General features: G+C 69.4%; 62 protein-coding genes and 1 tRNA gene (1 of these 63 cut by a window edge). 31 read left to right on the top strand and 32 right to left on the bottom strand.

Annotated features, from left to right (window positions below):
* Together sdhA and AC07EQ_RS11195 are read left to right on the top strand one after the other, a co-directional pair.
* Window positions 1–1,516: the 3' portion of a succinate dehydrogenase flavoprotein subunit gene (sdhA, locus tag AC07EQ_RS11200; RefSeq protein WP_478387870.1), read on the top strand. It extends 275 nt beyond the left edge of the window; 1,516 of the gene's 1,791 nt are visible here — the last part of the coding sequence; the start codon falls outside the window, past its left edge; it ends in the stop codon at window positions 1,514–1,516.
* Window positions 1,516–2,301, top strand: coding sequence for a succinate dehydrogenase iron-sulfur subunit (locus AC07EQ_RS11195; protein ID WP_452617021.1), 786 nt, complete (start codon window positions 1,516–1,518; stop codon window positions 2,299–2,301). The genes sdhA and AC07EQ_RS11195 overlap by 1 nt, the downstream gene beginning before the upstream one ends.
* Window positions 2,302–2,465: 164 nt before the next feature.
* Here AC07EQ_RS11195 and AC07EQ_RS11190 read toward each other — a convergent pair whose 3' ends face one another.
* Window positions 2,466–2,693: an SCO4848 family membrane protein gene (locus AC07EQ_RS11190; protein WP_132493613.1), complete on the bottom strand. Its 228-nt coding sequence runs from the start codon at window positions 2,691–2,693 to the stop codon at window positions 2,466–2,468.
* Window positions 2,694–2,785: 92 nt separating this feature from the next.
* Here AC07EQ_RS11190 and AC07EQ_RS11185 point away from each other — a divergent pair, with 92 nt between their 5' ends.
* The 3 genes from AC07EQ_RS11185 to AC07EQ_RS11175 all read left to right on the top strand — a co-directional run bounded on the left by AC07EQ_RS11185 (window position 2,786) and on the right by AC07EQ_RS11175 (window position 6,216).
* A complete protein-coding gene (locus AC07EQ_RS11185) occupies window positions 2,786–4,066 on the top strand; it encodes a D-alanyl-D-alanine carboxypeptidase family protein (protein WP_478387869.1) in 1,281 nt (426 codons plus the stop codon).
* A 78-nt stretch (window positions 4,067–4,144) separates the two neighbouring features.
* Window positions 4,145–5,617, top strand: coding sequence for an FAD-dependent monooxygenase (locus AC07EQ_RS11180; RefSeq protein WP_478387868.1), 1,473 nt, complete (start codon window positions 4,145–4,147; stop codon window positions 5,615–5,617).
* Window positions 5,614–6,216, top strand: coding sequence for a TetR/AcrR family transcriptional regulator (locus AC07EQ_RS11175; protein WP_478387867.1), 603 nt, complete (start codon window positions 5,614–5,616; stop codon window positions 6,214–6,216). Before AC07EQ_RS11180 ends, AC07EQ_RS11175 begins: the two co-directional genes overlap by 4 nt.
* A gap of 166 nt (window positions 6,217–6,382) precedes the next feature.
* On the opposite strand, the gene AC07EQ_RS11170 is transcribed toward AC07EQ_RS11175, so the two are convergent.
* A complete protein-coding gene (locus AC07EQ_RS11170; protein ID WP_478387866.1) occupies window positions 6,383–7,336 on the bottom strand; it encodes a helix-turn-helix transcriptional regulator in 954 nt (317 codons plus the stop codon).
* Window positions 7,337–7,427: 91 nt separating this feature from the next.
* On the opposite strand from AC07EQ_RS11170, the gene AC07EQ_RS11165 reads away from it, so the two are divergent.
* Window positions 7,428–8,153, top strand: coding sequence for an alpha/beta fold hydrolase (locus AC07EQ_RS11165; RefSeq protein ID WP_478387865.1), 726 nt, complete (start codon window positions 7,428–7,430; stop codon window positions 8,151–8,153).
* 237 nt (window positions 8,154–8,390) lie between these two features.
* Window positions 8,391–9,674 carry an IS110 family RNA-guided transposase gene (locus AC07EQ_RS11160; protein ID WP_478387864.1) on the top strand — a complete coding sequence of 428 codons (1,284 nt, stop codon included), beginning with the start codon at window positions 8,391–8,393 and terminating at the stop codon, window positions 9,672–9,674.
* 435 nt (window positions 9,675–10,109) lie between these two features.
* Here AC07EQ_RS11160 and yhjD read toward each other — a convergent pair whose 3' ends face one another.
* The 4 genes from yhjD to AC07EQ_RS11140 all read right to left on the bottom strand — a co-directional run bounded on the left by yhjD (window position 10,110) and on the right by AC07EQ_RS11140 (window position 15,424).
* Window positions 10,110–11,174, bottom strand: coding sequence for an inner membrane protein YhjD (gene yhjD, locus AC07EQ_RS11155; RefSeq protein ID WP_478387863.1), 1,065 nt, complete (start codon window positions 11,172–11,174; stop codon window positions 10,110–10,112).
* Between the two features lie 62 nt (window positions 11,175–11,236).
* On the bottom strand, window positions 11,237–12,280 hold the full coding sequence (trpS, locus tag AC07EQ_RS11150) for a tryptophan--tRNA ligase (protein ID WP_478387862.1): 1,044 nt from the start codon (window positions 12,278–12,280) through the stop codon (window positions 11,237–11,239).
* Window positions 12,281–12,341: 61 nt separating this feature from the next.
* Window positions 12,342–12,560 carry a hypothetical protein gene (locus tag AC07EQ_RS11145; protein WP_478387861.1) on the bottom strand — a complete coding sequence of 73 codons (219 nt, stop codon included), beginning with the start codon at window positions 12,558–12,560 and terminating at the stop codon, window positions 12,342–12,344.
* 278 nt (window positions 12,561–12,838) lie between these two features.
* On the bottom strand, window positions 12,839–15,424 hold the full coding sequence (locus tag AC07EQ_RS11140) for a bifunctional FO biosynthesis protein CofGH (RefSeq protein WP_478387860.1): 2,586 nt from the start codon (window positions 15,422–15,424) through the stop codon (window positions 12,839–12,841).
* A 174-nt stretch (window positions 15,425–15,598) separates the two neighbouring features.
* Here AC07EQ_RS11140 and AC07EQ_RS11135 point away from each other — a divergent pair, with 174 nt between their 5' ends.
* Together AC07EQ_RS11135 and AC07EQ_RS11130 are read left to right on the top strand one after the other, a co-directional pair.
* A complete protein-coding gene (locus AC07EQ_RS11135; protein ID WP_478387859.1) occupies window positions 15,599–17,092 on the top strand; it encodes a S8 family peptidase in 1,494 nt (497 codons plus the stop codon).
* A gap of 155 nt (window positions 17,093–17,247) precedes the next feature.
* Complete coding sequence (locus tag AC07EQ_RS11130) at window positions 17,248–18,483, top strand: NAD(P)/FAD-dependent oxidoreductase (protein ID WP_478387858.1); 1,236 nt, start codon at window positions 17,248–17,250, stop codon at window positions 18,481–18,483.
* A gap of 16 nt (window positions 18,484–18,499) precedes the next feature.
* Here the strand turns inward: AC07EQ_RS11130 and AC07EQ_RS11125 are convergent, their stop codons facing one another.
* Window positions 18,500–19,069, bottom strand: coding sequence for a TetR/AcrR family transcriptional regulator (locus AC07EQ_RS11125; protein WP_478387857.1), 570 nt, complete (start codon window positions 19,067–19,069; stop codon window positions 18,500–18,502).
* Between the two features lie 90 nt (window positions 19,070–19,159).
* Between AC07EQ_RS11125 and AC07EQ_RS11120 the strand changes: the two genes are divergently transcribed.
* Complete coding sequence (locus tag AC07EQ_RS11120) at window positions 19,160–19,735, top strand: dihydrofolate reductase family protein (RefSeq protein WP_478387856.1); 576 nt, start codon at window positions 19,160–19,162, stop codon at window positions 19,733–19,735.
* 41 nt (window positions 19,736–19,776) lie between these two features.
* On the opposite strand, the gene AC07EQ_RS11115 is transcribed toward AC07EQ_RS11120, so the two are convergent.
* Window positions 19,777–20,007, bottom strand: a complete 231-nt coding sequence (locus tag AC07EQ_RS11115) for a hypothetical protein (protein WP_478387855.1) — start codon at window positions 20,005–20,007, stop codon at window positions 19,777–19,779.
* Between the two features lie 2 nt (window positions 20,008–20,009).
* Window positions 20,010–20,291, bottom strand: a complete 282-nt coding sequence (locus tag AC07EQ_RS11110; protein WP_478387854.1) for an alpha/beta fold hydrolase — start codon at window positions 20,289–20,291, stop codon at window positions 20,010–20,012.
* Window positions 20,292–20,328: 37 nt separating this feature from the next.
* Between AC07EQ_RS11110 and AC07EQ_RS11105 the strand changes: the two genes are divergently transcribed.
* The 3 genes from AC07EQ_RS11105 to AC07EQ_RS11095 all read left to right on the top strand — a co-directional run bounded on the left by AC07EQ_RS11105 (window position 20,329) and on the right by AC07EQ_RS11095 (window position 22,928).
* The gene (locus tag AC07EQ_RS11105) at window positions 20,329–20,772 is read left to right on the top strand and encodes an SgcJ/EcaC family oxidoreductase (RefSeq protein ID WP_478387853.1); all 444 of its coding nucleotides are present in this window, start codon (window positions 20,329–20,331) and stop codon (window positions 20,770–20,772) included.
* A gap of 227 nt (window positions 20,773–20,999) precedes the next feature.
* Entirely contained in the window at window positions 21,000–21,464 is a 465-nt protein-coding gene (locus tag AC07EQ_RS11100; RefSeq protein ID WP_478387852.1) for a pyridoxamine 5'-phosphate oxidase family protein, read from the top strand.
* A gap of 123 nt (window positions 21,465–21,587) precedes the next feature.
* Window positions 21,588–22,928: a serine/threonine-protein kinase gene (locus AC07EQ_RS11095; protein WP_478387851.1), complete on the top strand. Its 1,341-nt coding sequence runs from the start codon at window positions 21,588–21,590 to the stop codon at window positions 22,926–22,928.
* A 127-nt stretch (window positions 22,929–23,055) separates the two neighbouring features.
* Here the strand turns inward: AC07EQ_RS11095 and AC07EQ_RS11090 are convergent, their stop codons facing one another.
* The 5 genes from AC07EQ_RS11090 to AC07EQ_RS11070 all read right to left on the bottom strand — a co-directional run bounded on the left by AC07EQ_RS11090 (window position 23,056) and on the right by AC07EQ_RS11070 (window position 27,142).
* On the bottom strand, window positions 23,056–23,604 hold the full coding sequence (locus tag AC07EQ_RS11090) for a hypothetical protein (protein ID WP_478387850.1): 549 nt from the start codon (window positions 23,602–23,604) through the stop codon (window positions 23,056–23,058).
* Window positions 23,605–23,817: 213 nt separating this feature from the next.
* Window positions 23,818–24,159 carry a HepT-like ribonuclease domain-containing protein gene (locus AC07EQ_RS11085; RefSeq protein ID WP_478387849.1) on the bottom strand — a complete coding sequence of 114 codons (342 nt, stop codon included), beginning with the start codon at window positions 24,157–24,159 and terminating at the stop codon, window positions 23,818–23,820.
* Window positions 24,160–24,251: 92 nt separating this feature from the next.
* Window positions 24,252–25,046: an exodeoxyribonuclease III gene (locus tag AC07EQ_RS11080; protein ID WP_478387848.1), complete on the bottom strand. Its 795-nt coding sequence runs from the start codon at window positions 25,044–25,046 to the stop codon at window positions 24,252–24,254.
* Window positions 25,047–25,121: 75 nt separating this feature from the next.
* The gene (locus tag AC07EQ_RS11075) at window positions 25,122–26,468 is read right to left on the bottom strand and encodes a sensor histidine kinase (protein WP_478387847.1); all 1,347 of its coding nucleotides are present in this window, start codon (window positions 26,466–26,468) and stop codon (window positions 25,122–25,124) included.
* Window positions 26,465–27,142 (bottom strand): response regulator transcription factor, encoded by a 678-nt coding sequence (locus AC07EQ_RS11070; protein WP_358580156.1) that lies wholly within the window; start codon window positions 27,140–27,142, stop codon window positions 26,465–26,467. Before AC07EQ_RS11070 ends, AC07EQ_RS11075 begins: the two co-directional genes overlap by 4 nt.
* A gap of 149 nt (window positions 27,143–27,291) precedes the next feature.
* On the opposite strand from AC07EQ_RS11070, the gene AC07EQ_RS11065 reads away from it, so the two are divergent.
* The gene (locus AC07EQ_RS11065) at window positions 27,292–27,780 is read left to right on the top strand and encodes a hypothetical protein (protein ID WP_478387846.1); all 489 of its coding nucleotides are present in this window, start codon (window positions 27,292–27,294) and stop codon (window positions 27,778–27,780) included.
* Window positions 27,781–27,804: 24 nt separating this feature from the next.
* Here the strand turns inward: AC07EQ_RS11065 and AC07EQ_RS11060 are convergent, their stop codons facing one another.
* On the bottom strand, window positions 27,805–28,632 hold the full coding sequence (locus AC07EQ_RS11060; protein WP_478387845.1) for an SAM-dependent methyltransferase: 828 nt from the start codon (window positions 28,630–28,632) through the stop codon (window positions 27,805–27,807).
* A 202-nt stretch (window positions 28,633–28,834) separates the two neighbouring features.
* Here AC07EQ_RS11060 and AC07EQ_RS11055 point away from each other — a divergent pair, with 202 nt between their 5' ends.
* The 3 genes from AC07EQ_RS11055 (at window position 28,835) to AC07EQ_RS11045 (ending at window position 30,599) form a co-directional block, all read left to right on the top strand.
* The gene (locus AC07EQ_RS11055; RefSeq protein WP_132486289.1) at window positions 28,835–29,701 is read left to right on the top strand and encodes a helix-turn-helix domain-containing protein; all 867 of its coding nucleotides are present in this window, start codon (window positions 28,835–28,837) and stop codon (window positions 29,699–29,701) included.
* Between the two features lie 241 nt (window positions 29,702–29,942).
* Window positions 29,943–30,176, top strand: coding sequence for a DUF397 domain-containing protein (locus AC07EQ_RS11050; protein ID WP_358617215.1), 234 nt, complete (start codon window positions 29,943–29,945; stop codon window positions 30,174–30,176).
* A 66-nt stretch (window positions 30,177–30,242) separates the two neighbouring features.
* A complete protein-coding gene (locus AC07EQ_RS11045; protein ID WP_132486293.1) occupies window positions 30,243–30,599 on the top strand; it encodes a hypothetical protein in 357 nt (118 codons plus the stop codon).
* A 316-nt stretch (window positions 30,600–30,915) separates the two neighbouring features.
* Here AC07EQ_RS11045 and AC07EQ_RS11040 read toward each other — a convergent pair whose 3' ends face one another.
* From AC07EQ_RS11040 to AC07EQ_RS11020, 5 genes are all read right to left on the bottom strand, one after another.
* Window positions 30,916–31,389, bottom strand: a complete 474-nt coding sequence (locus AC07EQ_RS11040; protein ID WP_478387844.1) for a DoxX family protein — start codon at window positions 31,387–31,389, stop codon at window positions 30,916–30,918.
* A 301-nt stretch (window positions 31,390–31,690) separates the two neighbouring features.
* On the bottom strand, window positions 31,691–32,050 hold the full coding sequence (locus AC07EQ_RS11035) for a hypothetical protein (protein ID WP_478387843.1): 360 nt from the start codon (window positions 32,048–32,050) through the stop codon (window positions 31,691–31,693).
* A 23-nt stretch (window positions 32,051–32,073) separates the two neighbouring features.
* Complete coding sequence (locus AC07EQ_RS11030) at window positions 32,074–33,006, bottom strand: ribokinase (protein WP_478387842.1); 933 nt, start codon at window positions 33,004–33,006, stop codon at window positions 32,074–32,076.
* Between the two features lie 13 nt (window positions 33,007–33,019).
* A complete protein-coding gene (locus AC07EQ_RS11025; RefSeq protein ID WP_478387841.1) occupies window positions 33,020–34,000 on the bottom strand; it encodes a nucleoside hydrolase in 981 nt (326 codons plus the stop codon).
* A 113-nt stretch (window positions 34,001–34,113) separates the two neighbouring features.
* On the bottom strand, window positions 34,114–34,857 hold the full coding sequence (locus AC07EQ_RS11020) for a GntR family transcriptional regulator (RefSeq protein WP_478387840.1): 744 nt from the start codon (window positions 34,855–34,857) through the stop codon (window positions 34,114–34,116).
* Window positions 34,858–35,061: 204 nt separating this feature from the next.
* Between AC07EQ_RS11020 and AC07EQ_RS11015 the strand changes: the two genes are divergently transcribed.
* The 5 genes from AC07EQ_RS11015 (at window position 35,062) to AC07EQ_RS10995 (ending at window position 38,663) form a co-directional block, all read left to right on the top strand.
* Complete coding sequence (locus AC07EQ_RS11015) at window positions 35,062–36,195, top strand: adenosine deaminase (RefSeq protein ID WP_478387839.1); 1,134 nt, start codon at window positions 35,062–35,064, stop codon at window positions 36,193–36,195.
* 129 nt (window positions 36,196–36,324) lie between these two features.
* Window positions 36,325–37,440, top strand: a complete 1,116-nt coding sequence (locus AC07EQ_RS11010) for a WD40/YVTN/BNR-like repeat-containing protein (protein ID WP_478387838.1) — start codon at window positions 36,325–36,327, stop codon at window positions 37,438–37,440.
* A complete protein-coding gene (locus tag AC07EQ_RS11005) occupies window positions 37,437–37,736 on the top strand; it encodes a MoaD/ThiS family protein (protein WP_478387837.1) in 300 nt (99 codons plus the stop codon). The genes AC07EQ_RS11010 and AC07EQ_RS11005 overlap by 4 nt, the downstream gene beginning before the upstream one ends.
* A 199-nt stretch (window positions 37,737–37,935) precedes the next feature.
* The gene (locus tag AC07EQ_RS11000; RefSeq protein ID WP_478387836.1) at window positions 37,936–38,250 is read left to right on the top strand and encodes a hypothetical protein; all 315 of its coding nucleotides are present in this window, start codon (window positions 37,936–37,938) and stop codon (window positions 38,248–38,250) included.
* A gap of 131 nt (window positions 38,251–38,381) precedes the next feature.
* Window positions 38,382–38,663 (top strand): hypothetical protein, encoded by a 282-nt coding sequence (locus tag AC07EQ_RS10995; protein WP_478387835.1) that lies wholly within the window; start codon window positions 38,382–38,384, stop codon window positions 38,661–38,663.
* 312 nt (window positions 38,664–38,975) lie between these two features.
* Here AC07EQ_RS10995 and AC07EQ_RS10990 read toward each other — a convergent pair whose 3' ends face one another.
* Window positions 38,976–39,299, bottom strand: coding sequence for a hypothetical protein (locus AC07EQ_RS10990; RefSeq protein WP_478387834.1), 324 nt, complete (start codon window positions 39,297–39,299; stop codon window positions 38,976–38,978).
* A 266-nt stretch (window positions 39,300–39,565) separates the two neighbouring features.
* Window positions 39,566–39,862 (bottom strand): hypothetical protein, encoded by a 297-nt coding sequence (locus AC07EQ_RS10985; RefSeq protein ID WP_478387833.1) that lies wholly within the window; start codon window positions 39,860–39,862, stop codon window positions 39,566–39,568.
* Between the two features lie 474 nt (window positions 39,863–40,336).
* On the opposite strand from AC07EQ_RS10985, the gene AC07EQ_RS10980 reads away from it, so the two are divergent.
* Window positions 40,337–40,756: a hypothetical protein gene (locus AC07EQ_RS10980; protein WP_478387832.1), complete on the top strand. Its 420-nt coding sequence runs from the start codon at window positions 40,337–40,339 to the stop codon at window positions 40,754–40,756.
* Window positions 40,757–41,044: 288 nt separating this feature from the next.
* Here AC07EQ_RS10980 and AC07EQ_RS10975 read toward each other — a convergent pair whose 3' ends face one another.
* Window positions 41,045–41,533: an SSI family serine proteinase inhibitor gene (locus tag AC07EQ_RS10975; RefSeq protein WP_478387831.1), complete on the bottom strand. Its 489-nt coding sequence runs from the start codon at window positions 41,531–41,533 to the stop codon at window positions 41,045–41,047.
* Between the two features lie 617 nt (window positions 41,534–42,150).
* On the opposite strand from AC07EQ_RS10975, the gene AC07EQ_RS10970 reads away from it, so the two are divergent.
* Window positions 42,151–42,441, top strand: a complete 291-nt coding sequence (locus AC07EQ_RS10970; protein ID WP_478387830.1) for a hypothetical protein — start codon at window positions 42,151–42,153, stop codon at window positions 42,439–42,441.
* Between the two features lie 127 nt (window positions 42,442–42,568).
* Here AC07EQ_RS10970 and AC07EQ_RS10965 read toward each other — a convergent pair whose 3' ends face one another.
* The 6 genes from AC07EQ_RS10965 to AC07EQ_RS10940 all read right to left on the bottom strand — a co-directional run bounded on the left by AC07EQ_RS10965 (window position 42,569) and on the right by AC07EQ_RS10940 (window position 45,789).
* Window positions 42,569–42,871 (bottom strand): hypothetical protein, encoded by a 303-nt coding sequence (locus AC07EQ_RS10965; protein WP_478387829.1) that lies wholly within the window; start codon window positions 42,869–42,871, stop codon window positions 42,569–42,571.
* Between the two features lie 280 nt (window positions 42,872–43,151).
* Complete coding sequence (locus AC07EQ_RS10960) at window positions 43,152–43,601, bottom strand: RICIN domain-containing protein (protein ID WP_478387828.1); 450 nt, start codon at window positions 43,599–43,601, stop codon at window positions 43,152–43,154.
* A 353-nt stretch (window positions 43,602–43,954) separates the two neighbouring features.
* Window positions 43,955–44,860 (bottom strand): hypothetical protein, encoded by a 906-nt coding sequence (locus tag AC07EQ_RS10955; protein WP_478387827.1) that lies wholly within the window; start codon window positions 44,858–44,860, stop codon window positions 43,955–43,957.
* Between the two features lie 212 nt (window positions 44,861–45,072).
* Window positions 45,073–45,147: transfer RNA gene (locus tag AC07EQ_RS10950), tRNA-Val, on the bottom strand.
* A 68-nt stretch (window positions 45,148–45,215) separates the two neighbouring features.
* On the bottom strand, window positions 45,216–45,416 hold the full coding sequence (locus AC07EQ_RS10945; protein WP_478387826.1) for a DUF4177 domain-containing protein: 201 nt from the start codon (window positions 45,414–45,416) through the stop codon (window positions 45,216–45,218).
* Between the two features lie 64 nt (window positions 45,417–45,480).
* Window positions 45,481–45,789 carry an SH3 domain-containing protein gene (locus AC07EQ_RS10940; protein ID WP_478387825.1) on the bottom strand — a complete coding sequence of 103 codons (309 nt, stop codon included), beginning with the start codon at window positions 45,787–45,789 and terminating at the stop codon, window positions 45,481–45,483.
* 153 nt (window positions 45,790–45,942) lie between these two features.
* Between AC07EQ_RS10940 and AC07EQ_RS10935 the strand changes: the two genes are divergently transcribed.
* Window positions 45,943–46,296, top strand: a complete 354-nt coding sequence (locus AC07EQ_RS10935; protein ID WP_478387824.1) for a VOC family protein — start codon at window positions 45,943–45,945, stop codon at window positions 46,294–46,296.
* A gap of 7 nt (window positions 46,297–46,303) precedes the next feature.
* On the opposite strand, the gene AC07EQ_RS10930 is transcribed toward AC07EQ_RS10935, so the two are convergent.
* Complete coding sequence (locus AC07EQ_RS10930) at window positions 46,304–47,212, bottom strand: TIGR03620 family F420-dependent LLM class oxidoreductase (protein WP_478387823.1); 909 nt, start codon at window positions 47,210–47,212, stop codon at window positions 46,304–46,306.
* Between the two features lie 98 nt (window positions 47,213–47,310).
* Here AC07EQ_RS10930 and AC07EQ_RS10925 point away from each other — a divergent pair, with 98 nt between their 5' ends.
* Window positions 47,311–47,883, top strand: coding sequence for a TetR/AcrR family transcriptional regulator (locus AC07EQ_RS10925; RefSeq protein WP_478387822.1), 573 nt, complete (start codon window positions 47,311–47,313; stop codon window positions 47,881–47,883).
* Between the two features lie 259 nt (window positions 47,884–48,142).
* On the opposite strand, the gene AC07EQ_RS10920 is transcribed toward AC07EQ_RS10925, so the two are convergent.
* The gene (locus tag AC07EQ_RS10920) at window positions 48,143–49,363 is read right to left on the bottom strand and encodes an NADP-dependent isocitrate dehydrogenase (protein WP_478387821.1); all 1,221 of its coding nucleotides are present in this window, start codon (window positions 49,361–49,363) and stop codon (window positions 48,143–48,145) included.
* A 189-nt stretch (window positions 49,364–49,552) separates the two neighbouring features.
* Here AC07EQ_RS10920 and AC07EQ_RS10915 point away from each other — a divergent pair, with 189 nt between their 5' ends.
* The 3 genes from AC07EQ_RS10915 to AC07EQ_RS10905 all read left to right on the top strand — a co-directional run bounded on the left by AC07EQ_RS10915 (window position 49,553) and on the right by AC07EQ_RS10905 (window position 51,234).
* Window positions 49,553–50,383 carry a metal-dependent hydrolase gene (locus AC07EQ_RS10915; RefSeq protein WP_478387820.1) on the top strand — a complete coding sequence of 277 codons (831 nt, stop codon included), beginning with the start codon at window positions 49,553–49,555 and terminating at the stop codon, window positions 50,381–50,383.
* Window positions 50,384–50,521: 138 nt separating this feature from the next.
* Window positions 50,522–50,950, top strand: a complete 429-nt coding sequence (locus AC07EQ_RS10910) for a hypothetical protein (RefSeq protein WP_478387819.1) — start codon at window positions 50,522–50,524, stop codon at window positions 50,948–50,950.
* A gap of 83 nt (window positions 50,951–51,033) precedes the next feature.
* Entirely contained in the window at window positions 51,034–51,234 is a 201-nt protein-coding gene (locus AC07EQ_RS10905; RefSeq protein WP_478387818.1) for a DUF1918 domain-containing protein, read from the top strand.
* A 116-nt stretch (window positions 51,235–51,350) separates the two neighbouring features.
* On the opposite strand, the gene AC07EQ_RS10900 is transcribed toward AC07EQ_RS10905, so the two are convergent.
* Window positions 51,351–52,031, bottom strand: coding sequence for a TetR/AcrR family transcriptional regulator (locus tag AC07EQ_RS10900; protein ID WP_478387817.1), 681 nt, complete (start codon window positions 52,029–52,031; stop codon window positions 51,351–51,353).
* Between the two features lie 89 nt (window positions 52,032–52,120).
* Between AC07EQ_RS10900 and AC07EQ_RS10895 the strand changes: the two genes are divergently transcribed.
* Window positions 52,121–53,170, top strand: a complete 1,050-nt coding sequence (locus AC07EQ_RS10895; RefSeq protein WP_478387816.1) for a medium chain dehydrogenase/reductase family protein — start codon at window positions 52,121–52,123, stop codon at window positions 53,168–53,170.
* A gap of 90 nt (window positions 53,171–53,260) precedes the next feature.
* Window positions 53,261–54,097 carry a DUF4253 domain-containing protein gene (locus tag AC07EQ_RS10890; protein WP_478387815.1) on the top strand — a complete coding sequence of 279 codons (837 nt, stop codon included), beginning with the start codon at window positions 53,261–53,263 and terminating at the stop codon, window positions 54,095–54,097.
* The last annotated feature ends 218 nt before the right edge of the window (window positions 54,098–54,315 follow it).

Below are 54,315 nucleotides of genomic sequence, written 5' to 3'. Positions count from 1 at the left end.
GGTCCTCGACCTCGAGAAGATGGGGCTGCCGTTCAACCGGACCCCAGAGGGCAAGATCGACCAGCGCCGGTTCGGCGGTCACACCCGCGACCACGGCAAGGCCCCGGTCCGCCGCGCCTGCTACGCCGCGGACCGCACCGGCCACATGATCCTGCAGACGCTGTACCAGAACTGCGTCAAGCACGGCGTGGAGTTCTACAACGAGTTCTACGTCCTGGACATCATGCTCAGCGACGGCCCGGACGGCCAGCAGGTCTGCTCCGGCGCGATCGCCTACGAGCTGGCGACCGGCGAGATCCACGTCTTCCAGGCCAAGTCCGTCATCTTCGCCACCGGCGGCTTCGGCAAGGTCTTCAAGACCACGTCGAACGCGCACACCCTCACCGGCGACGGCATGGGCATCATCTACCGCAAGGGCCTGCCGCTGGAGGACATGGAGTTCTACCAGTTCCACCCGACCGGCCTGGCCGGTCTGGGCATCCTGATCACCGAGGGCGTCCGCGGCGAGGGCGGCATCCTGCGCAACGCCGACGGCGAGCGGTTCATGGAGCGCTACGCCCCGACGATCAAGGACCTGGCGCCGCGCGACATCGTCGCCCGGTCGATGGCCCTGGAGGTGCTGGAAGGCCGCGGCGCGGGCCCGAACAAGGACTACGTGCTGCTGGACGTGACGCACCTCGGCGAGGAGCTCCTCGAGGCGAAGCTGCCGGACATCATGGAGTTCTCCCGCACTTACCTGGGTGTGGAGCCCACCAAGGAGCCGGTGCCGGTCTACCCGACCGCGCACTACGCGATGGGCGGCATCCCGACCAACATCGTCGGCGAGGTGCTGCGGGACAACGAGACCGTCATCCCCGGCCTGTACGCCGCCGGCGAGTGCGCGTGCGTCTCGGTGCACGGCTCGAACCGGCTGGGCACCAACTCGCTGCTGGACATCAACGTGTTCGGCCGCCGGTCGGGCATCGCCGCGGCCGAGTACGCGCTCGGCCACGACCACGTCGAGATCCCGGCGGAACCGACCAAGCTCGTGGAGGGCATGGTCGACCACCTGCGCACCGCGCACGGCGGCGAGCGGGTCGCCACGATCCGCACCGAGCTGCAGCAGACGATGGACGCCAACGCCTCGGTGTACCGCACCGAGGAGACCCTGAAGACGGCGCTGTCGGACGTGCAGGCGCTCAAGGAGCGCTACGGCCGGATCTCCGTGCACGACAAGGGCAAGCGGTACAACTCCGACCTGCTGGAGGCCATCGAGCTGGGCTTCCTGCTCGACCTGGCCGAGGCGCTGGTCAACGCCGCGCTGGCCCGCAAGGAGTCCCGCGGCGGCCACGCTCGCGAGGACTACACCGCCCGGGACGACGTCAACTTCATGCGGCACAGCATGCAGTACAAGGTCCTGCCCGAGGAGGAGGACCCGAACGCGCCGCTCGGGTTGACCGGATTCCAGGCCGACATCCGCCTGGACTACAAGCCCGTCGTCGTCACCCGGTACCAGCCGATGGAGCGTAAGTACTGATGACCGCCGCTACCACGAAAAACGACACGACCGATCTTCCGGACGACGCACCGCCGATCCCGGACGGCGCGACGATGGTCACCGTCAAGATCCTCCGGTACAACCCGGAGGTCGACGAGGACCTGCACTGGGAGTCCTACCGGATCCCGGCGCTCCCGTCGGACCGCGTGCTGAACCTGCTGCACTACATCAAGTGGTACGTCGACGGCACGCTGACCTTCCGCCGGTCCTGCGCGCACGGCGTGTGCGGGTCCGACGCGATGCGGATCAACGGCGTCAACCGGCTGGCCTGCAAGGTGCTGATGAAGGACCTGCTGGTCAAGGGCGGCGAGACCACGCTGACCATCGAGCCGATCAAGGGCCTGCCGGTCGAGAAGGACCTGCTGGTCGACATGGAGCCGTTCTTCGAGGCGTACCGGGCGGTCAAGCCGTACCTGATGACCACCGGCAACGAGCCGACCCGGGAGCGCATCCAGTCGGTCGCCGAGCGGGCCCGGTTCGACGACACCACCAAGTGCATCCTGTGCGCGGCGTGCACCACGTCGTGCCCGGTGTACTGGTCGGACGGCAACTACTTCGGCCCGGCGGCGATCGTCAACGCGCACCGGTTCATCTTCGACAGCCGCGACGAGGGTGCCGAGGAGCGACTGGACATCCTCAACGACGTCGACGGGGTGTGGCGCTGCCGCACGACCTTCAACTGCACGGACGCCTGCCCGCGAGGCATCCAGGTCACGAAGGCGATCCAGGAGGTCAAGCGGGCGCTGATGTTCCGCCGTCGCTGACCCCCGGCAACACCAACGGCGCCCGCCTCCCCGGAGGCGGGCGCCGTTCTGGTTTCACGATTTTAGGCAAAACGGAAACCCGAATCGTCGGCCCGGGCGGCACTTCGCGCCGGGTCTACCTTCCAATTTTGCCTAAAATTGGGCGCTCTTGTGTCCGGGGCCGGTCAGCGGCGGGTGGCTCGGAAGGCCCGCCAGCCGAGGACTCCGATGATCGTGCCCAGGACCAGGGAGACGATCGCGATCACGAAGTGGACGATCAGGTAGGACGTCGGCGAGCCGCCTTCCCAGGAGCGGTCGCTGTTCCAGATGTTGCGCATGAAGTTCGGCCACAGCAGGTACGACCAGACGCCGAAGGCCAGCAGGAACAGCGCAACGCGGCGGGAAATTGTCACGGCCCCCAGTATCCGCTGTAACGTGCCTCACCCACCTGCCCGGGTGGCGGTCGACATCCCGCCGCGCACCGGGATTGGTTAGCCTGCTGCGTGTGCCTCTGAGTGCCTGCGGTCCGCGCCGCATGAAGTCCGTGCTCCGCGTGGCCGTTTGCACCATCGCGGCCGCGCTCGTGCTGGGGACCGGCGGCACCGCCGCGGCCCAGCCGCCGGCCGCGTGCCCCAACATCGCCCCACCGCCCCCGGTGGACACCTCCGAGGTGCCCGCGCCGGGCATGCCGGTGCCCGAACCGGTACCGGTGCCGGAGACCCCCGTCGGCGGCGACCGCCTGGCGGAGTGCGGCGTGGTCATCGCGCAGGGGTTGCCGGAGCCGCCCGCCGAGGTCACCGCCGCCAGCTGGGTGCTGGCCGACCTGGACAGCGGCGCCGTGCTGGCGGCGAGGGACCCGCACGCCCGGCACCGGCCGGCGTCCACGATCAAGGTGCTCACCGCGCTCACCGCGATCCACGCGCTGCGGCTGGACGACACGATCGTCGTCACCCAGGAGGACGCCGACCAGGAGGGCAGCCGGGTCGGGCTGAGCCCGGGCGTCACCTACACGGTGCAGCAGGTGCTGACCGGGCTGATCATGCGGTCCGGCAACGACGCCGCGCACGCGCTCGCCATGAAGATGGGCGGCGTGGAGGTCACGCTCGACAAGATCAACGCGCTGGCCCGCGAGCTCGGCGCGCTGGACACCCGGGTCGCGACGCCATCCGGCTTGGACGGCCCGGGCATGAGCACCTCGGCCTACGACCTGGCCGTCATCTTCCGCGCGGCGATGAGCGAGCCGGCGTTCGCGTCGATCGCCGCGATCCACAACACGCAGCTGCCGGGCAAGCCCGGCGGCCCGCCGCTGGAGGTCTGGTCCGACAACCAGGTGCTGCTGAATTACCCGGGCGGCATCGGCGGCAAGACGGGGTTCACCGACGATGCGCGGCACACGTTCATCGGGGCCGCCGAGCGCGACGGGCGCCGGCTGGTGGCGGTGCTGATGCGCGGCGAGAACCAGCCGATCCGGCAGTCCCAGCAGACCATGCACCTGCTGGACTACGGGTTCGGGCTCAGCGACGACGACCCGGTGGGCCGGCTGGTGACGACGTCACCCGAACCGCCCTATGTGGACGCAGCCGGTGCCACCGCCGCGCAAGCGCAGGGGGATTCGCCGGTGAACGGCCAGCCGCAGGAGTCGTCGATGTTCGGCACGGTCGGCGGGCCGTTGACGCTGATCGTGATCCTGGCCGCCGCGGCGATCGGCGTCCTGGCGCTCCGCCGGCGTCGCGCGCGGCTCGCCGCCGCCGCGCGCCGCAAGCACAACGGCAACGACCACCCCTGAAAGAAAACGCTTCCGGCGCGGCGCCGGGTGTGCTCCAATTAGTTAACGGTCCCGGTTCGTTAATTAATTGGAGCGGCCATGGAGACGACATCCGTCCTGGTGGTGGGCGCCGGGCCGGCCGGCCTGGCGATGGCCTGCGGGCTTCGGCAGCACGGCATCACGGTGCGCGTGATCGACCAAGCGGCAGGGCCGGCGAGCACCTCGCGGGCGAACATCCTGCACGCCCGCGGAGTCGAGGTGCTGAACCGGCTGGGAGCTCTCGGAGACCTGCCGGACCGCGCGCTGCACGCCGTCCGGATGACCCTCCACGTCGGGGAGAAGCCGCTGGCCGAGGTCAGTTTCGGCCAGATCGAGGGCAACCAGCTCTCGGCCCTGCTGGTGTCCCAGGCCGAGGTGGAGGCCGTCCTGCGGGAGCGGCTCGCCGAGCTCGGCGGCACCGTCGAATGGGGCCGGGAGCTGACCGACCTCGACCAGCGGCCCGACGGCGTCACCGCGAAGCTGCGAGATGGCGGCCTGAGCGCCGACTACGTGGTGGGTTGCGACGGTGCGCACAGCACGGTCCGAAAGCTCAGCGGCATCGGTTTTCCCGGCGTCCCGCTGGTCGACCAGTGGCTGCTGGCCGACGTCCGCGCCGACTGGGCCCTGGACCGCACCGGTTCATCCGGGTGGTTCCACCGGGACGGCTTGTTCTTCGCGATGCCGATGCGCAACGGCGCGGACGACGCGTGGCGGCTGATGGCCGATGTCCGCCCAGGAACGGACTCCGACGACGTCCTCGACCGGTTGCAGAAGCTGCTGCCCGAGCGCACCGGCCGGACCGACGTGCAGATCCGCGACGTGACTTGGACGTCGACCTTCCGCATCCACCGCCGCCTCGCCGACCGCTACCGCGACGGGCGCGTGCTGCTCGTCGGCGACGCCGCGCACATCCACAGCCCGTTCGGCGGCCAGGGCATGAACACCGGCATCGGCGACGCCGAGAACCTGGCCTGGAAGCTCGCGCTGGTCGCGGAAGGCCGTGCCGATTCGGCGCTGCTGGACACCTACCAGGCCGAACGTCGGCCGCTGGCCGAAGACGTGCTGCGCAGCACCACGGCGAACACCAAGCTCATGCTGGCCGACGGCGCGGTCGCCCGGTTCGCCCGCGACCGGCTCATCACCCCGTTGGCGAACCTCGCCGTGGTGCAACGGCGGGCGACCTGGCTCGCCTCGCAGCTCTGGGTCAGCTACCGCAAAGGCCCGCTCGGTGCGCGGCGAGGCCCCCGGCCGCGGCCCGGTGACCGCGTGCCCGACCTGGCGTGCCGGGGCGACCGCGGCCCGACCCGGCTGCACTCCGAGCTCGGGGGGAAGTGGGCACTGCTCGCTCCCCCGGGGACGAGCCCGGAAGTCCTTGCGCCGCTGGGAGAACATGTCGTACGCCTCGCACCGGACCGGCCGCAACGGGACGTCTGGTTGATCCGGCCCGACGCGCATCTCGCGTGGCGCGGGACGGAATTGCGCTCCCTCGCGCGATGGCTCGACAACGCGCTCGGCAATGGAAGGACGACATGACCAACCGTCGCGGACGACCGCGCGATCCCGCAGCGGACAAGGCGATCCTGCAGGCCGCGCTGGACCTGTTCATCGAGGGCGGTGTCGAAGGCACCAGCATCGAGCAGATCGCCAAGCGGGCCGGGGTCGGCAAGCTCACCGTGTACCGGCGCTGGGGCTCCAAGGAAGCGGTGATCGCCGCCGCGATCGAGTCCGCCCGCGACGAGATCCCCGAGACGATGCCGGCGGAATTCGCCGACCTGCCGGTCGCCACGCTGGTCGAGCAGGCGCTGCCCGGGCTCGCCGAGGCGGTCGCCGACCCCCGGCTGCGCGCGATGGTCGCCCGCGTCTTCGGTTCCAGCGTCAGCCACCCGGCGCTGATGGCGACCTACTGGGAGAACTACGTCGTGCCGCGGCGGCGCATCACCCGCGCGTTGCTGGAACGCGCGCAGGCCGATGGGGTGCTCGACGCCGCCGCGGACCCGGATGTGCTGATCGACATGATGGTCGGCGCCGTGCTGTTCCGCCTCATCCAGCCGGAACCGCTGGATGCCACCGGAGCCCGCGAGTACCTGGAGTCGGTCTACCGCCGGGCCGGGCTGCTCGACGCTCCGAAGTAGATCGCTGTCGTGAGCACTTTGGATCGCTATAGAGCCTGTTTCCACTTGCTCTGCGTGGCGGTGCGGGTGGCGGAACCTCAGGGGCCTTCTCGCTGTGGGATCCCCGACATCATGAATGCCCGTTACCACACCTCACACCACGACATCCAAAAGCGGCCCAAAGTGCTCACGAGCCCCGTTCCGCGTCCGCGGTGAGCCGAACGGCCAGCTCGCGCACCGCAGAGCGCAGTTCGTCCGGGCGGCGGATGACGAACGGCCAGCCCAGCCCGGCGAGCAGCTGCGCCATGCCGTCCAGGTGCTCCACGCGCGTCGCCAGCAGCACGCCGCCGGAGGTTTCCGAGAGAGTGCCCACGGAAGGCGGAATCCGGGCCCGGGCCCGCTCCGGCGTGGTCTTCAGCAGCACCTCGACCTCGTGCGCGTACGGGACGCCCGCCAGCGACGTCGTGACCTGCCGCACCGGGTCGGCGTCGGGCGGCATCTCGAAGGTTTCGGCGCGCAGCTCGGCCGACCGGATCCGGTCGACCCGGAAGGTGCGGATCTCGCCGCGGCCGTGGTCGTACCCGGTCACGTACCAGCGGCCGGAGTGGAAGACCAGCCCGTGCGGGTCGAGCTCGCGCTCGCTGGCCACGCCCTTCCAGGACACGTAGCTCAGCCGCACCCGGCGACGATGCCGCGCCGCTTCGGCCAGGGTCAGCACCGCCGCGGTCGCCGGAGCCGCGCCTTCCCGCGTTCCCATCGTGAAGCCGAGCGTCTCCTGCAACGACTGGACGCGGTCGCGCAGCGCGGGCGGGAGGACGCGTTGCACCTTGGCCAGCGCCGTCTCCGCGGCCGGACCGGGTAGACCGAGGCGACGCCCGGTCAGCAGGCCGAGCACGACGGCGGTGGCCTCGTCGTCGGTGAGCATCAGCGGCGGCAGCTTGTACCCGGGCATCAGCCGGTATCCGCCGTAGCGGCCACGCTCGGCCACCACCGGGATGCCCAGCTCCACGAGCCGCTCGGCGTACCGGCGAACGGTGCGCTGGTCCACGCCCAAGCGCTCGGCCAGCGCAGGTCCGCCGACCCGCTGGTTCGCCTGCAGCAGCTCCAGCATCGCCAGCAATCGGCTCGTCGGATATGACACGCGTCTCCCGGAGAATTAATCAGGGTGGGTTCTGACCGGTATCGAGCCTAATGTCCAACGCATCGAATCCCACGAGGAAAGGAGCGCCGCGATGGCGACGATCGTGCTGGTTCCCGGCTTCTGGCTCGGCGCATGGGCTTGGGAGGACGTGACGCGGGAGCTGCGGGAGCTGGGCCACGACGTCCACGCGGTGACGCTGCCCGGGCTCGCCGACCGCGCCGCCGAAGCCGGTCCCGAAGTCGGCGTCGAGGCCCACATCTCGGACCTGGTCGGGCTCATCGAGGACAACGATCTCCGGGACGTCGTGCTGGTCGGGCACAGCGGCGGGAACGTGTCCGTCACCGGCGCCACCGACCGCGTTCCGGACCGGGTCGCGCGCGTCGTCTACGTCGACGCCGGGCCGATGCCGAGCGGCATGGCCGTACTCGATTCCAACCCGCCGGAGGTCCAGGAGGAGTGGCGCAAGGCGGTCGAGGCCGAAGGCGACGGCTGGCGCCTCCCGCTGCCCGAGTTCGGTGCGGAGGACCTGGCCGGGCTGTCCGACGAGCAGCTGGCCCGCATGCGAGCCATGAGCACGCCGCAGCCGTTCGCCACCGTGACGCAGCCGCTGCAGCGGCCGGACGCCGCGCCGGACGTGCCGATCTCGGTGATCGCGTCCACGTTCACCCCGGAGGAGGTCAAGTCCCTCGTCGACGCCGGAATCCCGATGTTCGCGCTGTTGGCCGGGGCCGACTTGCACCACCTGCCGACCGGGCACTGGCCGATGTTCTCGCGCCCCGCCGACCTCGCGGCAATGCTGTCGGACATCGCCGACTGACGTCCCGCAATTTCCATTGAGTCTTCGGTGTCGTTGTCGACGTGCCTGCTGGGGTGAAAATCGGGGTGGTCGCCGGTTGACGTCGAACCACCTTGGTGCGGTTGAGGCCGTCATTGAGTCTGACGCTGGGAGCTGGGTGTAGGGGCGCTGCATTGTTGCTTCGAGCACGCGAGCCCGGTTCTGATCTTGCCCTGCTGGCTTCCCCGGTGGCCGCGTATCGAGTGGCCGGATGGCGAGGTGATCGCGGTGGATGAGACGGGTGAGTCGGCTGAGCTGGTCGAGCGGGTGGCCGCGCTGGATGTCGGGAAGGCGGAGGTGACGGCGTGTGTCCGGGCACCACACCCGGACAAGCCGGGTCGGCGCTGTCAGGAGGTCCGGGAGTATTTGACGCTGACCCCGGCACTGCTGGAGTTGGCTGACTGGCTGCGGTGTGAACGGGTCAGCCTGGTGTCGATGGAAGCGACCAGCGATTACTGGAAGCCGATCTACTACCTGCTGGAGGCCGAGGGGTTCGAGTGCTGGTTGCTCAACGCCAAGCACGTGAAGAACGTGCCGGGCCGGCCGAAGACGGACAGGCTGGACGCGGTGTGGCTGGCCAAGGTCACCGAGCGGGGTATGTGTGCGCCCAGTCTGGTGCATCCCAAGCCGATCCGGCAGTTACGGGACCTGACCCGGTATCGGCGGTCGTTGATCCGGGATCGCACCCGGGAGAAGCAGCGGTTGGAGAAGCTGCTGGAGGACGCCCAGATCAAACTGTCCGGCGTGATCACCGACATTTTCGGGGTCTCGGGCCGCGCCATGCTCGATGCGATGATCGCCGGTCAACGCGACCCGCGGATGCTGGCGCAGATGGCACGGGCCAGTATGCGGTCCAAGATCGAGGTGCTCACCGAGGCGTTGACCGGGCATTTCGAGGATCACCATGCGTTCCTGGCCCGGAAGATGCTGGACCGGGTGGATGCGCTCAGCGCCGATATCCAGGTTGTCACCGCGCGGATCGAGGTCGTGATCGCCCCTTTCGCGCACCAGGTGACCCAGCTCGATGAGATCACCGGGGTCGGGCTGATCGCCGCCCAAGAACTGATCGCCGAAATCGGGATGGACATGGCTCGGTTCCCGACCGCCGGGCATCTGGTGTCCTGGGCGAAATTCGCCCCGATCGACAGGAAGTCGGCGGGCAAGGGCAAGGCCGGGGCCACGGGCAAAGGCAACCCCTGGCTGGCCGGCACGCTCGGCGAGATCGTGGCCTCGGTGACCCGCACCGACACCTTCCTCGGTGAACGCTACCGGCGACTGGCCAAACGACGCGGCAAACACCGAGCGATCGTGGCCGTGGGCAACTCGCTACTCACGATCATGTGGCATCTGCTGTCCGATCCCGAGGCTCGCTACCAGGACCTGGGAGCGGGCTTCTACCAATCCAAGATCAACCAGAATCGGCGTGAACACGACCTCATCCGCCAACTCGAACGCCTCACCGGCAAGAAAGTCACCCTGCAACCCCAACCCGCCGCTGCCTGACCACACCCCACCCGGACGAACCCGGCTCCACCGCGCTGCGCCGGGTGCTACCGCGCGCCCACTCACCTTCAGATTTTCGAGCCAGGTTTTTCCAACCTCGTTGTGCGTGGCGGTGCGGGTAGCGGCCCCCCTGCGGGAGTTACAGCGCCCGCCTGGACTGTGGGTGCCCCTCCTGATGTATGGCCAATACACGGCGGAGGGGCCGTCCTCGCCAGGCGAACGCTGAGAACCCGCGGCGGTGCAAGCGTCGTAGGTGGGCTATGCGCCTACGGCGCATGCGACACCCCACCGAAGTACGGCTTTGCGACCCGCGACTGCGGACCGACCAGGATGAAAAACGCTCATTGAAACCGGATCCCCAGTTTCAATTGAAACTGGGGATCATCGGCGTGTCGCACCCCGACACGCCGATGCCTGTGGACAACTTCCGCAATTTCAATGGAAATCGGACCTCTGATTTCCATTGAAATTGCGGGTCAGCGGCTTGCGGCGCCAGGCCCAGCCGGCGACGGCTCCGAGACCCACCAGGCCCGCCGTGGCTCGCACGCCCACCCGCTGCCGCACCTGTACGACCGGGCGGATGATCGCCGGGCCCGGCGGCTGCGGCGGCGCCACCTCCAGGTTCTCCCGGGCCGATGCCGTCCACGCCGTCACGAACAGGATGAACCGCGAGGTCAGGTTCGCGAACACCAGCAAACCGAGGATCGGGCCGAACGCCACGCCCGCCGGCGAGCTGGTGACGCTGTTCAGGTAGACCACGCCGACCTGCTTGAGGATCTCGAACCCGACGGCCGCGAACAGCGCACCCCACACCGCACTGCGCAGCGTGACCGCCTTTCGCGGCAGCCGCGCCAGCACCCACAGGAACACCAGCCAGGTCGCCAGCAGCGACAGCACGATCGACAGAGCTCGCAGCGCGAACACCGCGGCCGGGCTGTCCTCGATCCCGACCAGCTCGAACAGCCACCGCCCGACCCCGCCCCCGAGGGCACTGATGCCCAGCGAGACGGCCAGCGCCGCGCCGAGCCCGATCAGCGATCCCAGATCGGCCGCCATCCGCCGGACCATCGACTGCTTGATGGGCTCCTGCGTCCACTGCGCGGTCAGCGCCTCCCGCAGGTTCGTCATCCAGCCGAGCCCCGAGTACAGCGCGGCGAGCAGGCCGATCACGCCGACGGTGCCGGCCTGGCTGATCGCCTGCTCGACGACGCGGTTGAGCATGTCGCTCATCGCCGGGCTGGGCACCGCCGTGGTGATCGACGTCTGCAGCCTGCCCAGCAGCTCCGGGTTCCCGCTCAGCACGAAACCGGCCGCCGCGAAGGCGATCATCAGCAGCGGCACCATCGCCAGCACGCTGAAGTAGGTGATCGCGGCGGCGTAGTAGTCGCCGTACTGGCTCTGGTAGCGCTCGAAAGCGCGGATGAGCCGGTCCAGCCACTCGTGGCGTCGGCGCAGCAGCGCCAGTCGTCCCGGCTTCGCTTCCTGCTCCTGACCGGCCACGGTGCGCCTCCCGCCGCAACGGCATCCCCCGAACGGTGGCAGGCTACCCGTGGATGATCAGTTCAGCCCATCGGCGGAAGGAAGCCCACCCGATCGAACACCGTCCGCAGCGTCTCCGCGGACACCGCCCGCGCCCGCTCGGCGCCCCGGTGCAGGACCTTGTCCAGCTCGGTCGGGTCGTCGAGGTACTCGCGGACCCGCTCCTGGAACGGGGTGACGAACTCGACCACGACCTCGCCGAGTTCCTTCTTCAGGTCGCCGTAGCCCTTGCCCTCGTAGGCGGCCTCCAGGTCGGCGATGCTGCGGCCGGTGAGCGCCGAGTAGATCACCAGCAGGTTGCTGATGCCCGGCTTGTTCTCGACGTCGTAGCGGATCTCCCGCTCCAGGTCGGTGACCGCGGAGCGGATCTTCTTCGCCGAGCGCTTCGGCGACTCCAGCAGCTCGACGACCCCGGCGGGCACCGACTTGCTCATCTTCGAGGTCGGGTCCTGCAGGTCGTAGATCTTCGCGGTGTCCTTCGGGATGTGCGCGGCCGGCACCGTGAAGGTCTTGCCGTAGCGGGAGTTGAACCGCTGCGCCAGGTTGCGGGTGAGCTCCAGGTGCTGGCGCTGGTCCTCGCCGACCGGGACCGCGTCGGCCTGGTAGAGCAGGATGTCCGCGGCCTGCAGCACCGGGTAGGTGAACAGCCCGACGCTGACGTGGTCGGCTTCCTGGCGGGCGGACTTGTCCTTGAACTGCGTCATCCGGCCGGCCTCGCCGAATCCGGCCAGGCATTCCAGGACCCAGCTGAGCTGGGCGTGCTCGGGGACGTGGCTCTGCACGAACAGCGTCGACCGCTCGGGGTCGATGCCGATGGCGAGCAGTTGCGCGGCGGACAGCCGGGTGCGCTGGCGCAGCAGCTCCGGGTCCTGCGCGACGGTGATGGCGTGCAGGTCGACGACGCAGTAGAAGGCGTCGTGGTCGTCCTGCATGGTGACCCATTCCCGCAGGGCACCCAGGTAGTTGCCGAGGTGGAACGAGTCGGCGGTGGGCTGGATGCCGGACAGCACGCGCGGCCGCGCCGCGGGCTGGTCGCCGGTCTGGGTTGCGGGGCTGTCGCTGCTCACGTGGTGATTCTCGCAAGCCCCGCGAAGTTTGTGGGAGCGACCTCTCCGGTTCGCCGGCGGGTCAGCTCTTGCGCTGGTTCTCCGGTTGGATCTTCTTCTTCCGGAACATGCCCGCGACCATGCCGACCACGCCGAGCCCGATCGCGGTGAGGCCGACCGGGGCGCTCAGCGAATCCAGGGGGCCGGCCGCTTGAGCGGCCGACTCGGCGGCAGCGGCGCCGGCGGTCGCCAGGAGCGCGGCGGCGGCCGCGGCACCAAGCACGGAGGCTCGCGTTGCCACGCGAGATATTCGGCTACGCACGGGCGTGCCCTCCCTGCGACAGTTGACCCGATCAGGTCAGCACTCGTCTGAGTTCGGTGGCGGACCGTACCGACCACTCATTGCCAGCGTGGTCGCTTTGCGTAAACCGGCCACGACGTAGTGATCATATTTTCCGGCTAGCCGCCGCTGCCGTCGGGTCCGCCGATCAGGAAATCGCGCAGGCCAGCGGCCGGGATCATCCCGAGGGGCGACCTCGGCCGAAAATTCACCTGTGTTCTATGACACACCGGGTCGAGCTATGCTGGGCTGATGCCCAGCTGGACCCGGCCGCTTCGCTCGTAAGTGGTACTGCGCTGCCGCGCCGAGCGGCCCGCCCGCGCGGCCAGTTCGTGCAGCTCCTCGACGCTGCGCTCCGAGCCGTGCTCGGAACCGGCCATCCGGCTGATGGTCTCCTCCATCAGCGTTCCGCCGACGTCGTTGGCGCCACCGTTGAGCACCTCCGACGTGCCTTCGTCGCCGAGCTTCACCCACGAGCACTGGACGTTGTCGATCCGGCCGTGCAGCAGGACGCGCGCCATCGCGTGCACCGCGCGGTTGTCGCGGCGGGTCGGGCCCGGGCGCGCCAGCCCGGCGAGGTAGATCGGCGCGTTGCGGTGCACGAACGGGAGCGGGACGAACTCGGTGAACCCGGCGTTGCCGTGCTCGGCCGCGGCGTCCTGCACGCCGGCCAGGGTGCGTAGGTGGCCGAGCCAGTGCTCCGGGGTGTCGACGTGGCCGTACATCATCGTCGACGAGGACGGGATGCCCAGCCGGTGTGCGGTGCTGACGACCTCGATCCACTCGGCGGCGGGCAGCTTCCCCTTGGTCAGCACCCAGCGCACCTCGTCGTCGAGGATCTCCGCCGCGGTGCCGGGAATGCTGCCCAGCCCCGCCTCCTTCAGCTCGGCGAGCCAGTCGGTGATGCTCGCCCCGGCCTTCGCCGCGGCGCTGACGATCTCCATCGGGCTGAACGCGTGGACGTGCATCCCGGGAACCCGCTGCTTGATCGCGCGCACCAGGTCGGCGTAGCCGGACACCGGCAGCCGCGGGTCGATGCCGCCCTGCATGCAGATCTCGGTCGCCCCGGCCCGCCACGCCTCGTCGGCCCGGTCGGCGACCTCCTCCGGCGAGAGCCGGTAGGCGTCGGCGTCGCGCTCGCGCTGCGCGAAGGCGCAGAAGCGGCAACCGACGTAGCAGATGTTCGAGAAGTTGATGTTGCGGTTGACGACGTAGGTGATGTCGTCGCCCACGACGTCCCGGCGCAGCCCGTCGGCGATCCCGGCGAGCGCGTCCATCGCGGCTCCGTCGCAGGTCATCAAGGCCATCGCGGCGGCGGTGCGGCTCTCGTCGAGCAGCGCGGCGGGATCGGCCTCGGCCAGCCGCAGGCCCTCGCGCACGTCGGCGTCCAGCCGCTCCGGCGCCGCGGCGGCGGGCAGCTGCCTGCGCAGCTCGTCCCAGTCGCCGTAGACCGTGTCGAAGTCGCCGCGGCGATCGTCCGTGCGACCGGTCGTGTCGATGCTGCGGTGCAGGTCGGTGCGGCCGATGGACTCGAACCCGCCGTCCGGCTCCTGCCACTCCCGGCCGACCGGCGCGGCGTCCGCGGCGGCGAAACCGTCCGAATCGGACAGCGCCGCGACGTGACCGGCCACCCGCAGGTCCAGCCACTGGGTGCTGTCCCCGGCCAGCCCGGCGCGCACGTAGCGCGGGTAGGCGGTGAGGCGCTCGCGCATCTCGAAGCCGCCCTCGCTGGTCTTCGCGGCGAGCTCGTCGATCTCCGGCCACGGCCGTTCCGGGTTGACGTGGTCCGGCGTCACCGGCGAAACCCCGCCCCAGTCGTCGATCCCGGCGCGCAGCATCAGCAGCTGCTCGTCGGCGATGAGGTTCGGCGGCGCTTGCACGCTCACCCCGGAGGGCATCAGCAGCCGCGCGACCGCGATGGTGGCGGCCAGGTCCTGCAGGTCGGCGTCGGGCATGCCGCGCATCGCGGTGTCCGGCTTGGCCCGGAAGTTCTGCACGATGATTTCCTGGATGTGCCCGTACTGGCGGGCGACGCCGCGCAGCGCGAGCAGCGACTCGGCGCGCTCGGCGCGGGTTTCACCGATTCCGATGAGGATTCCGCTGGTGAACGGCACCGCGACGCGGCCGGCGTCGGCCAGCACCCGCAGTCGGACGGCGGGCTCCTTGTCCGGGCTGCCGAAGTGCGGGCCGCCCTTCTCCCGCCACAACCGCTCCGACGTGGTCTCCAGCATCATGCCCATGCTCGCCGCGACCGGCTTGAGCCTGGTCAGCTCCGACCAGCTGAGCACGCCGGGGTTCAGGTGCGGCAGCAGGCCGGTCTCCTCCAGCACCGCGATGGCGCAGGCCCGCACGTAGTCCACTGTGGAGGAATAACCGCGCGCCTCCAGCCACTCCCGGGCGGCGGGCCAGCGCTCCTCGGGCCGGTCTCCCAGGGTGAACAGGGCCTCCTTGCACCCCGCCGCCGCGCCCTGGCGGGCGATCTCCAGCACCTCGTCGCGTTCCAGGTAGGCGGACTCCACGCGATGCGGAACGGTGGCGAACGTGCAGTAATGGCAACGATCCCGGCAAAGCCGGGTCAACGGGATGAACACGTTGCGGCTGTAGGTGACCACGCCTTCGTGTCCCTCGGCCACCAGGTGCGCGTCCCGCGCGCGACCGGCCGCCGACAGCAGTCTTTCGAGGTCATCGCCGCGGGCGTGCAGCAGGACCGCGGCTTCGGCGGCGTCCAGCGAAACGCCGTCCGTGGCGCGGCGGAGCGCGCGGCGCATCGCCGAGACGCTCGGAGTGGGTTCCGGCGGGGCAAGTTCCAGATCTGCAACCGACACCAGCCGACTCTAAGTCTCCGAGCACGCAGCACCCAACTGTCGTAGACGTGCCACACACCTCACTATCAGCTATTGAATTACTCCGTTCTGCCCTACCGGTACTCACCGAATCAGGCGCAAAATCCGACGAATACCACTGGGTGAATCACACTCTGTCTCCATAGGAGGGACAACGTGTCACGCACTAGAAGGAGCGGCCGGGCGATGCGCATCGCCGGCTCGGCGCTCGCGCTGGCGTTGCTGGTACCCGCAGGCATCGTCGGCGCAGCCGAATCCGCGCCCGCGGCCACCGCCGCGCCGGTTCACTTCGTCGTGCTCGGCCCGACCGGCGACGGCCTGCAGCAGACCGAGGAATCGGTCCGCGCGGTCGGCGGAACCGTCGTGCAGAGCTGGCCCCAGATCGGCGTGATCGTCGCGACCTCGACGGATCCCGGTTTCGCCGCCGCAGTTCGCACCCAGCCGGCCGTGGAACAGGCCGGCGCCAGCCGGAACCTCGCCGAGCAGCTGCCGCCCGCGCAGTCGCAGCGGCTGGAGGCGCTGGAGGGCACGGTCGGCGCCATCCCCTTCGCCGCCGTTCCCGGCGAGGAGCCGCTGGAGCCCGAGCAGTGGGACGTGCGGCAGATCAAGGCCGAGCAGGCCAGCGCGATCTCCCAGGGCAGCAAGGACATCACGGTCGGCGTGCTGGACTACGGCATCGACCCGACGCACCCGGACCTGAAGCCGAACCTGGACGTCACCAAGTCGGTGAGCTGCGTCAACGAGGGTGTCCCGGACACCAGGCAGGAGGCCTGGCAGCCGCAGGACCCGACGCAGGACCACGGCACCCACACCGCGGGCACCATCGCCGCCGCGCGCAACGGCGTCGGCATCGCCGGTGTCGCCCCGAACATCACGCTCGCCTCGGTGCGGGTCATCGACGACGGCGGCTTCATCTACCCCGAATACGCGGTCTGCGGCTTCATCTGGGCCGCCGAGCACGGCTTCGACGTCACCAACAACTCGTACTTCGTCGACCCCTGGTACCTGTGGTGCGACAGCGACCCGGACCAGAAGGCCGCGGCCGAGGCGGTGCGCCGCGCCGTCGCGTACGCGCAGGGCAAGGACGTCGTGAACGTGGTCTCGGCGGGCAACAGCAACTGGGACCTGTCCAAGCCGATCCGCGACACCAACAGCCCGAACAACGGCGGGCCGATCCAGGACCGGCAGACCGGGCACGAGTGCCACGTCCTGCCCGGTGAGCTGCCCGGCGTGGTCTCGGTGTCCGCGGTGGGCTCGGACGCGGTGAAGTCGTACTACTCCAACTACGGGCTGGGTTCGATCACGGTCACCGCCCCGGGCGGCGACAAGAACCAGATCCCGCAGACGCCGTCGCAGAACGGTCGCGTCCTGTCCACTGTGCCCGGCGGCGGCTGGGGCTGGATGCAGGGCACCTCGATGGCCGGGCCGCACGCGGCCGGCGTGGTCGCGCTGCTGCGCAGCACCCACCAGGAGTGGAACGCCCAGCAGGTGGTCGGCGCGCTGACCAACCAGGCGGACGCCCTGGAGTGCCCGACCAGCTACGACCCGGACGGCGACGGCAAGCCGGACGCGGTGTGCTCGGGCGGCAAGAGCGGCGCCGGTTTCTACGGCGCGGGCCTCATCGACGCCCTGGACGCCGTCCAGAAGTAAGCCGCAAAGGGTGACACCCGAAGGGCGCCTTCGGCCGATCCGGTCGGAGGCGCCCTTCGCTTTGCCGCATTTCGCACGCTCTGGGGTTGCCCGGGCGAGTTTGCGGCAGGACGCTGGCGGTCCGGAGGGTTGTCGCTCGGGAGTGAGGCGCTGTCGTGGCTGATTCGGAGACCTTCGTGATCGTCGGTGCCGGCATGGCCGGGGCCAAGGGCGCGCAGGCGCTGCGCGATCTGGGATTCGACGGGCGCATCACCCTGCTCGGCGACGAACCGCACCGCCCGTACGAGCGCCCGCCGCTGTCCAAGGCGTACCTGATGGGCAACGAAGGGTTCGACAGCGCGTACGTGCACGACGAGTCCTGGTACGCCGACAACCGGGTGGATCTGCAGCTGGAGGTGTCGGTGCGGCGCATCGACCGGGCGCTGCGGCAGGTGGAGCTCACCGACGGCGGGCGCCTGGACTTCGACAAGCTGCTGATCTCGACCGGGGCAAACCCCCGTTCGCTGCCGGTGCCCGGCATCGACGCCGAGGGCGTCCTGCACCTGCGGCGCGTCGAGGATTCCGACCTGATCAAGCAGACCCTGGCGGGCATCGAGCGGCTCGTGGTGGTCGGCGCGGGCTGGATCGGTCTCGAAGTCACCGCCGCCGCACGCGAAGTGGGCGTGGCCGTGACCGTCGTCGAGACGACGGAGCTGCCGCTGCTGCGGGTGCTCGGCCCGGAGGTGGCCGAGGTCTTCGCGGCGCTGCACCGGGACCACGGCGTGGACTTCCGGTTCGGCACCGCGGTCGGCGAGATCCTGGTCGACGGCGACCGCGCGGCCGGGGTCCGGCTGACGGACGGCGCCGAGGTCCCGGCCGGGGCGGTGCTGGTCGCGGTCGGCGTGGAGCCGGAGGTCGCGCTCGCCCGGGATGCGGGCCTGCGGGTCGACAACGGCATCCTGGTCGACGCCTCGCTGCGCACCGGCGACCCGAACATCGTCGCGGCGGGCGACGTGGCGAACGCGTTCAACCCGTTGCTGGGCAAGCAGATCCGCGTGGAGCACTGGGCGAACGCGCTCAACCAACCCGCCACCGCGGCGGCGGCGATGCTGGGGCGCGACGGCAAGTACGCGGAACTGCCGTACTTCTTCACCGACCAGTACGACCTGGGCATGGAATACCTCGGCCACGTCGACCCGGGCGGCTACGACCAGGTGGTGTTCCGCGGCGACGTGGCGGCCCGCGAGTTCATCGCGTTCTGGCTGGCCGGCGGCCGGGTCCTGGCGGGCATGAACGTCAACATCTGGGACGTCCAGGACCAGATCAAGACCCTGATCACCTCGGGAACGACGATCGACCCGAACGCGCTCGCCGACCCGGACACGCCGCTCAACGAGCTGATCGCCCGCTGATCCTCGCGCCGCCGGATCACGACTCCGCGACGGAGCGCTCGACGAACGCGGCGATCAGGTCGTCCACGTCGAACCGCGCCAGGACGCCGGGCACCGTCAGGTGCTCCAGGATCACGCCGGTCATCGCGTAGTAGAGCAGCATCGTCGTCGTGTCGTCGCCGGGGAACCCGGATTCGCGGCGGCCCTCGATGTTCGCGGTCAGGTTGGCGCGCAGCGTTTCGGTCAGCGCCTCCTGGAGCTCGGGCCGCCGGATCGCCTCCAGGCGGAGTTCCAGCAGCGCGAGCCAGCCGGTGCGGTCGTCCGAGATGTGGTGGAACAGCGCGCGCATCACCTCGGTGAGCAGTTCCGGCGACGGCGGGCGGTCGAGGTCGTACTGCCCCGGATCGAGGGTCATCCGCTGGTGGATGTGCGCGCCGACCTGGTTGAGCAGGTCCGCTCGGTTGGCGAAGTAGTTCGACGCCGTCCCCTTCGGCACGCCGGCCTCGACGTCGACGGCGCGGAAGGTCAGGCCGCGCGCGCCGTCCCGCGCCAGCACCTCGATCGCCGCGTCGACCAGCGCCGTTCGCCTCGCGGTGTTCTGCACCATCGCTCCTCCTGAGCAAACCGCTTGCAATCACTACAGACATAGTACTAATGTTAAAGCACTGCAAACGAAGTGGTTCTCACTGGAGGCATCGTGCGAAAGCTGACCTACCTGATCGCGGCGACCATCGACGGCTTCATCACCGGCCCCAACGGCAAGCCGGACTTCTTCCTGCACGAAGGCGACCACGGCGACTTCATCCGGGCCGAATACCCGGAGATCATGCCGACCCACATCCGCCCGCTGATCGGCCTCGCCGACGCGCCGAACAAGCACTTCGACACCGTCCTGCAGGGCCGCAGCACCTGGGACGTCGGCGTGCAGGACGGGATGACGAACGCGTACCAGCACATGCGCCGCAACGTCGTGTTCTCCCGCAGCGTCGCGGAAAGCCCGGATCCCACGGTGGAATTCGTCGCCACCGACCCGATCGAGCGGGTGCGGGAGCTGAAGCGGGAAGAGGGCATGGGGATCTGGCTCTGCGGCGGCGGAAAGCTGGCGGAGTCCCTGCGCCCGGAGATCGACGAACTGGTGATCAAGCTCCACCCGATCGTCGCGGGCTCCGGAACCCCGCTGTTCAGCAGGGAATTCTCCCCCGAGCTGTTCGACCTGACCGAAACCGAGGTGTTCGAGAGTGGCGTGATCCACCTGACCTACACCAAGCGCTGAGCGCAAGTAGTCCACCATCGAGGCGTGCGGATCCCCAGGGCTCAGCCGGTCGGCCGAGTCGGCTCGACCCCGTCGGCCGGCTTGCGCATCTCGGCCAGCAGCGAGACCGGCAGGAGTGTGCCGTCCATCAGCGCGGAGAAGAACCGGACCCTGCTCGTGGTCTTCATGGTCGCTTCTGGAACCTCCAGGTCGACGCCGTCAAGCACGGCCTTGTCATGGAACGTCTTTCGCGACCCCGAGGCCGCGATCGCAGAATTGATCACGGCGACCACGATCACTCCACGCCCAGACGCCGAACCGTCACCGCCCTGACACGGCCACCGCGGACGTCGAAGCCAATCACGGTGCGATGTCCTGCCAACGCGGGAAAAACCGAGTCCCACAACCGGCTGTCCATCCCGCCGCCGTGCAGGAGAACAACGGGAGCTCCCGAGCCGGCGCGCTCGGCCCGCACAACTCCCCACCCGGAACCGGGACTACGTGTTCGTGCCGTTTCGATTCGATCGACTCGTTCACGACAGGAAGCCCGCTTCGGTGATGCTCGCCACAAGGACATAGACCTCTAGTTCGATGGAGGTAACAGCCTCGTACCCATGACCGACGCCCTCAGGCAGCCTCCCTTGGTCGAGGACACCACCACCGATCACGAGCCGGACATCGTCGCGATCAAGCAGGTGATCGCCGACGTCGAAACCGCCTTCAACACCAACGATCCCGACCTGCTGACCGCCCACTTCGCCCGGAACGCCTCGGTCGTCAACGCGGCCGGGATGCTGATGTCCGGCCGGGACGCCCTGCTCGAAGCCAACCGGAAGGGCCTGGCCGGATTCCTGCGCGACGAGCACGCGCGCTACGAGGTCGGCGACATCGTCTTCCTCCGCCCCGACGTCGCCATCGCGCACAAGAACGCGTGGGCCACCAAGGCCGACGGCGAGCTGATCGACGTCGACCCCGCGATGATCGCCCTCTACGTCCTGGTCAAGGAACAGAACCGCTGGTGGATCGCGGCCCGGCAGAACACCCTCACGCAGTCTTGATCGGTCGGCACCTCGGGACGGCACCGACTCGGCCGTCCCGACGGGCTGGTCGATTCCGCGCGAATCGACACCGGCACACGTCGAGAGCGGCGATTTCGCGCGAGATCACCGCTCTCCACGTTCCGGGAAGCCACAGTGGTGTCCAGCTTCATCATGAGCGCATGCCGAGGAACCGCGCGTGAAGGTTCAGGCTGCGGGCGCAAATCGAACGCGGAAGGGAATCCAGGATGGGAACAGTTCAGGCGGTCCGGTGGCAGGAGTTCGAGGCAGCCGCGCCGGAACTCGGCGATTTCGGACGGCAGCGCCTGCAGGCAGGTCCCTGCTACCTCGGGACCGTGCGACGCGACGGTTCGGCCCGAGTGCATCCGGTCAGTCCGAAGGTCGTTCGCGGGAACCTCGTCATCTACATGTACCCAACCTCGCCCAAGGGTGCGGACCTGGCGCGTGATCCCCGCTTCGCCCTGCACGCGACGGTCGACGACGACCACGGCGCCGGCGGCGAATTCTCCCTGCGAGGCATCGCTCGACTCGTCAACGACGATGCTCTTGGAAAAGAGCTGGCGGCAGGAGGATTCCCGGCGCAGGACCGCTACATCCGCTTCGAACTGCTGATCAGCAGCGTGTTGGCCGGAACCTACGGCGAGGGTGCGGAGAAACCCCACCTGCGCCGATGGTCGGTCCCGCCGCGCTGACGGGATTCAGGTCGAGCGGCCGCCCTCGCGTTCCGGCCAGGCCGAGCGAACGGACCAGATGCTCATGCCGGTGGCGGTACAGTGATCAACTGTCGTGCCGAGCGCGACGGGCGGGAGACGGTCATGCCTTCGAGACGGTCCGGTGACGTGGTCGGCGGACGCTACCGGCTGGCCGCCGAGCTGGGAGCCGGTGGTTTCGGGCGGGTCTGGCGGGCCCGCGACGAGACCCTCGACGTCGACGTTGCGATCAAGGAAATGCAGCTGCCGTCGGGGATGTCGGAAGCCGAACGGGCCGAGCGGCTGGCGCGTGCCACTCGCGAGGCCCGCAACGCCGCCCGGTTGCGCAAGCACGACGGCATCGTCGCGATCCACGACGTCGTCGTCGAGGACGGCCTTCCCTGGATCGTCATGGAACTGGTCGACGGCTGCTCGTTGAGCGAGCACATCGAGCAGCACGGGCCGCTTCCGGCGGACAGGGCGGCCGAAGTGGCTACGGCGCTGCTGACGGCGATGGGCGCAGCACACCGGGAAGGTGTTGTGCACCGCGACATCAAACCGGCCAACGTCATGCTCGCCGAGGACGGGAAGGTCCTGCTCACCGACTTCGGGACCGCGATCCGCCACACCGACACCGCGCTGACCGCCACCGGGATGTTCATCGGCTCGGCGGAGTACACGGCGCCCGAGCGGTTGCGCGGCGCCGACGGACTTCCCGCGAGCGACCTGTTCTCCCTCGGCGTGACCCTCTACCAAGCCGTCGAAGGCGTCTCGCCGTTCCGGCGCGATACCCAGGAAGCGACGCTGGCCGCGGTACTGCTGGAGGAGGCCCCGGCACCGCGACGAACCGGACCGCTCACGCAGCTCATCACCCGGCTGCTGGACAAGGACCCGGACCGCAGGCCGACGGTCGCCGAGGCGCTGACCATGGCAGGCGAGCAGCCCGCGACCAAGGTCCACGTGCAGCGCGGCACCAAGATCCTCCCGACTCGCGAAAAGCCGAAGAGGTGGCAACCCAAGGGCATTGCCGCCCTGATGGCGATCCTCACCGCACTCGGCATCGCCGGACTCCCCGATGCCGGCGACACTTGGGGGTACTTCGAGAGCTACGGGGACAGTGACCTGGTCAGCGCCGCCATAGTGAGCGTCGCCGTTGCCGATGTCGTCATCGTCGGCTTGCTGTGCGCCGGTCTCGCTCGATTCCTGCCGAAGGGCATCGGCAAGACCGTCACCGTCGTCGTCGCTGTCGCCGGGCTCGTCTTCGGTTGCGGTGCCGCAGCTTTCGCATTCAACGGCGCCGGAGAGGCCTTCCGGAACACGGCGGAGCTCTCCGGACAGGAGTCCGCGACGGCGTCGCTGGTCCTGATCACCATCGTCGTCCTCATAGCGATCGGGCTGGCCTGGGAGTCCTGGAAGTCGCAACGCCCGGGTCAACGCGAAACGATCGGAAGTCGAACACGACCATGACCGACGGCGCTGGTGGTAGGCCCACTAGCCTCCGCCGGCATGGCACGTTCCTGGGACGAGGACGGGCCGAAACGACAGTCGCGCCGATCCGGCGGAGGCACCAAGCCAATCCGCCGGTGCAGAACGCTCATCGACTGCTCGCGGCTTTGAAGTACTGGTTCGAGGGTTTGAGGAACACCAGGACGAGGAACACCGGCATCGCGACCAGCACCATCGACAAATCGACGGTGGCGATGCCCGCGCCCGGCTGGTCGATGAGATACCCCAGCTGGAAATCGACGGCGATGAGCATCTGGCTGATGCCGAAAAGGCCGTAGAGCAGCCAGATCCCGGCGAGGATCGCGAGTGTGGTCCGAGCCCAGTTCCGGCCGGCGCGCATCAACAACGCGAAGATCACCCACAGCGCGGCGAGCGCGAGGGTGCCCAACGTGTTGAACACGTTGAAGATGAGCGGGCCTTGCCACGATTCGAGATGCCTGATGACTTGCAGCGCGACGACCACGAAGCTGATGACGGTCAGCACCGCCGAGAGGGCCGGCACCACGATGCCGATCAAGGCCGCGAACGTCACCGTCCCGGGCGCTTTCGGTCGGCCGAACTGCTGCTGTGGCGGAGGCTGTTGGTCACCCGCCGGCTGGGACTGCTGCTGCGACCAAGGATCTTGAGGCGCTGTCACGCGAAGAGAGTAAGACACCTACAACGATCAAGTAGGTGCCTGCTCAGCTCAGAAGTCGAACACGACCATGACCGGAACGTGGTCGGACCAGCGCTGGTCATAGAACTCCGCGCGCTCGGCCACCGCCGCCGACGCCGCTCACTTCGCCAGGACTTCGGTCGCCACCTGGTAGTCGATGCATCAGCCGGTTGAAGCCAGATCGGCGGAACGCCCTCAGCGTTCCAAGAGCCGCCGCAGGACACTAGCCAGCCCTGGGAGCCTCTCGGTGAGGACTTGCCAAACCAGGGCATCGTCGACTGTCGCGTACCCGTGGATGAGGATGTTGCGGAATGCCACGATGCGGCCGAGATCCGGCACCTGCGCGGCAAACACGGAATCCACCTTTGACAGCTGGTTCAGCGGGCCAACATCGAAGTCGACCAGCACATCGACATCGCTGGACGCAGGATCGAACGAGTCCCCCACAGCCGAGCCGAACAGGTCGAGGCGACGCACCGCGAGCAAGCGGCAGAGTTCTTCGATCTCGCTGCGTTTCGCTTCGATCAACTCGTGCACGGCCGTCACCTCCCGAGGTCGATTGTGCCCGATCAGACCTGGTTGGTCACGGTCGCTCCGGTGCGCGTCGCACCAGGTCGGCCCATCTGACGCTAACGATCGAACGCCACCGTGACCGGGGCGTGGTCGCTCCAGCGCTGGTCGTAGGACTCCGCTCGTTCGATCACCGCCGACACCGCTCGCTTCGCCAGGGCTTCGGTCGCCACCTGGTAGTCGATCCGCCAGCCGGAGTCGTTGTCGAAGGCCTTGCCTCGGTAGGACCACCAGGAGTACGGGCCCGGGCCTTCCGGATGGAGTTTCCGGACCACGTCCTCGTAGCCGCTCTCGAAGAGCTCCGTCAGCCAGGCTCGCTCCTCCGGGAGGAAGCCCGCTTCCTTCTGGTTCGCCTTCCAGTTCTTCAGGTCGATCTGCTGGTGCGCGATGTTCCAGTCGCCGCAGACCAGCACCTCCCGGCCCGCCGCCGCGGCTCGTTCGCGCAGGTCATCCAGGTACGCGCGGAACTCCTTCATGAAGCGTTCCTTCTCGTCCTGGCGCGGGGTGCCGACGTCGCCGCTGGGCAGGTACAGGCTCGCGACCACGAGGCCCGGCAGGTCGATCTCCGCGTAGCGGCCGCTCTCGTCGAACTCCGCCGAGCCGAAGCCGATGCGCACCGCCTCGGGTTCCGCGCGGCTGTAGATCGCCACCCCGGCGCGACCCTTCGCCGAGCTCGAGGCCAGCACGGTGTGCCAGCCGGCCGGTTCCCGGACCTCCGGCGTGAGCTGTTCGGGCTCCGCGCGGGTCTCCTGCAGGCAGATCACGTCGGCTCGGGTGGCGGCGAGCCACTCCACGAAGCCCTTCTTCGCGGCGGCGCGCAGGCCGTTGACGTTCACGGTCGACACAGTCAGCACGCCAGCGAGGGTAACCACCGGCACCGACGATCAACCCTCCCGGTCACCCCGCCCCGGCGGAACGATCTTCGTGGGTCAGGCCGGCCAGAACGCTTCGCGGGTGCGTCGGCGGCGGTCGCGACGGCGGGTGGGCTTCGGCGCCGCCGGGCGCTGCCACAGCCACATGCACACCCGGGCGCCGCCGAGGCTGGAGCGGTCGACCGCGAGCCGTCCCCCGGTGGATTCGGCGACCCGGCGGGCGATGTCCAGGCCGAGCCCGGTCGATCCGGCGCTGCTGCGCCCGCGCTGCACGGCGTCGGCGGACTCCGCCACTCCGGGCCCCGCGTCCTCCACGATCACCCCGACCACGCCGTCCTTCTGCTGCACCGACACCACGAACTCGGTCCGCTCCGGGGTGTGCCGGAAGACGTTGCCCACCACGGCGTCCACCGACGCGGCGAGCTCCGCTCTCGGCACCGGGACGTGGACCTCGCCCTCCGCGCCGCGCAGGCTCCACGGCCGCTGCTGGTCCTCGGCCAGCGCCGACCAGAACCCGAGCCGCTCGCGCAGCAGCTCCGCGACGTCGCAGTCGGCTTCCTCGCCTGGCCCGGACCGGCGGGCGCTGGTGATCACCAGGTCCACCTCGCGTTCCAGCCGGTCGATGGCGACCCTGGTCTGCTCGGCCGCCTGGTCGTCGCCCAGCGCCTCCGCGTTGAGCCGCAGCGCCGTCAGCGGGGTGCGCAGGCGGTGCGAGAGGTCCGCGGCCATCTCGCGCTCGGCGGCGAGCAGCTGGCGGACCCGGTCGGCCATGGTGTTGAACGCGCGCCCGGCCTCCACCAGTTCGGGCGGGCCGCTGGGATGCACCCGGACGCTGAGGTCGCCGGCGCCGAGCGCGGACGAGGCCTCCGCGAGCCGGGTGGTCGCGCGCACGACGCGGGCCGCCAGCCGGTCCGCGACCAGCAGCGACCCGACGACCAGGACCAGCCCGACGGCGCCGAGCACGAGCCAGGCCCGCAGCACCCCGCGGGTCTGGTCCGCGGCGGGCACGAACACCTCCGCCAGCGCGGTGCGGCCGCCGTCCAGCGCGATGGGCTGCACGAACGCCGTGCCGCCGGCCACTTCCACGCTGGAGGTCCGCACGTCGGACATCGCCAGGTGCACGTCGCCGGCTCCGACCCGGCCCGAGCCCACCACGCCGCCGTCCGGCAGGTACACGGCGACCCGCCCGGACTGCCCGGCGCGCGTGCTGGCGACGGCCTTGCCGACCAGCGCGTGATCGGTCGTGGTGGCCAGCACCGGTGCCAGCGCGACGGCTTGCCGTTCGGCGTCGGACATCGCCTGGTCGCGGGCCATCTCCTTGATCATCAGGCCGAGCGGGATGAGGAACGCCAGGGCGACCATCGAGGTCACCGCCAGCGCCACCAGGACGATCGTGCGCCTCATTCCGGTTCCACGAGCTTCACTCCGACGCCCCGCACGGTGTGCAGGAACCGCGGTTCGGCGGCGCTCTCGCCGAGCTTGCGCCGCAGCCAGGACAGGTGGACGTCGATGGTCTGGTCGTCGCCGTAGGACTGCCGCCACACCTGAGCGAGCAGTTCGCGGCGCGGCACCACCCGGCCGGGCCGGGCCGCGAGGTAGGCCAGCAGGTCGAACTCGCGCCGCGTCAGCTCCAGCTCGGCGCCGTCCAACGTCGAGACCCGGCTGCCCAGGTCGATGCGCAGCCCGGCGACCTCCAGCAGTTGCGCCGGTTGCGGGCCGCGGGCGCGGCGCAGCACCGCTTCGATGCGGGCGTTGAGGTGCTCGCTGGAGAACGGCTTGACGATGTAGTCGTCCGCGCCCGCGCGCAGCAGGCGGACGATCTCGCCCTCGTCGTCACGGGCGGTCGCCACGATGGTCGGCACGTTGGAGACGCCGCGGATCATCTTGAGCGTCTCGCCGCCGTCGAGGTCGGGCAGGCCGAGGTCGAGGATGATGACGTCCGGTGGGTGCTCGGCTACTTCGCGCAACGACGCCAGGGCGGTTCCGACGCTGCGAACCACCCAGTCCCGCGCGGTCAAGTCCCTGATCATCGCCGCCCGCACCACTGGATCGTCCTCAACAACCAGAACCACAGCCATGGCCGGGACGATACGGGGACTGTGAGAGTTCTTCGCCTTCCGGTCCGCGGGCGGGCTGCGCCGCACCGCGAGCGGCGGCCGGCGTTCGGCGCCGCCGAATCCCGCACCCAGGGAGGCATTACGCGCCGCAGTCGGGTAAACCCGTGCGCATGAAACGAGCGGTCGCCTACATCGGCGTGTGGTTGGCCGCGACCACCGCCGCGGTCACGCTGTCCTGGCTCGGCGTCCGCGACGTCATCCGCGGCGCGGTGCTCGAGCCGCCCGACGCGATCCCGCTGGTCCAGCCGACCACGACGGCACCTCCCCCGCCGCCGCCGACGACGGAGCCGAGCCCCGAGCCGACATCGACCACAGTGGACACCCCGGCGCCGGAGCGGACGCCCACCCCGAGCCCGTCGCGAACCACCGACTCCGGCGAGGTGCGCACCTACGAAGCCAAGGGCGGCAAGGTCGTGCTCTCCGTGCACGCCGACGGCGCGAAGCTGGTCTCCGCGACGCCGCGCCCCGGCTACACGGTGCAGACCTGGGACCAGGCCGTCGGCTGGCTGCGGGTGGAGTTCACCGCCGGCCAGCACGGGTCGTCGGTGATCGCGACCTGGCACGACTCCCCGACCTCGGTCCAGACCATCGAGTACTGACGGTCCGAAAGCGCCTGCAGCCGGTCAGGGTTTGCGGGCGACGCCGCCGATCAGCAAGCGGTGGAAGGCGTTCACCGGCACCCCGGGCCCGTCCGGCCACCACGTCGCCACCGGCACCAGCCCCGGTGCCAGCAGTTCGAGCCCGCCGAAGTAGCGCTCGATCTCCTCCCGGGACCGGAACCAGCCGCTGCCCATCGCGCCGAGGTACGCCTCTTCCATCAGGTCGGCCAGCCGGGCCGCCTCGGCGTCCTCGGGACGGCAGAAGTGGCTGATCCCGACGTAGGAACCGGCGGGCAGCGCGTCGATGTAGCGCGCCATCAGCTCCTGCGGGCCGTCCTCGTCGGCGATGTGGTGCAGCGTGCTGAACAGGAACAGCCCGATCGGCCGGGACCACTCCAGCGACCTGGCGACGGCCCGCTCGGCGAGCAGGCGATCCGGATCCGTGATGTCCGCGGCGACGAAGTGCGTGCTGTCGTTCTCCACGAGCAGGGCGCGGCCGTGCACGATGGCGGTCGGATCGTTGTCGACGTAGACGACGGCCGCGTCCGCGTTGACCCGCTGCGCCACCTCGTGGGTGTTCTCCAGCGTCGGCAGCCCGGATCCGCAGTCCAGGAACTGGTCGATGCCGACGGTTCCGGCCAGGTACCGGGTGACCCGCTGCAGGAAGGCGCGGTTGTCCTTGGCCAGCGCGCCGGGTTCCGGGGTGACTTCGGCGAGCGCGTCGCGCAATCCGCGATCAGCGCTGTAGTTGTCCTTGCCGCCGAGGATCGCGTCGTAGACGCGCGAACTGCTCGGCCTCGTGGGATCGATGCCAGACGGCACGCCCCCGCGCCCTTCGCCGGTTCGTGTCATGCCACTCCCCAACCCCGTTTTTCCGCCCCCGACAACCCCAGGTTAGGGGATCAAGGGCCGATAACGTACGTGCGGGTAGATACCGCCAATCCGGGTAAGCCACTCGACCTGCGGCCGGATTCCACTACTATGCCCTCGCGTAACGTTCAACCACTGGATCGCGACAGTGGGTCATAGAGCCCATTTCCACAGGAGGTTCCGCGTGGCTCCGGACAGTGCCACGGGAAGCGGCCCCACCGCCCGCCGTCTCGTGCTGGGCAGTCAGCTGCGCCGGTTGCGCGAGGCGAGCGGAATCTCCCGAGAGGACGCCGGATATGCCATCCGCGGGTCCGGATCGAAGATCAGCCGCCTGGAGCTCGGCCGAGTCGGCTTCAAGGAACGCGACGTCGCCGACCTGCTGACCCTCTACGGCGTGACGGACCCGTCCGAGCACGAGTCCTTCCTGGACCTCGTCCGCCGGTCCAACGAACCCGGCTGGTGGCACCGATTCAACGACCTGATGCCTTCGTGGTTCCAGGACTACGTCGGGCTGGAGGAGTCGGCCTCCCGCATCCAGACCTACGAGATCCAGTTCGTGCCCGGCCTGCTGCAGACCGAGAAGTACGCCCGCGCGGTCGCCACCCAGGGTCGTCCGGAATTCCCGGAGGACGAGCTGGACCGGCGCGTCCGGCTGCGCATGCAGCGCCAGAAGCTGTTCACCCAGCCGAAGGCGCCGCGGTTGTGGGCGGTGATCGACGAGTCGGTGCTGCACCGGCCGATCGGCGGCCGCGAAGTGCTGCGCGAGCAGATCCAGTTCCTGCTCGATGCGACGGCGATGTCCGCGGTGACGCTGCAGATCCTGCCGTTCGAGCTCGGCCGGTCGGGCGCGGAGGGCGCGTTCACGATCCTGCGGTTCGCCGAGCCGGAGCTGCCGGACATCGTCTACCTGGAACACCTCTGCGGCGCGCTCTACCTGGACAAGCCGGACGAGGTCGAGGTCTACAGCAAGGTCAGCCACCGGCTCGCGGTCGACGCGCAGACGCCGGAGCAGACCCGCAAGACGCTGCTCAAGGCCCTGAAGCACAGCTGATCGACGTGCCACCGGGATCCGCACCCGGTGGCACTTCTGCGCGCGCCGACGACTGCGCATAGCACTCATTCACTGACCGCGGGTCACTTAACAGTGAACAAGATTCCTCTCGTCGAGTGATCAAGGTCTCATTGAGATGCACGTGCATTCAATCGTGCATCTGCACCTGCTACCTTGGGTGCACGATCAACTGCACGTGCAGATGATCGTGCAGCGTTAGTCGGGGAAGGGTGAGGTTCGGATGACGAACATCCAGAACGGTATGCCCGCGCAGCAGCTGCCCAACGTGGTGTGGCGAAAGAGCCGCCACAGCGGAGCGGTGGGCAACTGCGTTGAATTGGCACCGTTGGTCGACGGCGGCATCGCCGTCAGAAACTCGCGCTACCCCGAGGGTCCAGCACTGGTCTACAGCCGGGATGAGATTGCCGCATTCCTGCACGGGGCCAAGGACGGCGAGTTCGACGACCTCGTCTGACGAGCCGTCCCAACGCTCCGCGCGGAGCCATGGTTGAAGCCCTTGACGACGAAACTCGGTGGCGCCATGAACGAGATTACCAACGGCCTGCAAGCCCTGGTAGCCCGCGATTTCCAGTTCGCGCACCCGCGCGACGCCGACGGCGGCCTGGTCGCCGTGGTGGGAATCCGGGTCCACCGCGGGGTTTTCGACATCGTGCAGCTGTTCAGCGAGCACGAAGCCGATGCCGCGCGGATCCCCGGTGACGAGCCGGACGTCCTCTTCCCGAGCAAGGTCCTGTGGCGAACCACCGGTCCCGCGCGCGAAGTGATCGCCGAGCTGCTCGCACTGTCCGAACCGGCCCCGGACCTCGGCGCCCAGCCCACGGGCTGCTGGCTGCCGACCCACGCCGGCCGCTCGACCTGGCTGGCCGCCTCCGCCTGACACCGGCCCGCCGCCAAGACCCCGCCCCGACCCCGGCGCCGGAGTCCTCAGTGGACTTCCCCTGGCACCGGGACCCCCGAAACGATCGAGTTCCCGCGCGACGGCGCCCCGCCGCGGGAACTCGATCGGGGTTTTCCGCTCGAGGCGAGCACAACGACCCACCGCAGACGCCTTTCGCGGCCTGCGACGAAACGCCCTGCCGACCGAGGACATCCACCGGCTCCCCGCCCCCCGTTGAGCCCGGCGACGATGACCCGCGAGTGGTTCGGGGCGCTGTAGCACCCCCACCCACTCACGGGACCTGATCAGGAAAAACTCAGTTCGCCTCGGCCGCGCGTCCATTGCGAGCCCGCACGTGGTGGACGACGACCACGGCGGTGGCGGCCAGGAAGACGACCTGCATCGCGGTTCGCGGGACGAGTTGGTCGTCCGCGGCGGTGAGGATTCCTTCCAGCGCCGCGTAGACGTTCGCGGGGAACATCGCGATGAGCATGAGCCCGAGCCCGCCCGCGGCCCACGGCGCGGTGCGGTGCCACAGCAGCCCTGCCGCGCCCACCAGCTCCAGGATCCCGGTGACGGTGACGAGCAGGCCGGGCGCGGGCAGCGCCGGCGGCACCATGCTGATGAGCTGCTCCCGCATGCCGACGAAATGAGCGATGCCGGTCGCCACGAACATCGCCGCGAGCCCGCCGCGCACGGCGACCGGCCAGGGCCTCAGGCCGCGGACGCCGACGGCGCCCGCCACCAGCAGCACCAGCGTGACGGCCAACAGGATGATCAACGGAGCCATCTCGGCCTCCCCAGGAGAGAGCAAACTTGTCAGTGACAAGATGCCTGTTCGGGTCGAATCTTGTCAATGTAAAGATTCGTCGTCCAGGTAGTGGCCCAGGAGGCTGGAGCCTTGGGATCTCGACCCGGCTCGTCCGCAACTACGCGGACGAGGACCTCCTTCCGTCGGCGATCCGGACCGATTCCGGTCCCGGCATCCCGGGCCAGGTCGATCGGGCGCAGCGGCGCTGCCGGGCCGCTCATCGCCCCAACCTACGACCGCCAGGACCACGATCCGACCACAGTGGACGGAAGTTGCGGGGTCAGTCCAGCTCGTACATCGGGTTGGGCAGCTTCACGCCGCGTTCGGCGTGGCCGCCGGCCAGGTCGGATTCCTGGTCCCCTTCGTCGATGTCGAGCACGATCGCGGGTTTCGGCACGCCCTCCGCCAGCCGCTGGGCCAGGTAGTCCTGGCCGCGGCGATCGGCCTCGGCGATGTCGGCCTCCCACTCCCCCGAATCGTGGTAGTCCACGATGGACCGCTTCACGTCGGTCAGGTTCGGGGCGGGTTCGGCCTTCGCGCCTTCGGCGCCCTGCGCGGCGGCGCACCCGGTGGCGAGCACGCCGAGCAGGGCGAGGGACGAGGCGATCCCGGGGAATGCGGAGGACCTTCGACCGGACACGATGCGGAACCTCCTGGCGGCGGCTACTTCGGCAGCCCGGCCCCGCTCAGCACGCGGTCGAGCGTGGGATAGGACGCTTGCGCACCGGAGTGTTGCACGCTGCAGGCCCCCACGCGGGTCGCCCACCGCACGGCAGTGGGAAGCGAATCGCCCTGGCTCAGCCGCCATGCCGCGGTGGCGGCGAAAGCATCACCCGCCCCGGTGGTGTCGACCGCGTCGGCCGGCGCACCGGGAACTTCCTCGGCATGACCGGCATCCGCGACCGCCGCGCCGTCCGCGCCGAAGGTGACCACCACCGAACGCGCACCGACCCGAAGGAGCCCGGTCGCGTGCCCGGCGTTCTCGGCGGGCACTGGAAAGCCGTTGCGCCGCAGGATCTCCCTGGCTTCGTGCTCGTTGACGATCAGCGGGTCGGCGAGCTCCAGCACCTCGGCGGGCAGGTCGACCACCGGGGACAGGTTCAGCACGAACCGCGCCCCGGCCGCCCGCGCGGCGCGGGCCGCGGCGACGACGGTTTCGACCGGCACCTCCAGCACGACCGACACCACCCGCGCCGCCGCGATCAGCGGTTGAGCGGCCGCGATGTCCGCCGGCGACAGGCGCGCGTTCGCCCCGGCGGACACGATGATGCTGTTCTCGCCGGTGTCCGAGACGGTGATCAGCGCGGTTCCGGTGACCTCTTCGGCGTCGCGGCGGGTGTGCTCGGTGCCGACGCCATCGGCGCGCAGGGCGGCCAGCAGCATCTCGCCGTGCGCGTCCGCGCCGACCCGGCCCACCAGCGCCGTTCGGGCGCCGAGCCGCGCCGCGGCGACCGCCTGGTTGGCGCCCTTGCCGCCTGCGCTGGTGGCCAGCGATGCGGCGTGCACCGTTTCGCCCGGCAGCGGATGGCGTTGCACGCGCGCGGCCAGGTCGACGTTCAGCGAACCGACCACGACGACGTCTTCGGTGCGCGTCATCGCAAATCCCCTCTCACGCCACGCGTCGCGTCGGGGTGGGGTCGTCGCACAGCCGATCGGCCAGCAGCTCGGCGAAGTCGCCGCCGGTCTCCAGCACCACGCGCACGTGCGCATCGTCCTGGGCCGGGAAGTTCCGGTACTGCCCGCGGACGTCGGCGACGGTCGCGCCGCGCCCCGGCCCCTGGCTCGTCTCCACGTCGACCGCGACGACCGGCGCCAGCACCGGGGAGACGTCGCCGACCGCGATGGCCGCGGCCAGCGGATCGTGGCAGGCCGCGCTGCGGTCGCCGAACACGTTCCCCTCGTAGAAGTTGAAGTACTGGTCCAGCATCTGCGCCGCGAAGGCGGTGACCGGCGTGCCGGTCTCGCGGAGCCGGCGCTGGTGCCCCTCGGTGATCCGCTCGCCCATGGTCGCGTCCAGCGGCACCAGCGTGATCGGCCAGCCGGCGGTCAGCACCGTTCGCGCCGCCTCCGGGTCGTTGCTGATGTTCGCCTCGGCCGCCGGGGTGGCGTTGCCCGGATGCCGGATCGCGCCGCCCATGATCGTGACGTGCTTGACCAGCTCGGGCAGTTCGGGCTCGAGCAGGACGGCGGTGGCCAGGTTCGTCAGCGGACCGACCGCGAGCAGGTGCAGCGTTCCGGGGTTCTCCCTGGCGAGGCGCACGATGAGTTCCGCAGCCGGCTCGGCGACCGGCCTGGCCGTCGGCGCGGGCAGGTCCGTGTTGCCGAGGCCGTCCGCGCCGTGCACGTACGGCGCGAAGTGCGCGTTCCCTAGCCAGTTGTCGCGGGCGCCGATGGCCACCGGGATGTCCGGCCGCCCGGCCAGTTCGAGCACCCGCAGCGTGTTGTCGGCCGCGGTGACCGCGTCGATGTTGCCGAAGACCGTGGTCACAGCCCGGATGTCGACGTCCGGGTCCCTCAGCAGGTAGAGCAACGCCAACGCGTCGTCGATTCCGGTGTCGCAGTCGACGATCAGGGTTTCCTTGGACGCCATCGGTAGCGCGCCTTTCTGCTGGGAGCGGAGTCTCGCGGGACTCGGGAAGCGGAGCGGTTGATCACGTCAGATCGAGACGGGCCCGCGGAGCTCCGGCTGTGGTTGTTCGGTGTTCATCGGGATTGGCGCACCGGGAGGCCCGGCGCGCCGCTGGGCAGCACGTACTTGGCGGCGATCAGCGGGGTCCGCTCCATCGAGACGACCTGCGTGACCAGCACGACCGGCGTGTCCGGCGACCGGTCGAAGACCTCCCCGCGGCGCCGCCCGAGCACGGTCGCGTTGATCGTGCTGGTGCCGCTGAGCGGCAGGTGCGGGTCGATCGAGCCGATGACGTGCAGCATCGTGCTAGGCCGGGCTTCGGCCGCCGCCAGGGCTCCGGGCAGCGCGGGCTCGACGGCGGCCAGCGCCTCGTCGTGCACGCTCCACTCCTCCACCAGGCAGGACGGCACGCCGTCGACGTCGACGACGCTCTCCCAGAACCGGATCTCGCAGCTGGCCGGCACCGGCAGGTGCTGCATCACCAGGTCGGTCGGCTGTTCGATGTCGCGCACCAGCGGCCGCACCTTGGCGCTGTCCGCGCCCAGCAGGTCCTCGACCGGTTGCAGCCGTTCGAAGCCTCGCCGGGCCGGGCGGTCGCTGACCGTCCGCCCCACTCCCCGCCGCACGGTGATCACGCCGTCCTCCTGGAGGAGGATCAACGCTTCCCGCAGCGCCGGCCGGCTCACGCCGAGCTCAGTCGCGAGGTCCGGCTCGGACGGCAGCGTCGAACCCGGCGGATAGGTGCCCTGCCTGATGGCCTCGGCGATCCGCTCGTAGAGGTCCACGACCGGTCGACGCTGAGGTCGTCTGGAAGCCACGCCGCACCTCCTGCCGGGTTGATGTCAGACAAGTTAAGAGAGATGGTCCCGCACGTCAACTCCGGCAAGCCGGAGAAGAACCGGAGACCACACCTTGACGTAGGTCACCTTCGGCGGGTAGATCCTTCCGCCAACATGCCTAACATGTCAGACAGGAAATCCCGGCCGAGGCCGCCGGGAACACCGAACCCCGGGAGGGAACAAGTGCCCGACTCGCCGACCGCCGACCAGCTCCGCCGCGCCCCGAAGGTGCTGCTGCACGACCACCTCGACGGCGGGCTGCGCCCCGAGACGGTCGTGGAACTGGCGGAGCAGCAGGGCTACGGCGCGCTGCCGGCGTCCGACGTCGCCGGAGTCACCGAGTGGTTCGCCGCCGCGGCCGGGGCCGGCTCGCTGGAGGAGTACCTGGAGCGATTCGTGCACACCGTCGGCGTCATGCAGACCGCGGACGCGATCAGCAGGGTCGCCGCCGAATGCGCCGAGGACCTGGCCGCGGACGGCGTCGTGTACGCCGAGGTCCGCCACGCACCGGAGCTGAGCACCCAGCAGGGGTTGTCGCTGGACGAGGTCGTCGAGGCGATGCTCGACGGGTTCCGGCGCGGAGCGGCGCGGGCGCGGGAAGCGGGCAACCGCATCCGCATCGGCGTGCTGCTGTGCGCGATGCGCCAGGAGGCGCGCGCCCGGGAGATCGCGGAACTCGTCGTGCGGTACCGCGACGCGGGCGTCGTGGGCTTCGACATCGCGGGCCCGGAGGCCGGCTTCCCGCCCACCCGCTCGCTGGAGGCGTTCGAGTACCTGCGGCGGGAGAACTGCCACTTCACCATCCACGCCGGCGAGGGCTTCGGGCTGCCGTCGATCTGGGAGGCCATCCAGTGGTGCGGCGCGGCCCGGCTGGGCCACGGCGTGCGCATCGTGGACGACATCGACATCGCCGAGGACGGCACCGCCCGGCTCGGCAGGCTGGCGTCGTTCGTGCGGGACCGGCGCATCCCGCTGGAGATGTGCCCGCGCTCGAACGTGCACACCGGCACCGTCGCGTCGGTCGCGGACCACCCGATCGCGTTGCTGCGGCGGCTGGGCTTCCGGGTCACGGTGAACACCGACAACCGGCTGATGAGCCAGACGTCGATGACCCGCGAGTTCACCGAGCTGGTCGAGAACTTCCACTACTCGCTCGACGACCTGCAGTGGTTCACGGTGAACGCGATGAAGTCGGCGTTCATCCCGTTCGACCAGCGCCTGGCGCTGATCAACGAGGTGATCAAGCCCGGCTACGCGGCCCTGCGCTCCGAGGCCCTGTTCGGCTCGGTCGCCGACCACGAACCGGCGCCGGCCTGACGCGGGAGCGCTTCGGGCCGGCCCGGCGGCCCGAAGCGCTCGCGAGCGTTCAACAGGACATCGCCGGTCCGCGGTCCTACATTGACCGGCGATGGACCCGCTGCTCGCCGCTGACCAGGGAGTGTCCCCATGAGCCGTGTTCGAGTTCTCGTCGGCACCCGCAAGGGCGCGTTCATCCTGACCGCGGACGGCACCCGCGAGCGGTGGGACATCAGCGGCCCGCACTTCGGCGGCTGGCAGCTGTACCACCTCAAGGGCTCGCCGGCGGACCCGGACCGGCTGTACGCCTCGCAGTCGCTCGGCTGGTTCGGCCAGCTGATCCAGCGCTCCGACGACGGCGGCCGGACCTGGGAGCCGGTGGGGAACCGGTTCTCCTACGACGGCACGCCCGGCACGCACCTCTGGTACGACGGCACCCCGCACCCCTGGGAGTTCGAGCGGGTCTGGCACCTCGAACCGTCGCCGACCGACCCGGACACCGTGCACGCCGGGGTCGAGGACGCCGCGCTGTTCCGCACCACCGACGGCGGCAAGACCTGGCACGAGCTGCCCGCGCTGCGCGAGCACCGCTCCGCCCCCGGCTGGCAACCGGGCGCCGGCGGGATGTGCCTGCACACGATCATCCACGCGCCGGACGACCCGAACCGGATGTTCACCGCGATCTCGGCGGCGGGCGCCTTCCGCACCGACGACGGCGGCAAGAGCTGGCAGCCGATCAACCGCGGCCTTCGCTCGGAGGGCATCGCCGATCCGGACGCCGAGGTCGGCCACTGCGTGCACCGCATCGCGCTGCACCGGGAGCGCCCGGACGTGCTGTTCATGCAGAAGCACTGGGACGTGATGCGCAGCGACGACGCCGGCGATTCCTGGTACGAGATCAGCGGCGACCTGCCGTCCGACTTCGGCTTCCCGATCGACGTGCACGCCCACGAGCCGGACACGGTCTACGTCGTCCCGATCCAGAGCGACGAGCAGCACTACCCGCCGGAGGGCAGGCTCCGCGTCTACCGCAGCCGGACCGGCGGCCACGAGTGGGAGCCGCTGACCAACGGCCTGCCGCAGAGCCACTGCTACGTCAACGTGCTGCGCGACGCGATGGCCGTGGATTCGCTGGACGAGTGCGGCATCTACTTCGGCACCACCGGCGGCCAGGTGTACGTGTCGCCCGACGCCGGGAACAACTGGCGGCCGATCGTCCGGGACCTCCCGGCGGTCCTGTCCGTCGAGGTGCAGACGCTGCCATGATCCGGGTCGCGCTCCCCGCCCACCTGCGGACGCTCGCCAAGATCGCGGACCGCGAGATCGAGCTGGACGTCGCCGGCCGGCCGACGCAGCGCGCGGTGCTCGACGCCCTGGAGACCCGGTACCCGATGTTGCGCGGCACGATCCGGAACCAGGAAACCCAGCTGCGCCGGGCCTTCATCCGGTTCTTCGCCTGCGAGGAAGACCTCTCCAACGAGCCGCCGGACGCGCCGCTGCCACCGGCGGTGGCGGCGGGCGAGCAGCCGTACCTGATCGTCGGCGCGATGGCGGGCGGTTGAGGCGCCGGATCAATCACCGGCCCATAGTGGACTGGAATGTTCCAGGGCACCGTTCAACTAATGGGTGGTCGCCCGAACTTCCCGGCGTGTTGGCGTGTCGATCTGCGACACCGGTGGAAGGTTTGCCGCGTCATTCGCCCGCCCCGACGATTCGCGGCCGGCCCTGACACCACCGGAAAAATCCAGATCGGAGTCTGACATGCGCAGTTCAACCCGTGCCCTGTTCGCAGGGGTCGCGGCCGTCGGCCTGCTCACGATGGGGGCTTCCCCGGCGCTGGCCGCCAAGGGCAAGAGCAAGGAATCCGACAACGACTCCACCGTCACGGCCGCGGCCCAGGGCGGCAAGGGCGGGAACGGCGGAAACGGCGGATTCGGCGTGAACATCTGCCCGGCGATCGGCATCCTCGCGAAGGCCGAGGCCCACTGCGGCGCCGGCAACGGCGGCAGCGCGAACGGCGGCGACGCGTGGGCCGAGGCGGAGGACGACAGCCGGGACACCGAATCCGACGACTGACACCGGAATCGCGGCCCGGCGCTCCCGCCCGAACGAGAGCAGTCCGGCCGACCTGAGTCTTCGCCCCGAACCGGAACGCCAGGCCTGCTGTCGATGACGAGTTCGGGGCGACGACGTGGAACGGAGTACTAGTGATCACTTCTGCACGCCTCTTCGGCACCGCCGCCGCACTCGGCGTCGGCGTGCTGGCGGCCGGCCTGGCGACCCAGCCGGTCGCGCAGGCCGAGCGGAGCACCACCGAAAAACCCGGCAGCGACGGCGAATCCGGCCAGGGGTTCAGCCTCTGCCGGCCGCTCTCCCTCACCGGCGGCCAGATCACGGCCGAGTGCTCGGTGGCACCGAACGGCACGAGCTCCAACGGATCCGCGGATGCCGATGCCAAGAAGCACGGCGACGACGAGGACGAGGACTGACGCCCGAAGTAGTTCGCAGGGCTAGAAATGAAAATGTGTCGGTCTCCACCAGGAGGCCGACACATTTTCATGAATACCGAGACCCCGAACAGTCCATTGTGGTCCAGACCTCGCGCGCCCGGATCGCCCGATCCGGGCGGCTTCGCCGGTTCGGCCGATCGCGGGCGAACCGGCGGCCTTACTCTCGAAAAGCGGGCAGGCCGTGGGATTTCTTCGGACGTGGCCTGCCCGCTACCAGCGAGAACCTCGGGCGCGACACGTCGGTCGCGCAGCGACCGACGCGGCTTCCGCGCCCCTAGGAAATTCCCAGGATCACTCGTCGTCCTCGGAGTACTTCCGGTCCTTGCTGTCGTCTTCCGCGGTCGCTTCGGCGTCGCCACCGTTGGCGCTGCCGCCGTTGCCCGCGCCGCAGTCGGCCTTCGCCGGAGCCAGCAACGCGATGGACGGGCAAACGTTCACCCCGAAGCCACCGTTGCCGCCGTTTCCGCCGTCACCACCTTCGGCCGCAGCGGTCACGGTGGAGTCATCGTCGGACGCCTTCTCCTTGCCCTTGGCGGCCAGCGCCGGCGACCCTCCCATCGCGAGCAACCCGACAGCGGCGGCACCGGCGAACAGAACACGAACAGACCTGCGCACTGTGAACTCCAATCTGGATGGATACCACTTTGGTTGAACGGCTCCGCCACTACTGCCCGGAAGGATTCGGCGGTACCGAAATCAACGCGTGGACCCTTTCACCGGAGCCCGCGGAACACCTCCAACGACATGCAGATCGACACACCAGTCACCCGTAGGAGCGACGGGACTTCGTTGCTCCAACAAAAAGAGCGTGCCGACCGGCTCGCAGACCGGTCGGCACGCTCTCATCTGGACGTGCGGGCTGGGGGTCGCCCGCGTCCGGATCAGTCCTCGCTGTACGCGCTGGAGTCGGCGTCGCCGCCGACACCGTTGCCGCCGTCAGCGGCGGAGCAAGAGCCGTTGCCCTCGCCCAGGACGCCGACGCCGATGCCACACAGGACGTTCACGCCGAGGCCACCGTTGCCACCCTTGCCGTCGCCGCCCTCAGCCTCGGACGCGGTCACCGAGTGGTCGTCCTTCCCGCCCTTGTGCTTGCCGCCGTCGGCGAAGGCGGGCGAGCCCATGGCCAGCATCGCAGCAGCAGCAGCGGTGACACCGAGAAGGCGAATCGAAGTACGCATTCCTATAGCTCCCATCCATGTTGGACAATCGCCGGACCGGCAGTCGAGTTCCCGGAAATCCGGGAATTTGGGGTGCGCCGACCGACACGACAAACGTTGCCATTGATTTGGCCGGTCCGGCATGTCGGGCCACACCAAAGAGAATCACTCGCCACCCGTGAGGATGCACGATCACGCAGTGCGTCCGACGCGCCGGGATTTGGCCCCGAACAACTCAACTGATCAGATGAAGAAGATCGACCACGAGAAAAAAGATCAAGAAGTAGAATCTCGATCTCAATCACGAAATGATCAAGAAGGACGATGTGAAAACCGTTGCCCCACAGCTACTTGCGCAAGTCGGTCTCCCGAAATCCAGACCGTCGGAGGTCGCACGTTGGGGCCACGCGGGGACGGTCCGCCGGGCACGGCGCACGGGCCGCCCCTAGCGTTCGTAACTGCTCACGATCCGAATCTCGTTTCAGGAGGCAAGTCATGGGAATTCGCCGCGAGACGGCAGTCGTGCTGGCCGCGCTGGGAACTCTGACCGTCGGCGCATCGGTGGTCGCCGCGACGGCCTGGGCGGCCGGGCCGCCGCTGACCGTCGAGGTGGGCGAGGCCAGGTGCCTGCGCGCGGCCGACCTGCCGGTCTTGGCTGCGGCGCCGAAAATCGCTGCCGGGCTGGAGGATTCCGCGTCGACCGCGGTGCGGCTGACCGTCCGCAGCGCCACCAAGGACGGTCAAAAGCACTCCTACATCGTCAAGGTGGACGGGGAACAGCGGGCCAGCGGCTCCGTCAGCGGTAACGGCATGTCCATCAACAGCGTCGGCATCGCCAACGGCAAGAGCTCACGGATGGTCGTGGCGACGGGCCCGACCGTCCTCTTCGACCAGACCATCGCGGGACGCTGCTGACCGGGATCAGCAAGCAGCAGAACGTCGGGGAGCGGGAGGAATTCCGCTCCCCGACGTTCTGCTGTGGTCGGTCGGGAATCACATCGCCGGAAAGAACGCAGTGGCCTCACCGGGCCTGCCGGTGAAGCCACTGCGAGTGCGGCGCAGGCGAGCCGAAGGGCCAGAGTCACGCCCTGCGAATGCGATCCCGCCTTGGTTCCGCCGCGTGGCGTGCGCGACCACGGGCGGCGACTTTCACGCTGCACTCCTTGCCTTTCGGCAATCCCTGGGGTGCGGCGGAACGGGTGATCAGAAGTCGAACACGGAACCGGTCGCGGCCTTCAGCGTGCAAGGATTGGCCAGCATCACCTGGTATCCGACCGGCTGACCGCGCCAGGTGCCCTCCGCGGAAGCGTTCACCTGGCGGCTCTCCTTGGTACAGCTCTTCGGCTCGCTCTGGCCCAACCGCTCGAACTTCCCATCCACCCGCTGCAGCTCCGCGCACGCATCGGTCGCACGCGGGTGCTCTCCTCTCGCCGGATCGCAGGTCAGCGTGACCGTCCGGGATTTCTGGGATTCCGTCACCGTCAACTTCAACGTGCTCTGCCCCGCACCGTCGGACGTGGCCGAAGCAACTCCTGGAACCAGCACCGCAGCAGCGAAGACGACGCTCACTGCACCGCGTCCGAACAACCGGGAATCGGTCATTTCCTGCATCCTCCGTCCGAACATAAAGAAAACCCCCGTCCTCCTTACCGCACGCCGAACGATCTCTCCGCGCGAAGTCCAAACGATCACCTATCGGGCTCCCTCGAAGCGGTAGCCGCTACGGCCAGCCACCGCCGAGCGGCGATCTCACACCCGGCCGGTCCACCGCGACGATCTACCCGCTCCGATTCGGCGACGGCATCGGGCCACTCGGCGACACCGGGTAGGCGGGATTAACCCGCCAGTGTCCCGGACCCGAAAAGAAGCGACTACGTTTCACGTCGACTTTTCCTATTCCGAGCGGACATCGGCCGCAACGACGCCTAGGCCGCGCAAATCGAATGCACACCCGGAACCTCAGACGGAACGTAGCCGTAACGCGCCCCCAGCCGGGCACGGCCTGCCGATCGCGTGATCGTCTCGGCGCAGTCGAGCGGAGAGCCGCCGCACTGCGCGATGCCTTGCCCCTGGCGCAGATCTCCGTCAGGTGGCCCGCCGCGCGAACGCACCGATCGGGATCATCAGATGAGGTGAGCGACCAAAATCTCGGGTTGCACGGCTTTGCGGCCACGCTATGTTCTAGATGGCCCCGCTGCGGCAGGGTTTCTTAATCCGATGGGAATCCACTGACTTTTCATACCGACAAAGTCGGCCAGCGGTTCCTGCGGCGTCACTTGTTGAAGTCAGTACGAAGGGGATTAATAGTTATGCGTTCTGCCAAGCGCGTCATCGCTGCTACCGCTCTGGGCCTCCCCATCATGCTCGGTGCCCCGGGAATGGCGCTCGCCGACGGTGGCCACCACCACCCGTGGAACATCAAGGACAACCAGGTCCTGGCTCAGAACCAGGATGCGGACACCGACCAGGCCAACGTCAACGTGCCGACGCAGTACACGTTGAACGTGGGCAGCGGTGAGGCGAACTCGGTGAGCTGGAGCAACCAGTCCAACGACGCCGACACCGACCAGACCGAGGTCGGTGTGCAGGAAGACTGGTGACGATAGCGGCCCCCTCGCTTTCGCAGTCCTCCCGCATCTGAAAGGGCTTGGCCCGGCGATTCCCTCGCCGGGCCAAGCCCCTTTTCATCCCCACCCGCCGCCGCGGTGCTCGCCCGCATCCACCGGACTAGTCCTCGACCTGCAGCTCGCCCTCGGACTGCTCGGAGCTGTTGTAGTTGTTCTGCTGGGTAAAGGTCAGCGCCGACTGCTCACCCTTGCCGCTGGTGCTGACCTGGGTGATCGGCGAGACGTTGATGTTGTTCTGCACCGTGTGGTTCTGCTCGGCCTGCTCCTGGGTCTGCTTCACGATCCAGGAGGCCTTCGGTGGGCTCGCCGAAGGACCGTTGGCCGCCAACGCCGTGCCGGAGGCCACCAGCAGCAGCGGCAACGCCACAGCGGCCGCGGCGAGCGCCTGCTTCGCAGTACTCATCAACCGATTCCCTTCGTAGACCAATCGATTTCGCGCCGTCCAGGGCGCCCCGCGGCGATCGGAATTGCGAAGCACCCGGGCACCTTGGAATCCGCACCCCGAAATGGGGTAACAGAAACCTACCGGCGTATTGGCATTCGGCGGCGGACCGAAACATCTTGATCACTCCAAATGGTGATCAGCGGACCCGCGCGCATGAAGAAACCCGCTGATCCGGCGGCTGCGCGCGTCGGATCAGCGGGTCGCTAACGCGGCCCCAGCGGGGCCGGCCGGATCAGCTTCAGGCGTCGAACCGGAAGACGTTCGTGTTGCCGAACGACTGCCAGCGCGGTTCGAGCTTCAGCCAGGTCCCCACCGGAGCGTGCGGCTCGACGGTCACCGCGACGTCCTGGTCCAGCTTCGGGCTGATGATCCAGCCGTCTTCATCCCGCGCGAAAACCCAGTCTTGGCTCGGGTTTCCGGGCTGGCACGGCAGGGAGAGGACCTGCGGGCCGCCCTGCGAGTTGGCCTGCACACAACGGTTCGTCTGCTGGTTCCGAATGGTCCAGCTGCCGTCGAACCGGTCGGAGACGACCCACTTGTCGGCCTCGCCGAGGACGCCGAACGGGGCGGTCTTGACCACCGAGTCGCTGCCGAAGTCGACCCACCGGGACCCGTCGACGACGCTGCTGATCTCCGCCCCCGGGTACGCCGGGGCAGGAGCCGAAGCGGCCTGGGCTCCCGCCGGCACGAGGGAAATCGCAGCCAGAGCACCGATAGCACCGAACATCCAGCGAGCACGCGTCATTACAAACCCCTCCAGACAGAAACTTCTTCGGGATTGGCGATCGGTTTTCCGACCGTCCGAATAAGATCTCTACCAGCACCGGAAGGAAATATCGCACCGGGTCACTACAACGTGTGGCCACTGCGCGACATCGGTAACGACGCCTAGATCAAAGCAGATAACGGTCCTCAATGGACACGATTTGGCAACGCTCGAAAATGTGAAAAGTGAATCTTGTTTTAGATTAGCCGGTACCTGGGCGCGCGGCTACCCGATCGCGTGAGGTGACGGGGCCGGGCGGCCGCGCGATGCCGCCGTCAGGAGTACCGGACTTCCGGGAAGTCCTGCTGCGCCTTGACGAACTGCGCCTCCCACTCCGCGGGCCAGCCGAACGCCTCGGTGGCGAGGCCCTTCAGGTTCACCCCGGCCGCGCCGCTCATGAAGTGCACGAACTCGCCCCAGTTCATGTCGCGGGCGAATTCCTCGCCGTTGGCCGGGAAGTACCGCCCCAGCAGGTCGAAGTAGCGCACCATCACCTGGGCGCCGCCGTGGTCGCGCCACAGCGGGTGGAACCAGTCGCGGAACCAGTGCGTGCCGGCGCGCGGGAAGTCGTCCACGTGGTCGTCGGCGGTCATCCGGTTGTAGAAGTCCTCGGCCTCGGCCGCCATTCCGAGCTGCGTGTAGACGTCGTAGATGTAGAACTCCATCCACTTGCTGTCGCCCCACAGGCCGAATGCGGGCGAGCCGTGCTTCCCGGCGGCGATGCTCTCGACGACGTGCCCCGCCTCGTGCGTCACGATCTCGTACTGCGGCGCGGCCCAGTCGTCGCCGCCGACGTCGCTGACGTTGCGGAAGTCGTGCGACTCGTCGTAGACGGTCGACGGGTGGCCGCCGTAGTACTTGCCCTCGTGGTGGACCGAGTACAGCCGGTCGGCCGTCATCTGGTTGCCGGAGTTGCCGTAGGTCTGCTGGGAGTACTGCCACATCGAGGTCAGGTACGGCATCAGCCATTCCCGCGCGGCCGGGTCGACGTCCTGGTCGAAGTAGAGCGCCACGGTGTCGTTGTGGTCGATCAGCCGCAGGTTCTGGTCGTGCTCGAACCAGTGCTCCTGCCAGGTGGCGGGCGGCGGATCCGCCATCGGCGCGGGACTCCCCGCGCTGGCGAAGCCGGGGGCCACCGCCGCCAGCGCCAGCACCATTGCCGTGATCGCCCTGCTGCGCATGTCCCACCTCGGGGCTCGGGGATGTTGGTCTGAACCAACGTATTCAGGCCGATGCGCGCTGTCACCGACAGAACAGGACAGGTTCCCCATCGGGCAACAAGTCGACACATCGACCCGGTCGGATCCACAGTGGACGCAGCGTCGACACGGTCGCGAACACCGCCGGAACGACGAAACCCTGCTGGCGAAGATCACCGGCAGGGTTCGAGTGGTGGTGCGCGATACTGGGATTGAACCAGTGACCCCTACCGTGTCAAGGTAGTGCTCTCCCGCTGAGCTAATCGCGCCGAGCGGCTCGGCCGCTTGCGGGGTTCAGCTTAGCCGACCCGCGAAAGCGGCCGTGCACCACCCCGCCTCACGCCTGGCGCTCGAAGGTGACCAGGAGCCCTTCTACGCCGCCCGGGCCGACCCGCCCCTTGACGTCGGCCCCGGTGATCGCCTTCAGCTGCCAGCCGTCGGCTGCGTGGTCGTTGAGGACCCGCTCCAGCTTGTCGCCCGACATCTTGCCGCCGAGCCACTTCTCCCGGAGCTCCACGACCTTGTACTGGTACGGCATCGGCACTCCCGTCCGTTCGAACACGTCCCAGGAGTCCAACGATGCGCACCGCGCGCCGGTTCCGTCAGGGATCGCAGGAGCTGCCCGGCACGGGCGCCAGGAACTCGGCGGCCGCCCAGCGCGCGCCGCCCAGATCGCGGAAGCCGCCGACCACGTTGGGCGTCGCCGTCACCTCTTCGCCGTTGCCCAGGCTGCCCACCCGGTCCTCCCCGGAACCGGGCCCGGAGCGGACGTTGAGGACGTCGGCGGTGACGTGGAAGGTGCACGGCCCGGGCTCCCCGACGCCGAACCCGGCCTGGCCGGTGCCGGCCAGGTAGCTCACCCCGAGCACACCGGCACCGATGAGCAACAACGGACGAGGCAACAGGAACACGGCACACCTCCTGGTCCGGCACGGTCAGACCAGCTATAACCGGCCCGGCTGCGAGCGCGGAACCCCGGGCACCCGTCGGCACGCCCGGTTCAGCGGCTCGGGTGTCGCCCGCCCGGCACCCGTGCGCAGGCGGTAGTCCGGTTGAATCCGGGCATGCCCGCACGCTTCAAGGACCTCGCACTGGACGCGCTCGACCACCAGGCGTTGGCGGACTGGTGGTGCCGAGCGATCGGCTACGTCCGCCGGGACAGCCTCGCCGCCGCGGGCGATCGCCCCGCCGAGTGGCCGGTGCCGATCGTCGACCCGGCCGGCGTCGGGCCGCTGATCTGGCTCAACCCGGTGCGCGAGCCGAAGAACGGCAAGAACCGGATGCACCTGGACGTCGTCGGCGACCGCGACGAACTGCTCGCGCTGGGCGCGACCCTGGTCCGGGCCCGGGACGAGGAGATCGACTGGGACATCCTCGCCGACCCCGAGGGCAACGAGTTCTGCGCCTTCGCCCCCTGAGCGCCCGCTACCCCTGGACGAGCGCCGCCAGCTCTCGCCACTGGGACATCGGCAGTTCGCCCGGCGTCGCCGTCAGCACCTGCAGGCAGACGTGGTCGGCACCGGCCTGGAAGTGCTCCCGCACCCGTTCGGCGATGTTCTCGATGTCGCCGCCGGCGACGATCGCGTCGACCAGCCGGTCGCTGCCGCCGTCGGCGAGATCGGCTTCGCCGAAGCCGAGCCGCAGCAGGTTGTTCCGCTGGTGCGGGGCCTGCAGGTAACCGCCGACGTGCTCGCGCTTCGTCCGGCGAGCCCGATCCGGGTCCGGGTCGAGCACAACGGCCTGTTCGACCGCGAGGTACGCCGCCGGGCCCATGCGTGCACGCGCCATCGCGGTGTGCGCGACGGGCACGAAGTAGGTGTGCGCTCCCCAGGTGCGTTCGGCGGCCAGGTCCAGCATCTTCGGCCCCAGCGCGGCGAGGAGCCGCCGGGGCGGCACCGTTGCCGCGGCGGCGTTGAGCGGAACCTCGTCCAGGTTGTCGAGGTAGTCGCGCATGCTCGACACCGGCTTGCCGCTGAAGGGGATGCGATAGCCGGCGGACGCGATCGGCGATCTGGGAACCCGGTGCCCGCCGAGGCCGAGCACGAACCGGCCGGGGTGCTGCTCGCCGAGCGAGCGTTCCGCGGCCGCCGCGGCGATCGGATCCCGCAGGTACATGTTCGCGATACCGGTCGCCACGACGATTCGCTCCGTCGCGCCGAGCAGCAGTGCGGCCTGGGACACCGCGTCCCGGCCGAACGCCTCGCCGAACCACACCGCGCCGTAGCCCAGGTCCTCCAGTTCCGCGGCGGCCTCGCGGACCCGCGCGGCGGGGTGCGGATCGAACGCGAACGTCCAGATTCCGAGCCGGCCGGGGTCGTGCTGCGCGTGGGACATGTTCTGCCATCCTCCGATTAAGCTGAGGCATCCTCCGGTTCTCCGGAAGAATACGGAGGGAGCCTCCGGTTGGCAACGAGTTTCCGATGGGTGAGGACATGACGACCGAGCGACGCCCGATGCGGGCCGACGCGCGCCGGAACTACGAACGACTGCTCGCGGAAGCCGAGGCCGCCTTCCGCGAGCGCGGAACCGACGCTTCGCTGGAGGAGATCGCGCGCAGCGCCGGAGTCGGCATCGGCACCCTCTACCGGCACTTCCCGACGCGGGACGCGCTGCTCGAAGCACTGCTGCACGACCGCTTCGCCACGCTGTGCGAGATGGGCGCCGACCTGCTGGGCGCGAAGTCGCCGCGGACCGCGCTGGTCACCTGGCTGCGGGAATTCGCGAAGTCGTCGAACAGGTACCAGGGGCTGCCCGCCTCTGTGATGGCAACGCTGAACGACGAGGAGTCCCGGCTCTACGCGTCCTGCCACGCGATGCGGGAGGTGGGGGAACAGCTGCTCGCGCGCGCCCAGCAGGCCGGCGAGGTCCGCCCCGATCTCCTGGCGAGCGAACTCCTGCTGCTGGTGGCGTCGATCTCGTGGGCCAACGAGCACAGCCCGAACAGCATCGACCGCTTCCTGACCCTGCTGGTCGAGGGCATCTGGTCCCCGACCGGCCCGAAGTGACCGCAATTTCCATTGAAATCGAAGGTTCGATTTCAATGGAAATTGCGGGTTGTCCACACCCTCCCCGCGTGTCGGGTGACGACACGCCGTAGGGGTGTGCATGAGTTCTTCGATTTCAATGGAAATCGAAGCCCGCCGACCGGCCCTCGCCGGCAGGAGTCCCCGCCCGGGCTCTTGGCGGGCGACGTACGCCGGAATCGCCCTGGAAAGCGGAAAACGCCGCCCCCCTGGTGGGGAGCGGCGTTCGCGGTGCGGAAGATCAGCGGTTGGCCATCTTCTTCTGGAGGTTCTCGTCCAGCGTCGCGAGGAACGCCTCGGTGGTCTGGAACGCCTGGTCGCCGCCGACCAGCAGTGCCAGGTCCTTGGTCATCTTGCCGCTCTCGACGGTCTCGATGACGACCTTCTCCAGCGTGTCGGCGAAGCCGACGACCTCCGGGGTCGAGTCCAGCTTGCCCCGGTGCTGCAGGCCGCGGGTCCAGGCGAAGATCGACGCGATCGGGTTGGTCGAGGTGGGCTTGCCCTGCTGGTGCTGGCGGTAGTGGCGGGTGACCGTGCCGTGCGCGGCCTCGGCCTCCACCTTGCCGTCGGCGGTCATCAGGACCGAGGTCATCAGACCCAGCGAGCCGAAGCCCTGCGCCACGGTGTCGGACTGCACGTCACCGTCGTAGTTCTTGCAGGCCCAGACGTAGCCGCCCTCCCACTTCAGGGCGCTGGCGACCATGTCGTCGATCAGCCGGTGCTCGTAGCTGATGCCCTTGGCGTCGAACTCGGCCTTGTACTCGGCGTCGAAGATCTCCTGGAACACGTCCTTGAACATGCCGTCGTAGGCCTTGAGGATCGTGTTCTTGGTCGACATGTAGACCGGGTAGCCGCGCTCCAGGCCGTAGCGGAAGGACGCGCGCGCGAACTCCTCGATCGACTTGCGGTAGTTGTACATCGCCATCGCGACGCCGCCGTCCGCACCGAACTTGGCGACCTCGAACTCGATCGGCTCGCCGCCGTCTTCCGGGGTGTAGGTGACGGTGACGGTGCCCGGGCCGGGGACCTTGAAGTCGGTGGCCTTGTACTGGTCGCCGTGCGCGTGACGACCGATGACGATCGGCTTCGTCCAGGTCGGCACGTAGCGCGGGATGTTGGAGATCACGATCGGCTCGCGGAAGATGACGCCGCCGAGGATGTTGCGGATCGTCCCGTTCGGGCTCCGCCACATCTTCTTCAGGCCGAACTCCTCCACGCGGGCCTCGTCCGGCGTGATGGTGGCGCACTTCACACCGACGCCGTGCTTGGCGATGGCGTTGGCCGCGTCGACCGTGACCTGGTCGTCGGTGGCATCCCGGTGCTCGATGCCGAGGTCGTAGTAATCGAGGTTGATGTCCAGGTACGGGTGGATCAGCTTGTCCTTGATGAAGGACCAGATGATCCGGGTCATCTCATCGCCGTCGAGCTCGGCTACGGTGCCCTGGACCTTGATCTTGCTCATGTGGCGGGGTGCTCCTCTCGCGAGAATGCAAGCGGTACAAGCGTACTGCTATCGGCTTCGATTGTGCCTTGCCCCCGTCGTCCGCCACCACCCCGGCGGACGCGCGTTGCGCCACTGTTCCCGACCGCGACCAGGTGTCGTGATCTTCTTCTAGGCTCGACACCCGACCGAGCGATCTTGGAGGCGGCCGTGGCGACCGGACCGACGCACGCGATGAGCGGGGTGGCCGCTTGGGCGGCAGTGACCGCCCTGGCCGACACTCACGCGCTGGGGCAATTATCCCCGAAGACCTGGGTGGTCGGGGCCACGCTGTCCGCCGGAGCCGCGCTGCTGCCCGACATCGATCACCCGAAGTCGACGGTCGCCAGCACCTTCGGCGCCGTCTCGCGCGGCGCGTCGGCCGGGATCAGCAGCTTCAGCGGCTTCATCTACCGGCTGACCCGCACCAAGCACGACAGCAACCGGGAGGGCACCCACCGCGGCTTCACCCACACCGTCGTCTTCGCCGTGCTCGCCGGGCTGATCACCACGGCCATCGTGCAGACCAGCCAGGGCACCGCGCTCGGCGTGCTGATGTTCTTCTTCGCCGGGCTCGCGGTCCGGGGCCTCCTGCACACCTGGTCGTCCGGCAAGGACGCGCTGATGATCACGGTGGCCTCGGTGCTGCTCACCCTCGCCTGCTGGGCCTGGGCCGGCGACCAGCCCACCAACGCCGCGGCCTTCGGGGTGGCGGTGATGATCGGCTGCATCGCGCACTTCATCGGCGACGCGATCACCGAGCAGGGCTGCCCGATGCTCTGGCCGGTGCCGCTGAGCGGCAAGACCTGGTACCCGGTGGCACCGCCGAAGGCGCTGCGGATGCGCACCGGCGGCAAGGTGGAGATGGTGCTCATCGGCCCGGGCCTGACGATCGCCGCAGTGGTGCTGAGCGCCGTCGTCCTCTACCGGATCGGCGCGGCCCCGTGGATCGCCCAGCTCGACCTGCCGCCCGAGATCATGGCCTGGATCTCCCCGTCCTGATCGGTTCCGCTCCCGAATCCACGGGATTTAGCCGATCTCGGACCGACTGGATACGACATTTCGCCCATCGCTCATTCCGGGGTCGATAGGGTACAAGAGCGGCACCACTTCGGCGCCGCCCGAAGCCCCGGAGGGAAGATGCGAGCTCGAAAGAGGTTCGTGGTGGCAGCCCTGTCGCTGCCGCTGCTGGCCGGCCTCGCCGCGTGCGGCCAGGTTCAGGAGGTTCAGCAGGGCCTGCAGAACGCCGACGAGCAGATCCAGCAGGCGCAGCAGGACCTGGATTCGATTTCCGCTTGCGCGCAGGCGATCAACGTCGCGAGCTTCATGCCCAACTTCGCCGACCCGCAACAGGCGAAGGCCGACGCGGAGGCGAAGGCCGAGGAACTGCGCAAGCTGGCCGAGCAGACGGCCGACCAGACGCTGCGCCAGAACCTCCTCGAGGTCGAGCAGTCCGTGCAGCGCGTCGCCTCCGGCGAGATCACGCTGGAGTCGAGCGCGGAGTGGACCACCGCCCAGCTGGAGCGGTACCAGCAGGTGACCACCACCTGCTCGCAGATCGGCAACTGAGGCGGCCGCCCGCACCTCCGCGGCGCACCCGATGCGCGGTGTGGCCCCGGTCACTTAGTCTGGGACCGCGGAGGTGATGGGTGATGAAAGCAGCCGTTGGTGATCGACTGCACGTGCACAGCAGGCACGTCGACGAGGCCGACCAGATCGCCGAGATCCTGGAGGTCCGCGGCGAGGACGGCGCCCCGCCGTACAAGGTCCGGTTCAAGGACGGCCACGAGGGCCTCGTCTACCCGGGCGGCGATTGCTCGATCGAGACTCCCCGTCCCCGCGAAGGGGACTGACCTCTCGGCCGCTCCGCCTCGCAGGACGGCGGATCCGCCCGAGTCGCGCGGCTCCTCCGGGCGTCGCCTCGCAGCTCCAGACCTCTCCCCCAGCGAGGCACCCCCGAGGAGCCGCCTCACTGCCAGGGCTGGTCGAGCACCGATTCCAGCTCCGCCCGGAACAGCGGCTCCGGGTCGACGAGCATCGCGCCGAACTGCCCCTCCACTTCGAGGCTGATCAAGCCGTGCATCCGCGACCAGGCCAGCAACGCGCGCTGCAGGACGGCCGGCGGGAGCGGCGATCCGCCGCGCCGCTCGCGCCAGGCGGCGAGCTGCCGGTCGAACGCCGTGCGCTCCGCCGGCAGCCCGCCGGGAGCCAGGTCGGCGACGACGTCGAGGACGGGCCGGAAGGCCCGGTCGGCGAGGCCGATGGTGAGTTCCGGGGCCTGGAAGCCCGGCACCGGCGTGCCGAACAGCAGCAGGTACCGGTGCGGCTGCGTCAGCGCCCAGGACCTGAACCGGGCGCCGAGCTCGCGGAACCTCGTCGCGGGATCCGCGCCGCGGTGTGCTTGCGCCGCGGCTTCCATCGCATCGCCGAGGTCGTCGTAGGCGTCCACGACCAGATCGGTCAGCAGCGCGTCCCGGCTGTCGAAGTACCGGTACAGCGCGGGGCCGGTGATGCCCATCCGCTTCGCGATCGCGTTCACCGAGATCCCCGCAGGTCCCGATTCGGCGAGCTGGTCGAGCGCGACCCGCTTGGCCTCGTTGCGGATCTGCTCCCGGAACCGCTCCCGCGGGCTGCGCGGCGCTGCGTCCATGTCCCCTCCCCTTGACACCCACACCGTAACAGGCTCATAGTCATGTTATAGCTTCTAACAATCAAACTGGCTTGTTACATGGAGGCGTCATGACCATCCCCAGCACCGGGACCGAGATCGTGCTCACCGGCCTCGGCGGGACCGAAGTCGTCACCACGCGGCGCAGCGCGCCGCCCGCGCCGGGACCGCACGGCGTGCTGGTCCGGGTCGAAGCCACCGGGGTGTCCTTCGCCGAGGTGCAGATGCTGCGCGGGCGCTACCCGGCCCAGCCGAAGTTCCCGTTCGTGCCCGGCTACGACCTGGTCGGCGAGGTCATCGCGGTCGGCTCGGCGGTCACCGGGTGGCGGCCGGGCCAGCGGGTCGCGGCCATGCCGCGCACCGGCGCGTGGGCCGAGTACGCCGAAATCCGGGACGCCGAACTGGTTTCCGTGCCGGACGGGGTCGAGGCCGGCGACGCGGCCGCGATGATCGTCAACGGCGTCACGGCCTGGCAGATGCTGCACCGCGCCGCGAAGATCCGAAGTGGACAGACGGTGCTGGTGCACGGCGTCGGCGGCGGCGTCGGCGTCCTGCTGGCGAAGCTCGGCGTCGCAGCCGGCGCGCGGGTGATCGGGACGGCGTCCGCGAGTCGGCACGAAGAGCTGCGGGACATCGGCATCGAGCTCATCGACCACCGCACCGAGGACGTCGACGCCCGCGTGGCCGAGCTCGCGCCCGGCGGCGTGGACGCCATCTTCGACCCGCTCGGCCCGGAGAGCCTGGACCGGTCCTGGCGACTCCTCGCGCCGGGTGGCTCGCTGCACGCCTACGGCAGCTCGGCGACCCTGCACGACGACGGGCCGTGGTGGCGCCCCTACCTGGGCCTGACCCGGCGGCTCGCCCGGTGGGAGCTGGCGCGACTGCTCGGGCGCACCGGCGGCCGGCGGGCCCGGATGTACTACATCAGGCCGAACGAGCAGTTCCGGACGGACCTGGCCGGACTGTTCCGAATGGTCGCCAGTGGACAGTTGCGGCCGCTGGTCGCCGAGCGGCTGCCGCTGGAATCCGCGGCACGCGCGCTCGACCTGCACATCTCGGGCAGCCGGACCGGCAGAATCCTGCTGATCCCGGGACTTTCCCCGGATCGCGCCGGGGCTTGACGGCCGCGGGCTGCGCACGCCACGCGAAACCGGTCGAGGCCAGGCTCTAAGGTGGTCCGCGACGAGGGGCGTTGCCTAGGAGGCGGTGAAGTGTTGCGAGACGACCGGCAAGCGGGGGCTCCTGCCGACCTGTCCGCGGTTTTCGGCACCGGTGCAGGAATTTCCGTCCCGCTACCGCCCGGCGAGGTCCTGACCGAGCAGACCACCCTCACCGACAACCCCGAGCCGCTGTGCTGGATCAGCGACGACGCCCCGGCGCCGCAGCTCGTCGCCGCCCTTCGTGCCGAACACCGCATCACCGGGCTGTTGCCGCTGCTGCTGTGCGACAGCGACGAGGTCTACGGGGAGCGGTGCACGGTCGGCGTCGTGCCACCGGAACCGCTGGAACACATCGACCGCTGGCGGGTGGTCGACGTGATGGCCCGGATCTGGGACGGCCTGGTGCAGGCCGACGACGAGCTCGGCCCGGCGTACGACCTGGAAGTGCTGGCGCCGTTCGACTACAACTGCCCGGGACCGGCGCTGGGCGGGAACCTGCTGGCGGACCCGGACGTCCTGGCCAACCAGCAGCTGCCGCGCTTCATCGACGCCGACACCCGGCTCGCACTCATCCCGGTGCGGCGCGGCGCGGACGTGCTGACGGCGCTGGGCTGGTCCGGCGCGGCGAACCACGTGTCGCGCACGGCCGGGCTCTCGGCGATGGCCCGCAGCTGGGAGGAGCGGTTCGGGGCGCGCCTGCTGCGCCTCGGCCCGGACCGGCTGGACCTGAGCGTGGCGGCGCCGCCGCAGGACGCCGACCACGCCGCGGCCGTCGCGGCGGAGCACTGGACCTTCTGCCCGGACCGGATCCTGCAGGAGACGGGCACCATCGAGGCCTATTCCCAGGAGATCCGCGGCCGCCGCACCTGGTCCTTCTGGTGGGAGTAAGCCCGACACTCCACCTCACCCGCTAGTGGCCCATGAGTGTTTTGGGGCGCTATAGCAACTCACACGCTCACGGGCGTTGACCTGCGGGAACCGGTTCCGGTGCCGTGGTGGGGGGGGGGGGGGGGGGGGGGGAGAAAGAAAAAGGCCCCCCTCCCCCCCACACCACAAAAAAACCAAAAGAAAACCAAACAAAGAGGAAAACCGTGAGAGCAGAGGAA

It is taken from the genome of Saccharopolyspora sp. NPDC045839 (assembly GCF_056431645.1).
This window is presented reverse-complemented; position numbering and strand designations above follow the sequence as displayed.

What these genes read in the sequence shown, in the direction of transcription:
- AC07EQ_RS11195 (WP_452617021.1), top strand. Translation starts at nt 1,516, where the DNA reads ATGACCGCCGCTACCACGAAAAACGACACGACCGATCTTCCGGACGAC.
- AC07EQ_RS11180 (WP_478387868.1), top strand. Translation starts at nt 4,145, where the DNA reads ATGGAGACGACATCCGTCCTGGTGGTGGGCGCCGGGCCGGCCGGCCTG.
- AC07EQ_RS11175 (WP_478387867.1), top strand. Translation starts at nt 5,614, where the DNA reads ATGACCAACCGTCGCGGACGACCGCGCGATCCCGCAGCGGACAAGGCG.
- AC07EQ_RS11165 (WP_478387865.1), top strand. Translation starts at nt 7,428, where the DNA reads ATGGCGACGATCGTGCTGGTTCCCGGCTTCTGGCTCGGCGCATGGGCT.
- AC07EQ_RS11125 (WP_478387857.1), bottom strand. Translation starts at nt 19,069, where the DNA reads ATGGTGCAGAACACCGCGAGGCGAACGGCGCTGGTCGACGCGGCGATC.
- AC07EQ_RS11110 (WP_478387854.1), bottom strand. Translation starts at nt 20,291, where the DNA reads ATGTCCTTGTGGCGAGCATCACCGAAGCGGGCTTCCTGTCGTGAACGA.
- AC07EQ_RS11105 (WP_478387853.1), top strand. Translation starts at nt 20,329, where the DNA reads ATGACCGACGCCCTCAGGCAGCCTCCCTTGGTCGAGGACACCACCACC.
- AC07EQ_RS11100 (WP_478387852.1), top strand. Translation starts at nt 21,000, where the DNA reads ATGGGAACAGTTCAGGCGGTCCGGTGGCAGGAGTTCGAGGCAGCCGCG.
- AC07EQ_RS11095 (WP_478387851.1), top strand. Translation starts at nt 21,588, where the DNA reads ATGCCTTCGAGACGGTCCGGTGACGTGGTCGGCGGACGCTACCGGCTG.
- AC07EQ_RS11075 (WP_478387847.1), bottom strand. Translation starts at nt 26,468, where the DNA reads ATGAGGCGCACGATCGTCCTGGTGGCGCTGGCGGTGACCTCGATGGTC.
- AC07EQ_RS11070 (WP_358580156.1), bottom strand. Translation starts at nt 27,142, where the DNA reads ATGGCTGTGGTTCTGGTTGTTGAGGACGATCCAGTGGTGCGGGCGGCG.
- AC07EQ_RS11065 (WP_478387846.1), top strand. Translation starts at nt 27,292, where the DNA reads ATGAAACGAGCGGTCGCCTACATCGGCGTGTGGTTGGCCGCGACCACC.
- AC07EQ_RS11060 (WP_478387845.1), bottom strand. Translation starts at nt 28,632, where the DNA reads ATGACACGAACCGGCGAAGGGCGCGGGGGCGTGCCGTCTGGCATCGAT.
- AC07EQ_RS11050 (WP_358617215.1), top strand. Translation starts at nt 29,943, where the DNA reads ATGACGAACATCCAGAACGGTATGCCCGCGCAGCAGCTGCCCAACGTG.
- AC07EQ_RS11045 (WP_132486293.1), top strand. Translation starts at nt 30,243, where the DNA reads ATGAACGAGATTACCAACGGCCTGCAAGCCCTGGTAGCCCGCGATTTC.
- AC07EQ_RS11040 (WP_478387844.1), bottom strand. Translation starts at nt 31,389, where the DNA reads ATGGCTCCGTTGATCATCCTGTTGGCCGTCACGCTGGTGCTGCTGGTG.
- AC07EQ_RS11030 (WP_478387842.1), bottom strand. Translation starts at nt 33,006, where the DNA reads ATGACGCGCACCGAAGACGTCGTCGTGGTCGGTTCGCTGAACGTCGAC.
- AC07EQ_RS11025 (WP_478387841.1), bottom strand. Translation starts at nt 34,000, where the DNA reads ATGGCGTCCAAGGAAACCCTGATCGTCGACTGCGACACCGGAATCGAC.
- AC07EQ_RS11010 (WP_478387838.1), top strand. Translation starts at nt 36,325, where the DNA reads ATGAGCCGTGTTCGAGTTCTCGTCGGCACCCGCAAGGGCGCGTTCATC.
- AC07EQ_RS11005 (WP_478387837.1), top strand. Translation starts at nt 37,437, where the DNA reads ATGATCCGGGTCGCGCTCCCCGCCCACCTGCGGACGCTCGCCAAGATC.
- AC07EQ_RS11000 (WP_478387836.1), top strand. Translation starts at nt 37,936, where the DNA reads ATGCGCAGTTCAACCCGTGCCCTGTTCGCAGGGGTCGCGGCCGTCGGC.
- AC07EQ_RS10985 (WP_478387833.1), bottom strand. Translation starts at nt 39,862, where the DNA reads ATGCGTACTTCGATTCGCCTTCTCGGTGTCACCGCTGCTGCTGCTGCG.
- AC07EQ_RS10980 (WP_478387832.1), top strand. Translation starts at nt 40,337, where the DNA reads ATGGGAATTCGCCGCGAGACGGCAGTCGTGCTGGCCGCGCTGGGAACT.
- AC07EQ_RS10970 (WP_478387830.1), top strand. Translation starts at nt 42,151, where the DNA reads ATGCGTTCTGCCAAGCGCGTCATCGCTGCTACCGCTCTGGGCCTCCCC.
- AC07EQ_RS10965 (WP_478387829.1), bottom strand. Translation starts at nt 42,871, where the DNA reads ATGAGTACTGCGAAGCAGGCGCTCGCCGCGGCCGCTGTGGCGTTGCCG.
- AC07EQ_RS10955 (WP_478387827.1), bottom strand. Translation starts at nt 44,860, where the DNA reads ATGCGCAGCAGGGCGATCACGGCAATGGTGCTGGCGCTGGCGGCGGTG.
- AC07EQ_RS10945 (WP_478387826.1), bottom strand. Translation starts at nt 45,416, where the DNA reads ATGCCGTACCAGTACAAGGTCGTGGAGCTCCGGGAGAAGTGGCTCGGC.
- AC07EQ_RS10935 (WP_478387824.1), top strand. Translation starts at nt 45,943, where the DNA reads ATGCCCGCACGCTTCAAGGACCTCGCACTGGACGCGCTCGACCACCAG.
- AC07EQ_RS10930 (WP_478387823.1), bottom strand. Translation starts at nt 47,212, where the DNA reads ATGTCCCACGCGCAGCACGACCCCGGCCGGCTCGGAATCTGGACGTTC.
- AC07EQ_RS10925 (WP_478387822.1), top strand. Translation starts at nt 47,311, where the DNA reads ATGACGACCGAGCGACGCCCGATGCGGGCCGACGCGCGCCGGAACTAC.
- AC07EQ_RS10920 (WP_478387821.1), bottom strand. Translation starts at nt 49,363, where the DNA reads ATGAGCAAGATCAAGGTCCAGGGCACCGTAGCCGAGCTCGACGGCGAT.
- AC07EQ_RS10910 (WP_478387819.1), top strand. Translation starts at nt 50,522, where the DNA reads ATGCGAGCTCGAAAGAGGTTCGTGGTGGCAGCCCTGTCGCTGCCGCTG.
- AC07EQ_RS10905 (WP_478387818.1), top strand. Translation starts at nt 51,034, where the DNA reads ATGAAAGCAGCCGTTGGTGATCGACTGCACGTGCACAGCAGGCACGTC.
- AC07EQ_RS10900 (WP_478387817.1), bottom strand. Translation starts at nt 52,031, where the DNA reads ATGGACGCAGCGCCGCGCAGCCCGCGGGAGCGGTTCCGGGAGCAGATC.
- AC07EQ_RS10895 (WP_478387816.1), top strand. Translation starts at nt 52,121, where the DNA reads ATGACCATCCCCAGCACCGGGACCGAGATCGTGCTCACCGGCCTCGGC.